This is a genomic window from Kitasatospora sp. NPDC101108 (assembly GCF_055584725.1).
In genome coordinates, this window is sequence record NZ_JBVJLM010000027.1 from 1 (window position 1) to 55,690 (window position 55,690).

57 protein-coding genes (1 of these 57 cut by a window edge) are annotated in these 55,690 nt (G+C 70.6%); 22 read left to right on the plus strand and 35 right to left on the minus strand.

Annotated elements, in window-relative coordinates; all coding sequences use genetic code 11:
- Both ACZ6Z8_RS34490 and ACZ6Z8_RS34495 read left to right on the plus strand, forming a co-directional pair.
- The coding region (locus ACZ6Z8_RS34490; protein WP_465613960.1) for an NUDIX hydrolase at window positions 1–594 on the plus strand (594 nt) is incomplete at its 5' end.
- A 185-nt stretch (window positions 595–779) separates the two neighbouring features.
- A complete protein-coding gene (locus ACZ6Z8_RS34495) occupies window positions 780–1,664 on the plus strand; it encodes a hypothetical protein (RefSeq protein WP_465613961.1) in 885 nt (294 codons plus the stop codon).
- Window positions 1,665–1,843: 179 nt separating this feature from the next.
- Here ACZ6Z8_RS34495 and ACZ6Z8_RS34500 read toward each other — a convergent pair whose 3' ends face one another.
- The 8 genes from ACZ6Z8_RS34500 to ACZ6Z8_RS34535 are packed head-to-tail and all read right to left on the minus strand — an operon-like array spanning window position 1,844 to window position 8,621.
- Complete coding sequence (locus ACZ6Z8_RS34500; protein ID WP_355205970.1) at window positions 1,844–2,221, minus strand: metal-sulfur cluster assembly factor; 378 nt, start codon at window positions 2,219–2,221, stop codon at window positions 1,844–1,846.
- A 22-nt stretch (window positions 2,222–2,243) separates the two neighbouring features.
- Entirely contained in the window at window positions 2,244–2,696 is a 453-nt protein-coding gene (gene sufU, locus ACZ6Z8_RS34505) for a Fe-S cluster assembly sulfur transfer protein SufU (protein WP_465613962.1), read from the minus strand.
- Between the two features lie 20 nt (window positions 2,697–2,716).
- Window positions 2,717–3,976, minus strand: coding sequence for a cysteine desulfurase (locus ACZ6Z8_RS34510; RefSeq protein ID WP_465613963.1), 1,260 nt, complete (start codon window positions 3,974–3,976; stop codon window positions 2,717–2,719).
- Window positions 3,973–4,737 (minus strand): Fe-S cluster assembly ATPase SufC, encoded by a 765-nt coding sequence (sufC, locus tag ACZ6Z8_RS34515; protein ID WP_196952639.1) that lies wholly within the window; start codon window positions 4,735–4,737, stop codon window positions 3,973–3,975. Before sufC ends, ACZ6Z8_RS34510 begins: the two co-directional genes overlap by 4 nt.
- Window positions 4,738–4,743: 6 nt before the next feature.
- Entirely contained in the window at window positions 4,744–5,061 is a 318-nt protein-coding gene (locus tag ACZ6Z8_RS34520; RefSeq protein WP_207813275.1) for a bifunctional 3-phenylpropionate/cinnamic acid dioxygenase ferredoxin subunit, read from the minus strand.
- 5 nt (window positions 5,062–5,066) lie between these two features.
- Window positions 5,067–6,296, minus strand: coding sequence for a Fe-S cluster assembly protein SufD (sufD, locus tag ACZ6Z8_RS34525; RefSeq protein WP_465613964.1), 1,230 nt, complete (start codon window positions 6,294–6,296; stop codon window positions 5,067–5,069).
- Window positions 6,297–6,353: 57 nt separating this feature from the next.
- Window positions 6,354–7,769, minus strand: a complete 1,416-nt coding sequence (gene sufB / locus ACZ6Z8_RS34530) for a Fe-S cluster assembly protein SufB (protein WP_465613965.1) — start codon at window positions 7,767–7,769, stop codon at window positions 6,354–6,356.
- Between the two features lie 9 nt (window positions 7,770–7,778).
- Window positions 7,779–8,621 (minus strand): helix-turn-helix transcriptional regulator, encoded by an 843-nt coding sequence (locus ACZ6Z8_RS34535; RefSeq protein ID WP_465614020.1) that lies wholly within the window; start codon window positions 8,619–8,621, stop codon window positions 7,779–7,781.
- A gap of 164 nt (window positions 8,622–8,785) precedes the next feature.
- Here ACZ6Z8_RS34535 and ACZ6Z8_RS34540 point away from each other — a divergent pair, with 164 nt between their 5' ends.
- Both ACZ6Z8_RS34540 and ACZ6Z8_RS34545 read left to right on the plus strand, forming a co-directional pair.
- Window positions 8,786–9,715 carry an ABC transporter ATP-binding protein gene (locus tag ACZ6Z8_RS34540; protein ID WP_465613966.1) on the plus strand — a complete coding sequence of 310 codons (930 nt, stop codon included), beginning with the start codon at window positions 8,786–8,788 and terminating at the stop codon, window positions 9,713–9,715.
- A 47-nt stretch (window positions 9,716–9,762) separates the two neighbouring features.
- Window positions 9,763–10,482, plus strand: coding sequence for an ABC transporter permease (locus ACZ6Z8_RS34545; RefSeq protein ID WP_465614021.1), 720 nt, complete (start codon window positions 9,763–9,765; stop codon window positions 10,480–10,482).
- A gap of 72 nt (window positions 10,483–10,554) precedes the next feature.
- Here ACZ6Z8_RS34545 and ACZ6Z8_RS34550 read toward each other — a convergent pair whose 3' ends face one another.
- Entirely contained in the window at window positions 10,555–11,241 is a 687-nt protein-coding gene (locus tag ACZ6Z8_RS34550) for an LAETG motif-containing sortase-dependent surface protein (RefSeq protein WP_465613967.1), read from the minus strand.
- A gap of 559 nt (window positions 11,242–11,800) precedes the next feature.
- Here ACZ6Z8_RS34550 and ACZ6Z8_RS34555 point away from each other — a divergent pair.
- The gene (locus ACZ6Z8_RS34555; RefSeq protein WP_465613968.1) at window positions 11,801–12,772 is read left to right on the plus strand and encodes a COX15/CtaA family protein; all 972 of its coding nucleotides are present in this window, start codon (window positions 11,801–11,803) and stop codon (window positions 12,770–12,772) included.
- 89 nt (window positions 12,773–12,861) lie between these two features.
- Here ACZ6Z8_RS34555 and ACZ6Z8_RS34560 read toward each other — a convergent pair whose 3' ends face one another.
- The 3 genes from ACZ6Z8_RS34560 to ACZ6Z8_RS34570 all read right to left on the minus strand — a co-directional run bounded on the left by ACZ6Z8_RS34560 (window position 12,862) and on the right by ACZ6Z8_RS34570 (window position 15,901).
- Window positions 12,862–13,590: a PaeR7I family type II restriction endonuclease gene (locus ACZ6Z8_RS34560; protein WP_465613969.1), complete on the minus strand. Its 729-nt coding sequence runs from the start codon at window positions 13,588–13,590 to the stop codon at window positions 12,862–12,864.
- Between the two features lie 12 nt (window positions 13,591–13,602).
- Complete coding sequence (locus ACZ6Z8_RS34565; RefSeq protein ID WP_465613970.1) at window positions 13,603–15,279, minus strand: Eco57I restriction-modification methylase domain-containing protein; 1,677 nt, start codon at window positions 15,277–15,279, stop codon at window positions 13,603–13,605.
- Between the two features lie 160 nt (window positions 15,280–15,439).
- Entirely contained in the window at window positions 15,440–15,901 is a 462-nt protein-coding gene (locus tag ACZ6Z8_RS34570; RefSeq protein ID WP_465614022.1) for an NUDIX hydrolase, read from the minus strand.
- 17 nt (window positions 15,902–15,918) lie between these two features.
- On the opposite strand from ACZ6Z8_RS34570, the gene ACZ6Z8_RS34575 reads away from it, so the two are divergent.
- The 5 genes from ACZ6Z8_RS34575 to tgmC all read left to right on the plus strand — a co-directional run bounded on the left by ACZ6Z8_RS34575 (window position 15,919) and on the right by tgmC (window position 19,927).
- Window positions 15,919–16,698, plus strand: a complete 780-nt coding sequence (locus ACZ6Z8_RS34575; RefSeq protein ID WP_465613971.1) for a GntR family transcriptional regulator — start codon at window positions 15,919–15,921, stop codon at window positions 16,696–16,698.
- A 135-nt stretch (window positions 16,699–16,833) separates the two neighbouring features.
- Entirely contained in the window at window positions 16,834–17,313 is a 480-nt protein-coding gene (locus ACZ6Z8_RS34580) for an ATP-binding protein (protein WP_465613972.1), read from the plus strand.
- 243 nt (window positions 17,314–17,556) lie between these two features.
- Window positions 17,557–17,823: a putative ATP-grasp-modified RiPP gene (tgmA, locus tag ACZ6Z8_RS34585; protein WP_465613973.1), complete on the plus strand. Its 267-nt coding sequence runs from the start codon at window positions 17,557–17,559 to the stop codon at window positions 17,821–17,823.
- A complete protein-coding gene (tgmB, locus tag ACZ6Z8_RS34590; protein ID WP_465613974.1) occupies window positions 17,823–18,788 on the plus strand; it encodes an ATP-grasp ribosomal peptide maturase in 966 nt (321 codons plus the stop codon). The genes tgmA and tgmB overlap by 1 nt, the downstream gene beginning before the upstream one ends.
- Window positions 18,785–19,927, plus strand: coding sequence for an ATP-grasp peptide maturase system methyltransferase (gene tgmC, locus ACZ6Z8_RS34595; RefSeq protein ID WP_465613975.1), 1,143 nt, complete (start codon window positions 18,785–18,787; stop codon window positions 19,925–19,927). The genes tgmB and tgmC overlap by 4 nt, the downstream gene beginning before the upstream one ends.
- A gap of 39 nt (window positions 19,928–19,966) precedes the next feature.
- Here tgmC and ACZ6Z8_RS34600 read toward each other — a convergent pair whose 3' ends face one another.
- Together ACZ6Z8_RS34600 and ACZ6Z8_RS34605 are read right to left on the minus strand one after the other, a co-directional pair.
- A complete protein-coding gene (locus tag ACZ6Z8_RS34600) occupies window positions 19,967–20,113 on the minus strand; it encodes a hypothetical protein (protein ID WP_465613976.1) in 147 nt (48 codons plus the stop codon).
- Between the two features lie 114 nt (window positions 20,114–20,227).
- A complete protein-coding gene (locus ACZ6Z8_RS34605) occupies window positions 20,228–20,566 on the minus strand; it encodes a hypothetical protein (protein WP_402820994.1) in 339 nt (112 codons plus the stop codon).
- 72 nt (window positions 20,567–20,638) lie between these two features.
- Between ACZ6Z8_RS34605 and ACZ6Z8_RS34610 the strand changes: the two genes are divergently transcribed.
- Entirely contained in the window at window positions 20,639–21,280 is a 642-nt protein-coding gene (locus ACZ6Z8_RS34610) for a DUF2461 domain-containing protein (RefSeq protein ID WP_465613977.1), read from the plus strand.
- Between the two features lie 61 nt (window positions 21,281–21,341).
- Here ACZ6Z8_RS34610 and ACZ6Z8_RS34615 read toward each other — a convergent pair whose 3' ends face one another.
- Window positions 21,342–22,289 (minus strand): heme o synthase, encoded by a 948-nt coding sequence (locus tag ACZ6Z8_RS34615; protein ID WP_465613978.1) that lies wholly within the window; start codon window positions 22,287–22,289, stop codon window positions 21,342–21,344.
- A 463-nt stretch (window positions 22,290–22,752) separates the two neighbouring features.
- Between ACZ6Z8_RS34615 and tkt the strand changes: the two genes are divergently transcribed.
- The 5 genes from tkt (at window position 22,753) to pgl (ending at window position 29,582) form a co-directional block, all read left to right on the plus strand.
- A complete protein-coding gene (gene tkt, locus ACZ6Z8_RS34620) occupies window positions 22,753–24,852 on the plus strand; it encodes a transketolase (RefSeq protein ID WP_465613979.1) in 2,100 nt (699 codons plus the stop codon).
- Between the two features lie 91 nt (window positions 24,853–24,943).
- The gene (tal, locus tag ACZ6Z8_RS34625) at window positions 24,944–26,086 is read left to right on the plus strand and encodes a transaldolase (RefSeq protein WP_465613980.1); all 1,143 of its coding nucleotides are present in this window, start codon (window positions 24,944–24,946) and stop codon (window positions 26,084–26,086) included.
- 63 nt (window positions 26,087–26,149) lie between these two features.
- On the plus strand, window positions 26,150–27,706 hold the full coding sequence (gene zwf, locus ACZ6Z8_RS34630) for a glucose-6-phosphate dehydrogenase (RefSeq protein ID WP_465614023.1): 1,557 nt from the start codon (window positions 26,150–26,152) through the stop codon (window positions 27,704–27,706).
- On the plus strand, window positions 27,703–28,797 hold the full coding sequence (gene opcA, locus ACZ6Z8_RS34635) for a glucose-6-phosphate dehydrogenase assembly protein OpcA (RefSeq protein WP_465613981.1): 1,095 nt from the start codon (window positions 27,703–27,705) through the stop codon (window positions 28,795–28,797). The genes zwf and opcA overlap by 4 nt, the downstream gene beginning before the upstream one ends.
- Window positions 28,794–29,582 carry a 6-phosphogluconolactonase gene (pgl, locus tag ACZ6Z8_RS34640; protein WP_465613982.1) on the plus strand — a complete coding sequence of 263 codons (789 nt, stop codon included), beginning with the start codon at window positions 28,794–28,796 and terminating at the stop codon, window positions 29,580–29,582. The genes opcA and pgl overlap by 4 nt, the downstream gene beginning before the upstream one ends.
- An 85-nt stretch (window positions 29,583–29,667) precedes the next feature.
- On the opposite strand, the gene ACZ6Z8_RS34645 is transcribed toward pgl, so the two are convergent.
- From ACZ6Z8_RS34645 to uvrA, 11 genes are all read right to left on the minus strand, one after another.
- Complete coding sequence (locus tag ACZ6Z8_RS34645; protein ID WP_035841977.1) at window positions 29,668–30,003, minus strand: RNA polymerase-binding protein RbpA; 336 nt, start codon at window positions 30,001–30,003, stop codon at window positions 29,668–29,670.
- A gap of 157 nt (window positions 30,004–30,160) precedes the next feature.
- A complete protein-coding gene (gene secG / locus ACZ6Z8_RS34650; RefSeq protein ID WP_030288291.1) occupies window positions 30,161–30,397 on the minus strand; it encodes a preprotein translocase subunit SecG in 237 nt (78 codons plus the stop codon).
- 87 nt (window positions 30,398–30,484) lie between these two features.
- Complete coding sequence (gene tpiA, locus ACZ6Z8_RS34655) at window positions 30,485–31,270, minus strand: triose-phosphate isomerase (protein WP_402821014.1); 786 nt, start codon at window positions 31,268–31,270, stop codon at window positions 30,485–30,487.
- 4 nt (window positions 31,271–31,274) lie between these two features.
- Window positions 31,275–32,477: a phosphoglycerate kinase gene (locus tag ACZ6Z8_RS34660; RefSeq protein WP_465613983.1), complete on the minus strand. Its 1,203-nt coding sequence runs from the start codon at window positions 32,475–32,477 to the stop codon at window positions 31,275–31,277.
- Between the two features lie 151 nt (window positions 32,478–32,628).
- On the minus strand, window positions 32,629–33,636 hold the full coding sequence (gene gap, locus ACZ6Z8_RS34665; protein ID WP_396536304.1) for a type I glyceraldehyde-3-phosphate dehydrogenase: 1,008 nt from the start codon (window positions 33,634–33,636) through the stop codon (window positions 32,629–32,631).
- 289 nt (window positions 33,637–33,925) lie between these two features.
- A complete protein-coding gene (gene whiA / locus ACZ6Z8_RS34670) occupies window positions 33,926–34,906 on the minus strand; it encodes a DNA-binding protein WhiA (protein ID WP_465613984.1) in 981 nt (326 codons plus the stop codon).
- Window positions 34,897–35,982 carry a gluconeogenesis factor YvcK family protein gene (locus ACZ6Z8_RS34675; RefSeq protein ID WP_405000799.1) on the minus strand — a complete coding sequence of 362 codons (1,086 nt, stop codon included), beginning with the start codon at window positions 35,980–35,982 and terminating at the stop codon, window positions 34,897–34,899. Before ACZ6Z8_RS34675 ends, whiA begins: the two co-directional genes overlap by 10 nt.
- Window positions 35,983–36,046: 64 nt before the next feature.
- The gene (gene rapZ / locus ACZ6Z8_RS34680) at window positions 36,047–36,931 is read right to left on the minus strand and encodes an RNase adapter RapZ (protein ID WP_270143324.1); all 885 of its coding nucleotides are present in this window, start codon (window positions 36,929–36,931) and stop codon (window positions 36,047–36,049) included.
- Window positions 36,932–37,049: 118 nt separating this feature from the next.
- Window positions 37,050–39,107 carry an excinuclease ABC subunit UvrC gene (gene uvrC, locus ACZ6Z8_RS34685; protein WP_465613985.1) on the minus strand — a complete coding sequence of 686 codons (2,058 nt, stop codon included), beginning with the start codon at window positions 39,105–39,107 and terminating at the stop codon, window positions 37,050–37,052.
- 66 nt (window positions 39,108–39,173) lie between these two features.
- A complete protein-coding gene (locus ACZ6Z8_RS34690; RefSeq protein WP_465613986.1) occupies window positions 39,174–39,617 on the minus strand; it encodes a Rieske (2Fe-2S) protein in 444 nt (147 codons plus the stop codon).
- 123 nt (window positions 39,618–39,740) lie between these two features.
- Window positions 39,741–42,653 (minus strand): excinuclease ABC subunit UvrA, encoded by a 2,913-nt coding sequence (gene uvrA, locus ACZ6Z8_RS34695; protein ID WP_465613987.1) that lies wholly within the window; start codon window positions 42,651–42,653, stop codon window positions 39,741–39,743.
- 267 nt (window positions 42,654–42,920) lie between these two features.
- Here uvrA and ACZ6Z8_RS34700 point away from each other — a divergent pair, with 267 nt between their 5' ends.
- Both ACZ6Z8_RS34700 and ACZ6Z8_RS34705 read left to right on the plus strand, forming a co-directional pair.
- Entirely contained in the window at window positions 42,921–43,655 is a 735-nt protein-coding gene (locus tag ACZ6Z8_RS34700; RefSeq protein WP_465613988.1) for a maleylpyruvate isomerase family mycothiol-dependent enzyme, read from the plus strand.
- A gap of 57 nt (window positions 43,656–43,712) precedes the next feature.
- Window positions 43,713–44,366 (plus strand): MBL fold metallo-hydrolase, encoded by a 654-nt coding sequence (locus ACZ6Z8_RS34705; protein ID WP_465613989.1) that lies wholly within the window; start codon window positions 43,713–43,715, stop codon window positions 44,364–44,366.
- Between the two features lie 97 nt (window positions 44,367–44,463).
- Here ACZ6Z8_RS34705 and ACZ6Z8_RS34710 read toward each other — a convergent pair whose 3' ends face one another.
- The 7 genes from ACZ6Z8_RS34710 to zapE form a co-directional block, all read right to left on the minus strand.
- Complete coding sequence (locus tag ACZ6Z8_RS34710; RefSeq protein ID WP_465613990.1) at window positions 44,464–45,444, minus strand: TerC family protein; 981 nt, start codon at window positions 45,442–45,444, stop codon at window positions 44,464–44,466.
- Window positions 45,445–45,645: 201 nt separating this feature from the next.
- On the minus strand, window positions 45,646–46,224 hold the full coding sequence (locus tag ACZ6Z8_RS34715; RefSeq protein ID WP_465613991.1) for a TerD family protein: 579 nt from the start codon (window positions 46,222–46,224) through the stop codon (window positions 45,646–45,648).
- A gap of 248 nt (window positions 46,225–46,472) precedes the next feature.
- A complete protein-coding gene (gene uvrB, locus ACZ6Z8_RS34720; RefSeq protein WP_465613992.1) occupies window positions 46,473–48,563 on the minus strand; it encodes an excinuclease ABC subunit UvrB in 2,091 nt (696 codons plus the stop codon).
- A gap of 44 nt (window positions 48,564–48,607) precedes the next feature.
- Window positions 48,608–48,916, minus strand: a complete 309-nt coding sequence (locus tag ACZ6Z8_RS34725) for a helix-turn-helix domain-containing protein (protein WP_465613993.1) — start codon at window positions 48,914–48,916, stop codon at window positions 48,608–48,610.
- Window positions 48,913–49,293: a type II toxin-antitoxin system RelE/ParE family toxin gene (locus ACZ6Z8_RS34730; protein WP_465613994.1), complete on the minus strand. Its 381-nt coding sequence runs from the start codon at window positions 49,291–49,293 to the stop codon at window positions 48,913–48,915. The genes ACZ6Z8_RS34725 and ACZ6Z8_RS34730 overlap by 4 nt, the downstream gene beginning before the upstream one ends.
- A 57-nt stretch (window positions 49,294–49,350) precedes the next feature.
- Window positions 49,351–49,815: a hypothetical protein gene (locus ACZ6Z8_RS34735; RefSeq protein WP_465613995.1), complete on the minus strand. Its 465-nt coding sequence runs from the start codon at window positions 49,813–49,815 to the stop codon at window positions 49,351–49,353.
- 3 nt (window positions 49,816–49,818) lie between these two features.
- Window positions 49,819–50,901: a cell division protein ZapE gene (gene zapE / locus ACZ6Z8_RS34740; protein ID WP_465613996.1), complete on the minus strand. Its 1,083-nt coding sequence runs from the start codon at window positions 50,899–50,901 to the stop codon at window positions 49,819–49,821.
- Between the two features lie 74 nt (window positions 50,902–50,975).
- On the opposite strand from zapE, the gene ACZ6Z8_RS34745 reads away from it, so the two are divergent.
- From ACZ6Z8_RS34745 to msrB, 4 genes are all read left to right on the plus strand, one after another.
- Window positions 50,976–51,767, plus strand: a complete 792-nt coding sequence (locus tag ACZ6Z8_RS34745) for a pyrimidine reductase family protein (protein ID WP_465613997.1) — start codon at window positions 50,976–50,978, stop codon at window positions 51,765–51,767.
- 51 nt (window positions 51,768–51,818) lie between these two features.
- Window positions 51,819–52,280 (plus strand): indole-3-glycerol phosphate synthase, encoded by a 462-nt coding sequence (locus ACZ6Z8_RS34750; protein ID WP_465613998.1) that lies wholly within the window; start codon window positions 51,819–51,821, stop codon window positions 52,278–52,280.
- Between the two features lie 132 nt (window positions 52,281–52,412).
- Window positions 52,413–53,801, plus strand: coding sequence for a UDP-N-acetylmuramate--L-alanine ligase (murC, locus tag ACZ6Z8_RS34755; RefSeq protein ID WP_465614024.1), 1,389 nt, complete (start codon window positions 52,413–52,415; stop codon window positions 53,799–53,801).
- Window positions 53,802–53,823: 22 nt separating this feature from the next.
- Window positions 53,824–54,228, plus strand: coding sequence for a peptide-methionine (R)-S-oxide reductase MsrB (gene msrB, locus ACZ6Z8_RS34760; RefSeq protein ID WP_402821055.1), 405 nt, complete (start codon window positions 53,824–53,826; stop codon window positions 54,226–54,228).
- Between the two features lie 71 nt (window positions 54,229–54,299).
- Here msrB and ACZ6Z8_RS34765 read toward each other — a convergent pair whose 3' ends face one another.
- Window positions 54,300–55,493, minus strand: a complete 1,194-nt coding sequence (locus ACZ6Z8_RS34765; RefSeq protein WP_465613999.1) for a cytochrome P450 — start codon at window positions 55,491–55,493, stop codon at window positions 54,300–54,302.
- Window positions 55,490–55,690, minus strand: partial view of a GTP-binding protein gene (locus tag ACZ6Z8_RS34770; protein ID WP_465614000.1) — the 3' portion only. It continues 360 nt past the right edge of the window; 201 of the gene's 561 nt are visible here — the last part of the coding sequence; its start codon lies beyond the right edge, outside the window — the gene reads right to left on this strand; it ends in the stop codon at window positions 55,490–55,492. The genes ACZ6Z8_RS34765 and ACZ6Z8_RS34770 overlap by 4 nt, the downstream gene beginning before the upstream one ends.

Consider the following 55,690-nt stretch of genomic DNA (forward strand, 5'->3'; position numbering starts at 1 on the left):
ACGCTGCGGCCCGAGGCCGGAACGCTCCGCGCCTCGGGCCGCACGGGCTATCCCGGCCCTGAAGGACCGGGCTTGCGCCCGAATCAGGTGGGTCATTGCAGTCGACGGCAGCTGGATCCTCCACTGATCCTCCCGCATCACCGACCAAGAAAGCAGACCACCATGCAGCACCGCGTCCGCGCCGTCCTCCTAACCCCGAACAACAGCACGCTGCTGATCAAGCGCATCCGACCCGACATAGACCCGTACTGGGTGATCGTCGGCGGCAAGATCGAACCGACCGACGCCAGCCCCGAGGACGCCCTGTTGCGCGAGGTCCGGGAGGAGATCGCCGGCGAGGCCGAGATCGTCAGCCTCCTCCACACCATCAAATCCGATGAAGAGCGCCAGGATTTCTACCTCGCCACCATCGACAACTGGAGCTTCGAAGACCGCACCGGGCCCGAGTTCAGCCAGGAAGGCCGAGGCGAGTACCTCCTCGAAGAGATCCCCCTCACCGTCGAAGCCCTCGACGTGATCAACCTCCTGCCCCAGGAGATCGCCACGGTCCTCCGCGAGGCGCTCGAACGTGGGGACTTCCTTGCCGCCAGATAACCGCAAACCGGCAGCTGCGCCGATCACTTCTGACACGCACCCATGTGCACTGGCGCCGTGCTGGATTGCCCGAAGACATAACGGTGCGTCAAGTAACGTGATACGTTCTGTAATCCAACCGAAAATAGGTGACCCCGGCAGCGCGCCAACGCTCCGGGGTCCGGCAACAGGAGTCCAACCTCCCGATGCGCGTCCATCGTAGCGCCCACGTGCGCAACTTCATCGTGCTGCCCAACGCCCTGCTCCAGGACCGGCGGCTGTCCTACACCGCCCGAGGCCTGCTCGCGGACCTGCTCTCCCGCCCCGACGGCTGGCGCGAGGACGGCCGCCACATGGCCGACACCAGCCCCCAGGGCCGCGGTGCGATCCGCAAGGCCCTGAAGGAGCTGACCGCGGCCGGCTACTACCGGATCGAGACGATCCGCCTGCCCGACGGCACGATCATCACCGAGAACCACGTCTACGACACCCCGCAGCTCGCGGCGCCGAGTACCACCCCTCCGGTCCCCGGTGAAGCGGCAACCGGCTGTGCTGGCAGCCCTGTTGTAAAGAACCGGTGCCAAGAACCCTCCCTCCCCACGAGCCCGGCCGACGAAAGCGACCCAGGAGGACGGGAGGTGCCACCCGAGATCCGTGAGGCAGTGGCAACCCTGTTCCGCGTGATCCGACCCGAACCCCGTCTGCGCCTGGGCGAGGCCGAAGCCCAGGAACTGGCGCCCCTGGTCGCGCAGTGGCTGGCGCGCGGCAGCACCTCAACCGACCTGACCCACGCCCTGCTGCCGGGCCTGCCCGTCCCGGTGCACTCGGCGGTCGCCGTGCTCCGCTACCGCCTGGAGCACAAGATGCCGCCCGCCCGGCCCGATCCACGGCCACCGGTCCGGTACGCCGAGTGTGCCAAGTGCCATGACCCCGTGCCCCGACCGGGCATCTGCCGCCCCTGCGCCGGCCTGACAACCGGAACCCTCACGGTCGGCCAGGGGGCGGACGTGGCAGCCGCAGGTGCCGCCCGCGTCCGGACCGCCCTGCGCTCCGCACTGACCGGCAGTCGGCCCGCACACATCGCAGCCTGAGGCACGCTCTCCCACCGGTCCGAGGAAAGCTCTGGCAGTGGGGGCGGATGGTGGGGAACGGCGGCAAACGTGCCCAGCGCAGCAGACCACGCGCGGGTGTTCACTCAGCGGACCGCGGAAACGCCGCTGCCCGGGACTTCCGCAGAAGTCCCGGGCAGCAGGTAGACGATCGAAAGGCCTCAGACGTTGAAGCCCAGCGCCCGCAGCTGCTCGCGCCCGTCGTCGGTGATCTTGTCCGGGCCCCACGGCGGCATCCAGACCCAGTTGATCCGCAGGTCCTGGACCAGCCCGTCGGTGGCGGTCTTGGCCTGGTCCTCGATGACGTCGGTCAGCGGGCAGGCCGCCGAGGTGAGCGTCATGTCGATGGTGGCCACGTCGGACTCGTCGATGTGGATGCCGTAGATCAGGCCCAGGTTGACGACGTCGATGCCCAGTTCGGGGTCGACGACGTCCATCAGGGCCTCGGTCAGGTCCTCGACCGAGACGGTGCCGGCGGTGGTGCCGACGATGCCGCCGTTCGGCTGCTCCTCCGCTGCGGAGGGGGTTTCGTCACTCATTGGTTCTGTCCTCCTCTGCAGGTCAGTCGTTCACGACGGGGTTCTGGGCGAGCGCCTGGGCGGTGGCGTCCTTCCAGGCCATCCAGCTGAGCAGGGCGCACTTGACCCGGGCCGGGTACTTGGAGACGCCGGCGAACGCGACCGCGTCCTCCAGCACCTCCTCGTCGCCCTCGCCCTGGCCCTTGCTCTGCATCAGCTCCAGGAAGGCCTCCTGGACCGCCTGCGCCTCGCCGACGGTCTTGCCGACCACCAGGTCGTTCAGCACCGAGGCGCTGGCCTGGCTGATCGAACAGCCCTGGGACTCGTACGAGACGTCGACGACCTTCGCGCCGTCGAGCTTCACCCGCAGGGTGATCTCGTCGCCGCACGTCGGGTTGACGTGGTGCACCTCGGCGTCGCCGTCCCGCAGCCCCTTGCCGTGCGGGTTGCGGTAGTGGTCCAGGATGATGTCCTGGTACATCGAGTCGAGCTTCATGGTCGTCCTGCCCTGTCCCGTCAGCCGAAGAAGTTCCGGACGTGGTGCAGGCCGTTGATCAGCGCGTCGACCTCGCCCGGCGTCGAGTACAGGTAGAACGACGCCCGCGTGGTCGCCGGAATTCCGTACCGCAGGCAGACCGGCCGCGCGCAGTGGTGTCCGACGCGCACGGCGATGCCCTGCTCGTCCAGCACCTGGCCCACGTCGTGCGGGTGGATGTCACCGAGGGTGAAGGAGATCGCGGCGCCGCGGTCCACGGCCGTGCGCGGACCGATGATCCGCAGGTCCGGGACCTCCAGCAGGCGCTCCACCGCGTACTCGGTGATCGCGTGCTCGTGCGCGGCGATCTTCTCCATGCCGATGGCCGACAGGTAGTCGATGGCCGCGCCCAGCCCGACCGCCTGGGCGATCGGCGGGGTGCCCGCCTCGAACTTGTGCGGCGCCGGGGCGTAGGTGGACGAGCCCATGGTGACGGTCTCGATCATCTCGCCGCCGCCGAGGAACGGCGGGAGGTCCTCCAGCAGCTCCTGGCGGCCCCAGAGCACGCCGATGCCGGTCGGGGCCAGCATCTTGTGGCCGGTGAAGGCGACGAAGTCGGCCTCCAGCGCCTGCACGTCCAGCACCATGTGCGGCGCGGCCTGCGAGGCGTCGATCACGACCAGCGCGCCGACGGCCTGGGCCCGGCGGACGATCGTCTCGACCGGGTTGATCGTGCCGAGCAGGTTGGAGACCAGGGTGAAGGAGACCACCTTGGTCTTCTCGGTGATCAGCTCGTCGATGTTCGACAGGTCGAGCCGGCCCTCGTCGGTCAGCCCGAACCACTTGAGCTTCGCACCGGTGCGCTGCGACAGCAGCTGCCACGGGACGATGTTGGAGTGGTGCTCCATCTCCGTGATCACGATCTCGGAGTCGGCGTCCACCCGGTACGGCTCGTCGGCCCAACCGAGCATGTTGGCCACGAGGTTGAGCGACTCCGAGGCGTTCTTGGTGAAGATCACCTCGTTGCGGCTCGGCGCGTTGACGAAGGCCGCGACCTTGTCGCGGGAGCCCTCGTACATCGCCGTGGCCTCCTCGGCGAGCACGTGCACGCCGCGGTGGACGTTGGCGTTGTGCCGCTCGTAGTAGGCGTTCAGCGCCTCCAGCACCTGGCGCGGCTTCTGCGAGGTGGCCGCGTTGTCCAGGTAGACCAGCGGCTTCTCCTCGTGCAGCAGACGCTGCAGGACCGGGAAGTCCTTGCGGATCGCGTCGGTGTCGAGCAGACCGGTGAAGGCATGTGTCACTCGGACGCGCCCCCCTTCACATACGCCTCGTAGCCCTCGTTCTCCAGCTTGTCGGCGAGCTCGGCGCCGCCGGACTCGACGATGCGGCCGCCCGCGAACACGTGGACGTAGTCGGGCTGGATGTAGCGCAGGATGCGCGTGTAGTGGGTGACCAGCAGGGTGCCGACCTCGCCGGTCGAACGGACCCGGTTGATGCCCTCGGAGACGATCCGCAGCGCGTCGACGTCCAGGCCGGAGTCGGTCTCGTCGAGGATCGCGATCTTCGGCTTGAGCAGCTCCAGCTGGAGGATCTCGTGGCGCTTCTTCTCACCGCCGGAGAAGCCCTCGTTGACGTTGCGCTCGGCGAAGGCCGGGTCCATCTGCAGGGCGGCCATCGCCTCCTTGACCTCCTTCACCCACAGCCGCAGCTTGGGGGCCTCGCCGCGGACGGCGGTGGCGGCGGTGCGCAGGAAGTTGCTGACCGAGACGCCCGGGACCTCGACCGGGTACTGCATGGCCAGGAAGACGCCGGCCTTGGCGCGCTCGTCGACGGACATCTCCAGGACGTCCTCGCCGTCCAGCAGCACCGAGCCGCCGGTGACGGTGTACTTGGGGTGGCCGGCCAGCGAGTAGGCGAGGGTGGACTTGCCGGAGCCGTTCGGACCCATGATGGCGTGGGTCTCGCCCTGCTTCACGGTCAGGTCGACGCCCTTCAGGATCTCGCGCGGGCCGTTCTCGGCCTCGACGGAGACGTGCAGGTCGCGGATTTCAAGGGTTGCCATGTGTACTCAGGACTCCTGGTTGACGGAGACGAGCACATCGTCCCCTTCGATCTTTACGGGGTAGACAGCGACCGGCTTGGTGGCGGGCAGGCCGGAGGGCTTGCCGGTGCGCAGGTCGAAGCTGGAGCCGTGCAGCCAGCACTCGATCATGCAGTCCTCGACCTCGCCCTCGGAGAGCGATACGTTCGCGTGCGAGCAGATGTCGTTGATCGCGAACACCCCCTCGTCGGTGCGGACGATCGAGACCGGCACGCCGTTGAGGTCCACGCGCTTGGGCACGTCCTCCTGGAGGTCGCTCAGCGCGCAGGCACGGAGGAAGCTCATCGGGTTCAGACCGCCGCTTCCAGCTCGGCGTCGATCTTCTCCATGAGCTGGTCCTGGACCTCGGCCACGCCGATCTGCTGCAGCAGCTCGGCGAAGAAGCCGCGGACCACCAGGCGGCGGGCCTCGTCGGCCGGGATGCCGCGGGCCATCAGGTAGAAGAGCTGCTCGTCGTCGAAGCGGCCGGTCGCCGAGGCGTGGCCGGCGCCGACGATCTCGCCGGTCTCGATCTCCAGGTTCGGGATCGAGTCGACCCGGGCGCCGTCGGTGAGCACCAGGTTCCGGTTGAGCTCGTAGGTGTCGGTGCCGAGCGCCGCGGCGCGGATCAGCACGTCGCCGACCCAGACCGCGTGGGCGTCCTGACCCTGCAGCGCGCCCTTGTACGCCACGTTCGACCGGCAGTGCGGCGTGTCGTGGTCGATGACCAGGCGGTGCTCCAGGTGCTGGCCGGCGTCGGCGAAGTACAGGCCGAACAGCTCGGCCTCGCCGCCGGGGCCGGCGTAGTTGACCCGCGGGTGCAGGCGGACCAGGTCGCCGCCGAAGGTGACGACCACGGACTTGAACGAGGCGTCCCGGCCGACCAGCGCGTTGTGCTGGGCGACGTGGACGGCGTCCCGCTCCCAGTCCTGCACGGAGACGAAGGTGAGCTTGGCGCCGTCGCCGACCAGGAGCTCGACGTTGGCGGCCCGGGTGCCGGTGCCCGCGTGGTTGAGCACCACGACGGCCTCGGCGAACGGCTTGACGTCGATCACCACGTGGGCGAAGCGGACCCCGCCCTCGGCGCGCACGTCGATCTTGACCGGCTCGGTCAGCACCGCGTCCTTGGGGACGGTGACCACGAGCGCCTGCTCGAAGGCGCTGAAGGCCTGCGCGGCGACCCGGTCGACCGGCGTGCCGGCCTTGCCCAGGCGCGCGTCGTCACGGCCGACGGTCTCGGCGGTGACGCCGTCCGGCAGCGCGAACTCGACCTTGTCCTCGCCCCGCTCGGCGTCGGCGGCGGTCCCGTCGTGCAGCCCGCCGAGGCGGTGCAGCGGGGTGAACCGCCAGTCCTCCTCGCGGCCGTGCGGCACCGGGAAGTCGTTCACGTCGAAGGAGGGCTTGACGGCGACGCGCGCGTCGATCGGCTGCTGGACCGCGGTCCGGCCGGTGCCGGGGCCGGCGAGCTGCGCGCCCGCGCCGGCGGTGCCGACCTCGATCGAACCGGCGGTGGTGGAGCCGGTGGTGTTCTGCTCAGCCATGGCTGTTCGTAGTGCTCTCTTCCTCGGAAATCAGTGGACGGCGGTGGCGGCCGGGGGTCAGCCGACCGCGCCCTCCATCTGCAGCTCGATCAGCCGGTTGAGCTCCAGCGCGTACTCCATCGGCAGCTCGCGCGCGATCGGCTCGACGAAGCCGCGCACGATCATCGCCATCGCCTCGGTCTCGGTCAGGCCGCGGCTCATCAGGTAGAACAGCTGGTCCTCGCTGACCTTGGAGACCGTCGCCTCGTGGCCCATGGACACGTCGTCCTCGCGGACGTCCACGTACGGGTAGGTGTCCGAGCGGGAGACGGTGTCGACCAGCAGCGCGTCGCACAGCACGTTGGACTTGGCGCCGTGCGAGCCCTCGCCGATCTCGATCAGACCGCGGTAGGACGTCCGGCCGCCGCCGCGCGCCACCGACTTGGAGACGATGTGCGAGGAGGTGTTCGGCGCCATGTGCACCATCTTGGCGCCGGCGTCCTGGTGCTGGCCCTCGCCCGCGAAGGCGATCGACAGGGTCTCGCCCTTGGCGTGCTCGCCCATCAGGTAGACGGCCGGGTACTTCATGGTGACCTTGGAACCGATGTTGCCGTCGACCCACTCCATGGTCGCGCCCTCGTACGCCACGGCGCGCTTGGTGACCAGGTTGTAGACGTTGTTCGACCAGTTCTGGATGGTCGTGTAGCGGCAGCGGCCGCCCTTCTTGACGATGATCTCGACGACCGCCGAGTGCAGCGAGTCCGAGGAGTAGATCGGCGCGGTGCAGCCCTCGACGTAGTGGACGTAGGCGTCCTCGTCGACGATGATCAGCGTCCGCTCGAACTGGCCCATGTTCTCGGTGTTGATCCGGAAGTAGGCCTGCAGCGGGATGTCGACGTGCACGCCCTTCGGCACGTAGATGAACGAGCCACCGGACCACACGGCCGTGTTCAGCGCGGCGAACTTGTTGTCACCGGCCGGGATGACGGTGCCGAAGTACTCCTTGAACAGCTCCGGGTGCTCGCGCAGCGCGGTGTCGGTGTCCAGGAAGATGACGCCCTGCTCCTCCAGGTCCTCGCGGATCTGGTGGTAGACGACCTCGGACTCGTACTGGGCGGCGACACCGGCGACCAGGCGCTGCTTCTCCGCCTCCGGGATGCCCAGCTTGTCGTAGGTGGCCTTGATGTCCGCGGGCAGGTCCTCCCAGGACTCGGCCTGCTTCTCGGTGGAGCGGACGAAGTACTTGATGTTGTCGAAGTCGATGCCGGAGAGGTCGGAACCCCAGGTGGGCATGGGCTTCTTGCCGAACAGCTTCAGGCCCTTGAGCCGCAGGTTCAGCATCCACTCGGACTCGTTCTTCTTCGCGGAGATGTCGCGCACGACCTCCTCGCTGAGCCCGCGCTTGGCCGCGGCACCGGCGGTGTCCGGGTCGGCCCAGCCGTACTCGTAAGTGCCCAGGCCCTCAAGCTCCGGGTGCGAAACGGTGTCAGTCATGCGAGCTTCCTAACGCGCGGACGCAGAATCTTCGGTGGACGTACCGGCAGTCGGCGCTGCATCGGAGCCGTGGCCCGCGGAACGCCGGGCGGGCGACGATGCGGCACCGGGTGCCGGCACATAGGTGGTGCAGACCCCGTCGCCGTGGGCGATGGTGGCCAGCCGTTGCACATGGGTGCCCAGGAGCTGGGAGAAGACCTCGGTCTCCGCCTCGCAGAGCTGCGGGAACTGCTCGGCGATGTGCGCGACCGGGCAGTGGTGCTGGCAGAGCTGGGCGCCCGCCGGGGCCTTGGCCACGGCCGACGGGACACGCCGCACCGTGGCAGCGTACCCGTCCGCGCTCAGCGCCTCGGCGAGGGCCTCGGGGCGCTCCCCGGCCTCGGCCCGCCGCAGGGCGTCCAGGTACTTCTCCGCCTGCTTGCCGAACCGGGCGCGGGCGAAGGCGGCGACCGCCTCCTCGCCCGCCTTCCCGCCGCCGACCGAGTCCGCGATCCAGCGCAGCGCGTCGGCCGCGAGCTGGTCGTAGGCCTGGTAGAAGGCGTCCCGGCCGCCGTCGGTGAGGGCGAAGACCTTGGCCGGACGGCCGCGGCCCCGGCTGCCGTAGACCCGCTGCTCGCGGGACTCGACCAGACCCGCGGCGGCCAGCCCGTCGAGGTGGCGGCGGACGGCGGCGGCGGTGAGGCCGAGCCGGTTCGCCAGGTCGGCGGCGGAGGAGGGGCCGTGGTCGAGGATCGACCGGGCGACCCGGTCGCGGGTGGCGCGGAGGCCCTCCAGCAGCACCTCGGCCGCCGTCACGGGCACGTCGCAGTGGGAGGCCGACTCGGCCTCCTGCTGCTGGGCGTGCTCGCGCATGTTTTTCACAACACCAGTGTTGCGTAATTGCTTCCGAGAGGACAAGCCGTGATCCAGGCCTCACCGGTGTCATCTGTCACGCAGGCAAGCCTTACCTGATCAGCGGAAACGATCACCAAGGCCGGTGTCCGGTCCGTCCGTTCGGTCCTCTTACACTCGCCGGTATGAACCCCGTACCCGCGGTAGAGATCGCCGGGCTGGTCAAGCGCTACGGCGACAAAGCCGCGGTGGACGGCCTCGACCTCACCATCGCCCGCGGCGCGATCACCGCCGTCCTCGGCCCCAACGGCGCCGGCAAGACCACCACCATCGAGACCTGCGAGGGCTACCGCCGCCCGGACGCCGGCACCGTCCGCGTCCTCGGGCTCGACCCGGCCACGCAGAGCACCGAGCTCCGGCCCCGGATCGGCGTCATGCTCCAATCGGGTGGCGTCTACGCGGGCGCGCGCGCCGTCGAGATGCTCCGGCACACCGCCGCGCTGCACGCCCACCCGCTGGACGTCGACGCCCTGGTCGAGCGCCTCGGCCTCGGCTCCTGCGGCCGCACCACCTACCGCCGGCTCTCCGGCGGCCAGCAGCAGCGGCTCGCCCTGGCGATGGCCGTGGTCGGCCGCCCCGAGCTGGTCTTCCTCGACGAGCCCACCGCCGGCCTCGACCCCCAGGCCCGCCGCGCCACCTGGGACCTGGTCCGCGACCTGCGCCGGGACGGCGTCACCGTGGTCGTCACCACCCACCACATGGACGAGGCCGAACAGCTCGCCGACCACGTCGCCGTCGTCGACCGCGGCAGGGTCATCGCGAACGGCACCACCGAGGAGCTGTGCCGCGGCGGCGCCGAGGACGCCCTGCGCTTCGACGGCCCGCCCGGACTCGACCTCGGCCCGCTGCTCAAGGAGCTGCCCTCGGGCGCCACCGCCGCCGAGACCGCCCCCGGCAACTACCGCGTCGCGGCGCCCGTCGACCCCAGCAGGCTGCTGGCCACCGTCACCGGCTGGTGCGCGGCCTCCGGCATCCTGCCCGAACGGCTGTCCGTCCAGCGGCGCAGCCTCGAAGACGTCTTCCTCGACCTGACCGGACGGGAGCTCCGCTCGTGACCACCGTGGACTACTCCCCGAAGCCGGGAGCGGCGCCGGTCGGCCGGATGCTGCTCGCCCAGACCGCCTTCGAGACCCGCATGCTGCTGCGCAACGGTGAGCAGCTGCTGCTCACCGTGGTCATCCCGACCGTGCTGCTGGTGCTGTTCTCCGCCGTGGACGTCGTCGCGGTGGAGGGCCCCGGCAAGCGGGTCGACTTCCTGGCGCCCGGCCTGCTCGCGCTGGCCGTGATGTCCACCGCCTTCACCGGGCAGGCCATCGCCACCGGCTTCGAGCGCCGCTACGGCGTGCTCAAGCGGCTCGGCGCCAGCCCGCTGCCGCGCTGGACGCTGCTGACCGCCAAGACCGGCTGCGTGCTGGTCACCGAGGTGCTGCAGGTCGCCCTGCTGTCGGTCATCGCGCTGGCGCTCGGCTGGTCCCCGCACGGCAACCCCGTGGCCGTCGCCGCCCTGCTGGTGCTCGGCACCGCGGCCTTCTCCGGGCTCGGCCTGCTGATGGCCGGCACCCTCAAGGCCGAGGCCACCCTGGCCGCCGCCAACCTGGTGTTCATCCTGCTGCTGCTGGCCGGCGGGGTGATCGTGCCGCTCGGCAAGTTCCCCGGCGCGGTGCGGTCGGTGCTGGAGCTGCTGCCGATCTCGGCGCTCTCGGACGGGCTGCGCTCGGTGCTCCAGCACGGCGCCGGGGTGCCCTGGTCTGACCTCGGCATCCTGGCCGGATGGGCCGTCCTGGGACTGGCCGCGGCCGCCCGGTTCTTCCGCTGGGAGTGATCCGCCCGCTCGGCGATGTGCGACGCCCCCCGGCCGCTTGAGGCCGGGGGGCGTCGTGCGTTCGGCCGCGGATCAGCCCTGGCTGCCACCGCGGCGCTTGCGGGCGAGCAGCACGAGCGCGCCGCCGACCAGCAGCACCCCGCCGCCGGCCGCCGCGATCATCGGGGTGGCGTCGCTGCTACCGGTCTGGGCGAGCGCCGGGGCGCTGGTCGCGGGGGCCGGAGCCGGGGCGGCCGGGGTCTGGCTGGGGGTGGGGGTCGCCGACGGGGTCCTGCTCGGGGTGGGCGTCGCCGAGGGGGTGCCGGTCGGCGTCGGGGTCGGGGTAGGTGTGGGAGTGGGGGTGGGGGTCTTGGTGGGGGTCGGGGTGGGCGTGGGGGTCGGGGTGTGGCACGGCGCGATGGTCTTGGTCTCGTCGACGTTCCAGCCCTTCTCGGCCGGGGTCTCGGTGGTCTTCACCACCAGGTGCGCCGTGACCGGGGCGTCGTGGTCCTTCACCGGGAAGGTGCCGTGGAACTCCGCCGGGAACTCCTTGGCGTCCAGGACCTTCTCGTCGCCGACGGTGAGGCTGACGGTGTTCTTCACGTCAGGCTTGGGGCTGTAGTTGATCAGGTCGATCACGACCTTGTCGCAGGTCACCGACCAAGTCGGCACGTGCGCCGAGGCATTGGTGGCCAGCGCCAGGGGCAGGAGGAATCCGGCCGCCGCCGTGCCGGCGAGTGCCGTCGCACCGATCCGCATGTGCCGCTGCTGTCGCGCCATTACGCTGTTCCCCTCCGAACGGTCTTGCGCAGTAGGCGCGTTGAGTGGTTCGCGGTGGCCCACTACGACATGTCCGGGGGACTCTACCGGCACTCCCGCACCTCGCCACACCCCGCCGTGCGACCGGATTTCGCCTGTCGGTCCGTTCCCGGATGTGCTTGACCAGCTCATCACGGCCGCCACCTCGCAGAACGCGGATTCGACAAAGTTGAATGAACTTCGTCACTTTGGCCACGGAGCAGCGCCCCCGGCGATCGGATTCGATCATCGGGGGCGCAATATCGATCAGCCGACGAGCGTGCGGAGATCTCCGATGGCTCAGGCCTTCCCGGCCGACTTCCGCCGGACCGCCACCACGATCCCGGCACCGGCCGCCATTGGACGGGCTCGGGTATGCGCATGTGCTGGATCTCCGCTTACGTGCCGCGCTCTTTCGGCAAGGCGGGCGATTGGTCAAGACCAATGACCGCCTTGCCCCAACAGTTCCGTTTGCGCGTCCGATCGCCGCACCCCGCGCCCCGCCCCAAGATCGCCCGTAAGGCCGCCTACGATTGGTGCCGTGCGTACCCCCTTCTCCCTGCTCGCCGAGCGCTGGCAGCCCTCCGCCGCGATGGTCCGGCGCGCCACGTTCGCCGCGCTAGTGATGAGCGTGGTGATCGTCGTCACCGGCGGCGCCGTCCGGCTCACCGCCTCCGGCCTCGGCTGTACGACCTGGCCCCGCTGCACCGCCGAGAGCCTGACGCCCACCGCGGAAATGGGCTTCCACGGCATCGTCGAGTTCACCAACCGGATGCTCACCTACGTGCTGAGCGCGGCCGTCGGCTGGGCGATTCTGGCCGCCCGCTGCCACCGCCCGTGGCGGCGGAGCCTGACGAAGCTCGGCTGGGCGCAGTTCTGGCTGGTGATGAGCAACGCCGTCCTCGGCGGCATCACCGTGCTGACGGGCCTGAACCCCTACACCGTCGCGCTGCACATGATCGCCGCGATGGCCCTGGCCTGGGTCGCGCTGCTGATGTGGGAGCGCAGCAAGGAAGGCGACGGCGCCCCCGAGCTCGCCGTCGCGCGCCCCATCCACCAGCTCTCGTACGTGCTGGTCACCGTCGTCGGCCTCCTGGTCGCGGCGGGCACCCTGGTCACCGGCGCCGGCCACCACCCGGGCACGCCCCAGGACAACAAGATCGTGCCGCGCATCCCCATCGACTACGACCGCCTCGCGCAGTTCCACGCCGACTTCGCGTTCGTCTCGGTCGGCCTGACCATCGCGATGATCTTCGTCTTCGCGGCGATCAAGGCCCCCCGGGCAGCCAAGTCCCGCACCAAGGAACTCCTCGCGGTGCTCTTGCTCCAGGGCGTCCTGGGCTTCATCCAGTACTTCACCGACGCCCCCGAGCTGATGGTCGGCCTCCACATGCTCGGCGCGACGCTGACGTGGATCGCCGCCCTCCGCATCCCCCTCGCCCTCCGCACCCGCGCGGTCGAGGAGCTCCCCGAACAGCTGCCCGCCCAGGCCCCGCAGATCGCCACCGTCTGAGCAGAAGCAAGCTTCAACGGCGAAGGCCCCCATCCACGATGGGGGCCTTCGCCGTATCCCGCACGCGCTGCGCAGCATGCTCGCACGGGTCAGCGCCTCGGCAGCCCCAGCTCCTTCAGGTAGCCGATCCGCGCGTTGATGGCAGCGGAGAAGTGCCGCCAGTCCAGACTGTCAACGGGCTCGCTCGGCTTCGGATCGGTCGCGGACGACGTGACGTAGCAGACCGCGTCATAGAGCTGCTCGGCCATCAACCGCTGGCAGAAGATGCCGAACCGCTCCTGGTAGGACTTGCCGCGCCAGACGTCCTCGACCGGGAAAGCCCCCTCGGCCGGCTTCACGGGCCGCCTCGATCCTTCCTCGTCCTGCATGATGAAGAAGTAGCCGAGCCAGGGCTTCTCCCCGGGGTAGAGGTCGGCCAGCGCCGCCCTTCGAAGGTCGACGGCGCTGCCGAGCGCCTCCTCGACCCGGTTGTTGTAGTTGTTGCCGAAGGACGGACCGCCCAGGGCCTTCATCTCGAAGGCGGCCACCAGCGTGTTCTCGTAAGCGACGACGACGTCCCACTGCTTCTGCGGCCGGTAGTAGCCGGGGAGCTCCAGACGCTGGGACGTGGTGACCCGGATGCTCTCGCCGGGGTAGCCCGCATCGAGGAAGAACTTCGCCAGGAGGGCCGCGATGGAATCGAAGTGCTTGCCACCTCTGACAGAACCCGCCGTGCCGGCGCCGACTGCGGCCTTGATCGCCGACTGATCATTCTGGGCCTGCTTGACACCCCAGTACGCCGCAACGGCGTCCTCGAAGTCCTGGCGGGTGACCGTCAAGGTCGGTTCCTCCTAAGCGGGTAGCTCGGTGAGCCCGTAGACACGCAGTGCTGCCTCGGTGGCCGCCTTCACGTCCCGCCTGTCGAAGGCGTCGATCAGGGCTGCACGGTCTTCCTCGGCGATGGCCGCCGGGTCCGGAACCCGGATCTTGCGGAGGTACTGCGCCTGGAAGCGGAGCGTTCCCCCACGCATCTTGACCGCGTACGCCTCCACGAACGCCTCGGCCACCTTGGAGAGGAGCAGTCCACCGAGAACGCGCATGTCCCAGACGTCCGAGACGATGAAGTACAGGTTGTGGTGAGGGTACAACTTCCCTTCGTCGAGCACCGGATGGATGGTCAGCTTCATGTCCGGGAAGAGAAGTTTGGGCCGAGTCCTCAGTCCGTGATCGACCTTGTCGATCGTCTTGTACCAGCGGTCCGGCTGCTTGACCGCCACGTACCTCTTGCGCAGGGCGCCGCTGTGCCGGCGGAAGTAGGCGCCGAGTTTCGGATAGGCGGAAAGGTCGACGAGTTCGCCCCGGGAGTTCCACGGATTGACCAGGCAGGACCCGCTCCAGTCGATGGAACCGCTGGTGGTGTCCCGGACCATGGCCAGGGGCAGAAGCCGGTCCGGCTCGACCAGTTCGCGGTCATCGGTGATGAAGACCTTGTCCGCCCCGGTCGCGATACCGATGCCTACGCGTGTCCCCGTCGCCTTGTCCTCCAGCAGCCCGAACCGGTCGCTGAGGTCTTCCAGGACGGCGAGCCTGGCAGGCGAGGCCGCCGGCCAGGAATCCTCACCGGGGAACCAGTGCGGCAGGACGGCCGCCTGGAACGCGGCCGTGGCGATCGGCTCCCGATCCTCGCCGTTGTACCAGGCAAGGAAGTCACGGGCCTCCGGCTCCCCGAACGCACGGGTCGTGTCAGCGGCAACCGCGCCGCCCTGCGGCTGGCGGGAAATGATCGTGACAGCGGGGTACGCGGAGACCTGCTCCTGGAAGGCATCCACGTCGTGCATCACCAGCGCCAGATCCATGCTGAACTGCCCGGTCACCAGCTGACGGAGCTTGCGGCCGTACTGGTTCCTCATCCAGCGGTCCGCGCAGATGAAGCCGAGACGGCCGCCCGGCTTCAGGCTCCGGAGTGCCACCTCGTAGAAGCCGATGTAGATGTCGGCGCGGCCGCCCATCGTGGAGCAGATGGTCCGGTAGGCGTCCATCCGGTCATCAGGGACATCCTCCAGCCTGATGTAGGGGGGATTGCCGACGACGAAATCCGCGCGGTGCTCGGCGTCGGTCTGGAGGAGGTAGTCACCCTGTTTCACCCAGTGCGCAGCGACCTTCCGAGCCTCACTCCGCTCCCAACCGTCATCCCGAAGGCACTGCTCCACGACTCCACGGCTCTCGGCCACATTGCGCCCGAGCAGGTCGAACGCCTGGACGGCGTTGACCGCATCGGTGATCGGACGACCGTGGGCTCGGCACGAGGCACTGATCCGCGAAGCGATCACGCCGAGGAACGCCCCGGTGCCACAGGCGGGCTCGACGACCTTCAGGTGGGCGAGGTCCTTGTCCGGCGTGTAGCCCAGCAGATCGAGGATGAGCTCGACGACCCAACGGCGGGTGAAGACCTCGCCGTGTTCGACTGCTTCCGCGGGGACCTCAGGCAGCGCCTGCTTGTCGATGTCGGAGTGCGCCAGAGTTGCCACGGCTCGACCCTACAGTGGGCGCTTCAGTGATCATCCGAGGCCTGACCAGGATCAATTGACAGTGGGCATCGCTGGCGTCACTCTCTGCGCCCGCCCGTCCCGCACCAAGGCCCCCTGCTGGCGTGCTGTCGACGTCGATCGAGCAGGCGGATCGACGTCGTCACAACAGGTGCCGGCCGTCGTGGCTCCGGACACGCGGTGTCGGGTCCTCCCGAAGCGCGTCCAGCACACGCACGGCATAGACCTCGGCCATGCGCTCGGACACCTCGCCCGGCGTCAGCCAGGCGACCTCAATCGACTCGGCCGAGAGCCGCGTCTCCCCGCTCTCCGGTCGGCAGCGAAACACAAGAGCGACAATCCCGCGGCTCACGTTCTTGTAGACGCCGGTCAGTCGCTCCACGCCGACCTTGATCCCGGTCTCCTCATAGACCTCGCGGCGCATGCCGTCCTCAACGGCCTCGTCCAGCTCCAGCACACCGCCTGGAGGCTCCCAAGTCCCGTTGTCAGCCCGGCGAATCGTCAGCACACAACCGTCCTCGCGCACCACCACCCCCGCGACGGAGACCGAGTGGAGCAGCGTTGACTGGGACTTCCCAGCACTGTTACTCATGTGCAGGAGAATAGGAGCCCTGAAGGACTATGGCGAGTGGTGAAGTGGCCTCGTCGGCCACAGCAAAGTACCTACAGATCGCGGCTGACATCGCCGCACAGATCAAGTCAGGCGCTCTCGCTCCCGGTGCAACCGTGCCCAGCGAGGCCGAGCTCATGCAGCGATACGGAGTCGCATCCGGGACGGTCCGCAAGGCCATCGCCGAACTCCGAACGACTCAGCTCATCGAGACGCACCACGGTCGAGGCTCATTCGTCCGCTCCCGCCCGCCGGTGCAGCGGAAGTCTGCGGATCGATTCCGCCGCACCCACCGCAAAGCAGGCAAGGCCGCATACCTTGCAGAGGCGGAGACCTCCGGCGGCATCCCGTCCGTGACCGTGCTGTTCGTAGGCCCCACGGCAGCACCTTCTGAGATCGCCGATCGCTTGGGCCTTCCCCCTGGCACCCAGGTCTTGGCCCGCAAACGCCGGTACTTTCGTGACGGGGTACCCACCGAGGAGGCCACGTCGTACCTCCCGTGGGACGTGATCAAGGACATCCCTGAAGTCTTCGCCGAGAACCCCGGTGGCGGCGGCATCTACGCCCGCCTCGAAGAGCACGGCCACTCCCTCGCCGAGTTCACCGAGTCCGTGCGGGCCAGGCTCGCGACCAAGCCCGAAACGAAAGCACTCGCTCTGAGCCCCGGTGCGCCAGTGATTCATCTTGTTCGCGAAGCCGTCACCAGAGACGGCCGCGTGGTGGAGGTATGCGACACCGTCATGGCGGCCGATCAGTTCATTCTTGACTATCGCTTCCCCGCACATGACTGACTGACGATCAACTTCCTCAACCCGTCGCGAGATTCATCTCGCGACGGGTTGACTCATGTACAGGAGTCGGGCACTCTTCTACTCGTCACTCATGTACATGAGTGCATGGCAATACCTCATTTAGAGGAGATGGTCATGTTCGAGGCCGACGTGCTGGAAGTTCCCAAGCAGCACACTTCGCTGGAGTGTCGTTCGATTCCCGCCACCAACTCGGTGTCGATATCGACGGCTGACCTTCCGCTGCCCTACCGGCCGGGGTCGGTGACAGCTGCGCGCCGGTTCGTCGGCGCGCAGCTGCGGGACTGGGGGCTCGACGACCTGGTGGACGACGCCACCGTCATCGTCAGCGAGTTGGTCACCAACTCCCTCAAGACCGGCTGCCAGACGCACATGCTCGTCGGCGTCCGCCGTCCGGCGGACCGCACCGTCCGCATCCTCGTCGGTGACGGTTCCCGATCGATGCCCGTGATGATCCAGGCCCGGCCCGACGCCACGTCGGGCCGGGGGCTGGCCATGGTCCACCGGCTCACTCACGGCCGCTGGGGTGTCACGCCCCTCCCGTTCGGCAAGGTCGTCCACGCCGACCTCGCGACTCCCGCGCCGATCCCCCGGTGAACCGGCAACCTCCGCAGGACACTGACGCCCCCGATGACGCACTGCCGCCGTCACCGTCCATCCCCGGTCCCACGCGGATCTGGGCCGCCTACGGCGTATCCGCCGCGGCCGGGCTGCACGTCGTCATCGCGGCCCTCGTACTGATCAACCGATCCCACTGAACTCCCGGCCGCGCCGCCGATCCGGCGGCGCGGCCGGGATCACCTTCACTCACACCACCATGAACCAGGAGGCGCAGTACAGATGACAACCGCACCGTGGGGCACCACCCGCATGGGCCCCTACCCCGAGTCCAGCCCCTTTCCCACCCTCACACCCGTGATCGACCCTGAGACGCAGGTCGCCGTCCTCGTGGACGAGTACGGCCGCACGGTCGAGATGGGTGCGCACGGCACCAGCACCAGCGGGCTCACGCCGACCACCACCTCGCCCGGCGACGGGGCCGGGCCGGGTGGGGCCACCGATGCCGACAGCACCGAGTCCTACGACCAGGACCAGAGTTCTGGCTGATGGGCTACCGAAGCGGGTCGGTGCTGGTACTGACCAATCCCCTTGACGTGACGGCGGACGCGGTGCTGCGGGTACTCGCGGAGCGCCACGTCCCGGTGGTTCGCCTCGATCCCGGCACTGACCTGCACACGGGTGCCTCGCTGACCGCCGCGTACCGCAGCGGCGACCAGCGGGGCACCCTGCGCACCGCCGGCCGGGAACTCGACCTCTCCGCCGTCCGGTCCGTCTGGGTGCGCCGGGCCTCGCCCTACGAAGGCCCGCCCGAACTGGACGGACAGGACCGCCGGTTCGCCGCCTCACAATGTCTCTGGGGCGCGGGTGGCATCCTCGCCTCGCTCCCCGGTGCGCTCTACATGAACCATCCGTGGGCCAACCGCGCCGCCGAGCACAAACCGGCGCAGCTTGCCGCCGCGCAGCGCATCGGGTTCCTGGTTCCCGACACCCTGATCACGAACAACGAACAGGAGGCGCGGGAGTTCGTGACGTCCCACGCCGGTGGGGTGGTCTACAAGCCGCTCTGGAACACCCCCTATTCGGTCAACGGGAAGCCTCAGGCCGTCTGGGTGCGCGAGGTGTCCGGGACCGAACTCACCTCGGCGATCAACGCGTGCCCGCACATGTTCCAGGCGAAGGTGCCGAAGGCCTTCGACATCCGGGTGACCGCCGTCGGCAGCAGCCTGTTCGGTGTCCGGATCGACAGCCCCGACCTCGACTGGCGCCGGCGACAGGACCGGATGACGTGCACGCCGATCGACATCCCCGGACCGGTCGCACGCTCGATCGGCGCCTACCTCGGCGAATTCCGCCTGCTGTACGGCGCGTTCGACTTCGCTGTGACCGTCGCCGGGGAGTGGTACTTCCTTGAGTGCAACCCGAACGGTCAATGGGCATGGCAGCCGGCCGAGACCACCACGGCGATCGCCCACGCCATCGCCGACCAGCTAGCGAAAGGCTCCGACACGTGAGCACATCGGATCAGCTCCGCGCCGCCTTGGTCGACGCGTTCACCGGGGAAGACGAGATCACCGACCCTGCGTGGGAGAGCGCCGCCAGAGCGGTCCCCCGGGAACTGTTCACGGGCTCGTTCTTCCTTCCGGTCCCGGCGACCAACCCGCCCACCTACCGGCCGGTGTTCAAGGGCGAGCCCGGATGGCTGGAGCACGTCTACTCGGACGAAACGCTGATCACCCAACTCGACGGGCGGACACGCCCCGAGGACGTGACCGGCGGCACCGCGACCGGGGCCCCGTCCTCGTCGTCCACCCTGCCGTCCCTGGTCCTGCGGATGTGGCACCAGCTCGACACCGAGGCCGGGCACCGGGTCCTGGAGATCGGCACCGGGACCGGATACTCCACCGCCCTCGGCGCACACCGACTCGGCGGCTCCAACCTCACCAGCATCGAGTACGACCCGCAGGTGGGCGAGGCGGCCGCAGCCGCCATCAAGGCCGCCGGCTACTCCCCCCGACTGATCATCGGCGACGGGCTGCTCGGCGACCCGGACGGAGGCCAGTACGACCGTCTCATCGCCACCTGTTCCGTCCGCTACGTCCCGCTCCCGTGGCTGCACCAGGTGAAGCCCGGCGGCCGAATCCTGGTCACCCTGTCCGGCTGGGGCTACGGCTTCGGCCTCGCGCGGCTGACCGTCACCGGCCCCGGGCAGGCCACCGGCCGCTTCCTGCCCGGTTACACGAGCTTCATGATCGCCCGCCCCCACGACCGGCCACCTCGCCAAAGCCTGTCGCTGCTTCCCGGAGACGAACGCCCCACCCGGATCGACCCCGAGATCATCAGCACCTGGACGGGCAGTTGGGTCGCACAGCTCGCGGCGCCCTCGGCCGAGCGGATGGGAGCCGGCGGGCAGCAGATCCTCTCCGACGTGGCCACCGGTTCGCAGGCCCGGACCACGCCCAACCCCCAAGGCGGGTGGACTGTCGTCCAGCGCGGCCCGCTCCGGCTCTGGGACCAGGTGGAGGGCGCCGTCGAAGCCTGGCAGCAGGCCGGCGAGCCGCATCAGGAGGACTTCGGGATCACCATCTCCGAGTCAGGGCAACGCGTGTGGATCGGGCACGAGAACGGCCCGGGCTGGAACCTGCCCGTCTGAAACGGCGAACGGCCCGGCTCCCCGCACGGGGAGCCGGGCCTACTGCGGCCGGCGGCGGGCGCGGATCAGCGCGACACCGATCGCGAGGGGGAAGGACAGCAGGAAGAGCGTCACCGCGGGCAACAGCGGGTCGCCGTCGACTATCGCGTTCACGAGCGTGCGGATACCGACAACGATGAAGTGCATGCGCGTACCGTAGCGCTACCCCTCGCCGGGCCGTCCGGTGCCCCTGACCAGCGACAACGGCCCGGCTCCCCCGCCTAGGGGGAGCCGGGCCGTCGGCGTTCGAACGAGGCGCGGTCAGCCGCCGAGCTGGATGCCGGCCATCCGCTTCCACTCGTACGCGCTGGTCTTCACCTTCAGCCCCAGCTCGCCCTCGAAGTTCTCGTGCAGGGTCAGCCCGGCCAGCTCCGCGGCCCGTCGGCCGACGGCGTAGGTGGGGGCCACCTGGTCGCCCCAGGCGCCGTCCGCGCCGACCACGACGATGCGGGTGGCCACGGCGCCGACGTACTCGACGACCGCGTCGGCGCTGCCGCCGTGCTGCTGGGCGAAGCTGGTCAGGTGCTTGGCGATGCGCTTGGCGCGGCGCTCGGTACGGGCGTCCGGCGCGGCGGCGGTGGCGGTCGATGCGCTGCTCATGCCCGCATGCTACCCACCGGTAGACGAGCTGGCGACGGGAGCGCCCTGTGCACCGGGACACATACTCGGAATATGACGTTCAAAGGCTGGCCGAGCGAGGCGCTGGACTTCTACGAGCACCTCGAAGCCGACAACTCGAAGTCCTTCTGGCAGGCCCACAAGGAACAGTACGACACCGCCGTACGGGCCCCGATGGAGGCGCTGCTCGCCGAGCTGGAGCCGGAGTTCGGGCCGGGGAAGATCTTCCGCCCCAACCGGGACGTCCGCTTCAGCGCCGACAAGTCCCCGTACAAGACCCACATCGGCGCGCACCTGGAGTCCGGCGGCTACATCCAGCTCTCCGCCGACGGCCTGGCCTGCGGCAACGGCATGTACCAGCTGGCCCCCGACCAGCTGGAGCGCTACCGCGCCGCCGTCGCCGAGGACGTCAGCGGCGCCGAGCTGGAGCGGGTGATCACCCGGGTGGAGCAGGCCGGTCCGCGGGTCCACGGCCGCGACTCCCTCAAGTCGGCCCCGCGCGGCTACCCCAAGGACCACCCCCGGATCGAGCTGCTGCGGCACAAGGGTCTGGTGGCCTGGCAGGAGTGGGAGCCCGCGAAGTGGCTGGGCACCCGGGCCGCCCACACCCGGATCGTCGACTTCCTGCGCGGCTCCCAGCCGCTGCGGGACTGGCTGGACGGCCACGTCGGCCCGTCGGAGCTACCGGCACGATGAACGATGAACGCGGAAGAGCCCCGGTCCACCAGGACCGGGGCTCTTCGCCGTACAACAGGCCTTACTTGACGAACGGATCGATCGCGCACACCACGAACAGCAGCGACAGGTAGGTGATCGACCAGTGGAACAGCCGCATCTCCTTCAGCTTGGCGCCCACGATCCCGGCCTTCGCCCGTCCGTACAGCGCGTGCGCCTCGCGCAGCCAGAAGCCGCCGAGCAGCACCGCGGCGACCGGGTACAGCCAGCTCATGTGCCCCAGCGGCCAGACCGCCAGCGAGACCGCCACCATCACCCAGGAGTAGGCGACGACCTGCTTGCCGACCGCCACGTTGCCCTTGATGACCGGGAGCATCGGCACTCCGGCCCGCTCGTAGTCGTCGCGCACCTTCATCGACAGCACCCAGGTGTGCGGCGGGGTCCAGAAGAAGACGACCAGGAAGAGCGCGACGGCCGCCCAGGACACCGAGTTGGTCACCGAGGACCAGCCGATCAGCACCGGCATGCAGCCGGCGATGCCGCCCCAGACGATGTTCTGCGAGGTGCGCCGCTTGAGCCCCAGCGTGTAGACGAACACGTAGAACAGCAGCGCGCCGAGCGCCAGTCCGGCGGAGAGCCAGTTGACGCCGATGCCGAGCAGCAGGGTGGAGACGATCCCGAGCGTGATGCCGAAGACCAGCGCCTCGCGCGGCGACACCATCCCCGTGACGATCGGCCGGCGCTCGGTGCGGGACATCAGGGCGTCGATGTCGCGGTCGATGTACATGTTGAGGGCGTTGGCGCCGCCCGCCGAGAGGTAACCGCCGACCACGACCTTCAGCACCAGGAGCATGTCGGGCACGCCCTGTTGGGCCAGGAACATCACCGGCACGGTGCTCATCAGCAGCAGCTCGATGATGCGCGGCTTGGTCAGTGCGACGAAGGCGCCGACACGGGCCCCGATGGGCCGGTGCGCAGGAGTCGCCCCGGTGACCCCGGCGGGACGGGTTTCGACGGCGGTCACTAACACCCCAACTGAAGATGAATCCTCGCAGGCGTCCACAGGAACGAAGGGTCCCGAATCGTCCGCTCTGCGCGTACCACGCCACCTTAGACGCTCCATATATCCCATCCGGCTCCGGGGTCCCCCGGCGAGGCGGATCGCACACCCCCGGGTGAACCGACTGGGTGAAGCCACGAAGCGGCTCCGGCGCGCCCCCGCAACCCGTCCCGACCACCCGGGCGGCGCGCCCGCGTAAACCGGGAGAGCCTGGGACAAAACACGTCGAACCGCCCTAGTGGGAATCACCATGCGGAAATCCCGGTTGTCCCGGCACGGAGGGTGAGCCCCGGCCCGGACGGTAGGCTCGCACGCAGAAGCGGGATCTACCCTCCGTGACCGGCACCATCCACAGTCGGGACCACAGCGCCGTGGCCGACCCGGTCCCCATTCACGGGGTCACTCTTCACAATGGAAGGAGCCCTGAGACAGGGTGAGCACTGCGCCGACGAACGCATTCGAGTGGAGCGACCTGGATGAGCGCACGGTTGACACGGCGCGCGTCCTCGCGATGGACGCTGTCCAGAAGGTCGGTAACGGGCACCCCGGGACGGCCATGTCCCTGGCCCCCGCTGCCTACCTGATCTTCCAGCGCTTCCTTCGCCACGACCCGACCGACCCGGCCTGGGTCGGCCGCGACCGCTTCGTCCTCTCCCCCGGGCACACCAGCCTGACGCTCTACACCCAGCTGTACTTCTCCGGCTACGGCCTGGAACTGGACGACCTCAAGGCCTTCCGGGTGGCCGGCAGCCGCACCCCGGGCCACCCGGAGCACGGCCACACCGCGGGCGTGGAGACCACCACCGGCCCGCTCGGCCAGGGCATCGCCAACGCGGTCGGCATGGCGATGGCCGCCCGCTACGAGCGCGGCCTGTTCGACCCGGAGGCGGCCGCCGGGGAGTCCCCCTTCGACCACACCATCTGGGCCATCGTCTCCGACGGCGACCTGGAGGAGGGCATCTCCGCCGAGGCCTCCTCGCTGGCCGGCCACCAGAAGCTGGGCAACCTGGTCGCCCTCTACGACGACAACCACATCTCGATCGAGGGCGACACCGAGACCGCCTTCTCCGAGGACGTCCTCAAGCGCTACGAGGCGTACGGCTGGCACGTCCAGCGCGTCACCCCGAAGGCCAACGGCGACGTCGACGTCGAGGCCCTCGCCGGTGCGCTGGCCGCCGCCAAGGCCGAGACCTCCCGCCCGTCGATCATCGCGATGCGCACGATCATCGCCTGGCCGGCCCCGGACGCCCAGAACACCGCCAAGGCGCACGGCTCCGCGCTCGGCGCCGCCGAGATCGCCGCCACCAAGAAGGTCCTGGGCTTCGACCCGGAGAAGACCTTCGAGGTCAGCGACCAGGTCATCGAGCACGCCCGCCAGGTCATCAAGCGCGGCAAGGCCGCCCGCGACCAGTGGCAGCAGAGCTTCGACGCCTGGCGCGCCGCCAACCCGCACCGGGCCGCCGAGTTCGACCGCATCCAGGCCGGCGAGCTGCCCGAGGGCTGGAAGAAGGCCGTCCCGACCTTCCCGGCCGGCAAGGACGTCGCCACCCGCAAGGCCTCCGGCGAGACCCTCAAGGCGCTCGGCGCGGTGATCCCGGAGCTGTGGGGCGGCTCGGCCGACCTCGCGGAGTCCAACCTCACCACCATCGACGAGGACAGCTCCTTCCTCCCCGAGGGCAACCCGCTGAAGTCCGCCAGCCCGTACGGCCGGACGATCCACTTCGGCATCCGCGAGCACGCCATGGGCTCCACCATGAACGGCATCGCGCTGCACGGGAAGACCCGCGTCTACGGCGGCACCTTCCTGGTCTTCGCCGACTACATGCGCCCCGCCGTCCGCCTGGCCGCGCTGATGAAGCTGCCGGTCACCTACGTCTGGACGCACGACTCGATCGGCCTCGGCGAGGACGGCCCGACCCACCAGCCGGTCGAGCACATGGCCTCGCTGCGCGCCATCCCGGGCCTGTCCATGGTCCGCCCGGCCGACGCCAACGAGACGGCCGTCGCCTGGCGCACGATCATCGAGCGCCAGACCAGCCACCCCGGCCCGGTCGGCCTGGCGCTGACCCGCCAGAACGTCCCGACCTTCGACCGCGAGGTCTTCGCCTCCGCCGAGGGCACCGCCAAGGGCGCCTACGTGCTGGCCGAGGCCTCCACCGGCGACCCGCAGGTGATCCTGCTGGGCACCGGTTCCGAGGTCCAGCTGGCCGTCCAGGCCCGCGAGGCCCTGGAGGCCGAGGGCGTCCCGACCCGGGTGGTCTCCGTCCCGTCCTTCGAGTGGTTCCAGGAGCAGGACCAGGCCTACCGCGACAGCGTGCTGCCGCCGTCGGTCAAGGCCCGCGTCTCGGTCGAGGCCGGCATCGCCCAGGGCTGGCGCGAGCTGGTCGGCGACCACGGCCGGATCGTCTCGCTGGAGCACTTCGGTGCCTCCGCCGACTACAAGGTGCTGTTCGAGGAGTTCGGCCTGACCGCCGAGCGCGTGATCGCGGAGGCGCACAACGCCCTGCGTTCCCTCGAAGCCGTCAACCGCTAGTTCCGCTCCGGCCGCGTACCTCGCCCGCACGCGGGTACGCGGCCCCTCTGACTACCCCACGAAGCAGCAGAAGACTAAGGACTGAAGCACCATGACTGACGCACTGAAGCGCCTCAGCGACGAAGGCGTTGCGATCTGGCTGGACGACCTCAGCCGCAAGCGGCTGAACTCCGGCAACCTGGCCGAGCTGGTGCAGAACAAGCACGTGGTGGGTGTCACCACCAACCCGACCATCTTCCAGAAGGCCATCGCCGGCAGCGGCGACTCCTCCTACGACGGCCAGCTGCGCGACCTCGCCGTCCGCAAGGTCACCACCGAGGAGGCGATCCGCATGATCACCACCTCGGACGTGCGCGACGCCGCCGACGTGCTGCGTCCGGTCTACGACGCCTCCAACGGCCGCGACGGCCGGGTCTCCATCGAGGTCGACCCCCGCCTGGCCCACGAGACCGCCCCGACCGTGGCCGAGGCCAAGCAGCTGTGGTGGCTGGTCGACCGCCCGAACGTCTTCATCAAGATCCCCGCCACCGAGGCCGGCCTGCCCGCCATCAGCGAGGTCATCGGCCTGGGCATCAGCGTCAACGTCACGCTGATCTTCTCCCTTGAGCGCTACAAGGCCGTCATCGACGCCTACCTGACCGGCCTGGAGACCGCCAAGGCCAAGGGCCTGGACCTCTCCCAGATCGAGTCGGTCGCCTCCTTCTTCGTGTCCCGCGTGGACACCGAGATCGACAAGCGCCTGGACAAGATCGGCGGCGACGCCAAGGACCTGCGCTCCAAGGCCGCCCTGGCCAACGCCCGCCTCGCCTACCAGGCGTACGAGGAGGTCTTCGGCTCGGTCGACGGCAAGACCGCCGGCAACGCCCGCTGGAGGGCCCTGGAGGCCGCCGGCGCCAAGCCGCAGCGCCCGCTGTGGGCCTCGACCGGCGTCAAGGACCCGGCCCTGCCGGACACCCTGTACGTCACCGAGCTGGTCGCCCCGGGCACCGTCAACACCATGCCCGAGGCCACCCTGGACGCCACCGGCGACCACGGCGTGGTCAGCGGCAACACCATCGTCCCCAACTACGCCGACGCCAAGGCCGTCCTGGACGCCGTCGCGGCCGCCGGTGTGGACTACGACGACGTGGTCAAGGTCCTGGAGGACGAGGGCGTGCAGAAGTTCGAGCAGTCCTGGCAGGAGCTGCTCGACACCGTCACCGCCTCGCTGGCTTCCTTCGCCACCGAGAAGTGACCCCCGCTCACACAATCGGCGCACGAAAGCGGAGCACACCAAGTGAGCACTGATTTCCCCGAGTTGACGTCGGATTCGGACGCGGACGACCTCCCGCCCTCCCCCGTCAACCCGCTTCGTGACCCCTCCGACCGGCGGCTCCCGCGCATCGCGGGGCCGTCCGGCCTGGTCATCTTCGGGGTCACCGGCGACCTGTCGCGCAAGAAGCTGATGCCGGCCATCTACGACCTGGCCAACCGCGGTCTGCTGCCGCCGGGCTTCTCCCTGGTCGGTTTCGCCCGCCGCGAGTGGGACAACGAGGACTTCGCCCAGGAGGTCCACGACGCGGTCAAGGAGCACGCCCGCACCCCGTTCCGTGAAGAGGTCTGGCAGCAGCTCGCCAAGGGCATGCGCTTCGTCCACGGCACCTTCGACGACGACGAGGCCTTCGACAAGCTCCGCGAGACCATCGAGGAGCTGGACAAGGCCCAGGGCACCGGCGGCAACTTCGCCTTCTACCTGTCCGTCCCGCCGAAGTTCTTCCCGACCGTCGTCCAGCAGCTCAAGAAGCACGGCCTGGCCGACCCGCCGCAGGGATCCTGGCGCCGCGCCGTCATCGAGAAGCCCTTCGGCCACGACCTGGAGAGCGCCCAGGAGCTCAACAAGGTCGTCCACGAGGTCTTCCCCCGGGACGAGGTCTTCCGGATCGACCACTACCTGGGCAAGGAGACGGTCCAGAACATCCTGGCGCTGCGCTTCGCCAACCAGATGTTCGAGCCGATCTGGAACCGGTCCTACGTCGACCACGTGCAGATCACCATGGCCGAGGACATCGGCATCGGCGGCCGGGCCGGCTACTACGACGGCATCGGCTCCGCCCGTGACGTCATCCAGAACCACCTGCTCCAGCTGATGGCGCTCACCGCCATCGAGGAGCCGGCGTCCTTCCACCCGAAGGCGCTGGTGGCCGAGAAGCTCAAGGTGCTCAGCGCCGTCAAGCTCCCGGCCGACCTCGGCCGGCACACCGTGCGCGGCCAGTACGCGGCCGGCTGGCAGGGCGGCGAGGAGGTCGTCGGCTACCTGGACGAGGACGGCATCGACCCCGACTCCAAGACCGACACCTACGCGGCCATCAAGCTGGAGATCAACAACCGCCGCTGGGCGGGCGTCCCGTTCTACCTGCGCACCGGCAAGCGGCTGGGCCGCCGGGTCACCGAGATCGCGGTGGTCTTCCAGCGTGCCCCGTACCTGCCGTTCGACTCCTACGCGACCGAGGAGCTGGGGCAGAACGCCCTGGTCATCCGGGTCCAGCCGGACGAGGGCGTGACGGTGCGGTTCGGCTCCAAGGTGCCGGGCACCTCCTTCGAGGTCCGGGACGTCACGATGGACTTCGCCTACGGCGAGTCCTTCACCGAGTCCAGCCCGGAGGCGTACGAGCGGCTCATCCTCGACGTGCTGCTCGGCGACGCCAACCTGTTCCCGCGCCACCAGGAGGTCGAGCTCTCCTGGCAGATCCTCGACCCGATCGAGCGGTACTGGGACACCCACGGCAAGCCCGCCCAGTACGCGGCGGGCACCTGGGGGCCCGCCGAGGCTGACGAGATGCTCGCACGAGACGGCAGGAGCTGGCGCCGGCCATGAAGATCGACCTCACCAACACGACGTCCAGCAAGATCAACGCCGCGCTGATGGAGGCGCGCCGGGCCAGCGGCTCGACCGCCGCCGGCATGGTGCTCACCCTGGTGATCGTGACCGACGAGGGCAGCGCCTACGACGCCCTCAAGGCCGCCAACGACGCCTCCCGCGAGCACCCGATGCGCACCCTCGCGGTGATCAAGCGCGCCGGCCGCTCGCCCCGGGCCCGCGCCGAGACCCGGCTGGACGCCGAGATCCTGGTCGGCTCGGACGCCGGCTCCGGCGAAACGGTTGTCCTGCGCATGCACGGCGAACTCGCCGCGCACGCCCAGTCGGTCGTCCTGCCGCTGCTGCTGCCGGACGCCCCGACCGTGGTCTGGTGGCCGGACAACGCGCCGATGCACCCGGCCCAGGACCCGCTGGGCGCGCTCGCCCAGCGCCGGATCACCGACGCGGTCACCGCCGAGTCCCCGGTCGGCCAGCTCGCCCAGCGCGCCCAGAGCTACACCCCGGGCGACACCGACCTGGCCTGGACCCGGCTCACCGGCTGGCGCTCGATGCTGGCCGCCGCGCTGGACCAGCGGCCGTCCACCATCGTCTCCGCGGTGGTCGAGGGCGAGTCCTACAACCCCAGCGTGGAGCTGCTCGGCCTGTGGCTGCTCAACCGGCTGCACGTGCCGGTCGAGCGGGTCGTCACCGGCGGCCCCGGCATCACCGCGGTGCGCCTGCGCACCAAGGACGGCGACATCACCCTGGACCGCCCGGACGGCCTGATGGGCATGCTCTCCATGCCCGGCTCGCCGGACCGCCAGGTGGCGCTCAAGCGGCGCGAGACCTCGGAGCTGATCGCCGAGGAGCTGCGCCGGCTGGACCCGGACGACATCTACTCGACGGCCGTGCGCACGCCCATCGAGCGGCTGCGCGAGCACGACGACACCGTCCCGGCGGCCGCCGAGCAGATCGCCCAGGCGGTCGAGGCCTCGGTGGCCGACGCGGACGGCGGGCCGAGCGGACCGGTCGGGGCCGTCGAGGCGGGGAAGAAGCCCGCCGCGAAGAAGGCCGCCGGCAAGCGCGCCGCCAGCAAGGACGGCGAATGACCAGGGCCACTCCGCAGCTGGTCGTCCACCGGGACAAGGAGCTGATGGCCCAGGCGGCCGCGGCCCGGCTGATCACCCGGATCGTGGACGCCCAGGCCGCCCGCGGCACCGCCTCGGTGGTGCTCACCGGCGGCCGCAACGGCAATGCCCTGCTGGCCGCGATCGCCGCCTCCCCGGCGCGCGACGCGGTCGACTGGGGCCGGCTGGACCTCTGGTGGGGCGACGAGCGCTTCGTGCCCGCCGCCGACGGTGACCGCAACGCCGTCCAGGCCCGCGCCGAACTGCTGGACGCCGTCCCGCTCGACCCGGCACGGGTGCACGAGATGCCCGCCTCGGACGGGGCGGACGGCTCCGACGTGGAGGCCGCGGCCGCCCGCTACGCGCAGGAGCTGGCCAAGGCCGCCGGACCGGGCGACCGGCTCGGCGTCCCGGCCTTCGACGTGCTGCTGCTCGGCGTCGGCCCGGACACCCACATCGCCTCGCTCTTCCCGGAGCACCCGGGCGTGCGGGAGACCGAGCTGACCGTGGTCGGCGTGCGCGGGGCCCCCAAACCCCCGCCGACCCGGATCTCGCTCACCCTCCCGGCGATCCGGGCAGCCCGCGAGGTCTGGCTGCTGGCCGCCGGCGAGGACAAGGCGGGTGCGGTCGCGCTGGCCCTGTCCGGCCCCGGCGAACTGCAGGCGCCCGCCTCCGGCGCGTACGGCCGCAGCCGCACCCTGTGGCTGCTGGACCGCGCCGCCGCCGAGCGGATCCCCGCCCAGCTGTACCCGCCGGCCTCGGCCTAGGGTCCGCGGAGAACGCCGAAGGGCGCCCACCGTCGTTCGACGGTGGGCGCCCTTCCTGGTTCTCCGGCGCTCGGCCCGGTCAGATCTAGATCTCGCCGCGCAGCTTGGCCAGCGCCTCCGCGAGGATCGCCTCGCCGTCGGCGTCGGTGCGCCGCTCACGGACGTAGGCGAGGTGGGTCTTGTACGGCTCGTTGCGCGAGGGCGCCGGCGGGTTGTGCTCGTCCTGCCCGGCCGGGAAGCCGCAGCGCGGGCAGTCCCAGGTGTCCGGGATGACGGCCTCGGCGGCGAAGCTGGGCCGGGTCTCGTGCTTGTTGGCGCACCAGAAGGAGATCCGGTTGCGCGGAGCGGACTCGCCGCGCTCCGCCTCCCCCATCGGGCCGGCCCCGACCCTGCTGCCACGGATGGCGTTGCCACTTGCCACGGTCTGACTCCCTGCGTGCTGGTGCGCCGACCCGCCGCGGTGCGCGCCGGTGGCGAAAGTCGTCCTAGTGTAAGCAGGACTTAAGCTTCCGCCACCATCGCCTCCGCCGCCGACCGTCCAAGGATAGGCGCTCGGGCGACGGGGCGTCAGGGTTGTGTCAGCTCTTGTACTTCAGGACCAGGCCCAGCACCAGGATGCAGGCGAACCAGCCGATCCCGACCACGATCGTGATGCGGTCCAGGTTGCGCTCGGCCACCGCCGAACCGCCGCCGGTCGACATCGCGCCGCCGCCGAACATGTCCGACAGGCCGCCGCCCTTCCCCTTGTGCAGCAGCACCAGGAGGATCATCAGCAGGCTGAAGACGATCAGGGCAATCGAGAACCCGAGAACCACGGCGGGACCAACTCTCTCGTATCTTCGGCGAAGGGGCCGGGCCGCGTACGGCGGTCCGGCCCCAAAGCCTACGTTGCTGCGGCGGCGTTAGCCTACTGCCTGCTCACGGTAGCGCACGATCTTGACGAACTCGTCGGCGTCCAGCGAGGCACCGCCGATCAGACCGCCGTCGATGTCGGGCTTGGCCATCAGGCCGGCCGCGCTCGACGCCTTGACCGAACCGCCGTACAGCACGCGGACCTTGTCGGCCAGCTCGGCGTCGTACAGCTCGGCGATCCGCCCGCGGATGGCGGCGCAGACCTCCTGCGCGTCCTCCGGGGTGGCCACCTCGCCGGTGCCGATCGCCCAGACCGGCTCGTACGCGACCACGATCGACTCGGCCTGGTCGGCCGTGACGCCCTCCAGGGCGCCGTCCAGCTGGGCCAGGGTGTACTCGACGTGGGTGCCGGCCTTGCGGATCTCCAGCGGCTCGCCGACGCAGAGGATCGGGGTGACCCCGGCCCGGTAGGCGGCCTTGACCTTGGCGTTGACGATCTCCTCGTTCTCGCCGTGGTACTGGCGGCGCTCCGAGTGGCCGATCACCGCGTAGGTGCACTGCAGCTTGGCCAGCATCGGGCCGGAGACCTCGCCGGTGTAGGCGCCGCCGTCGTGCTGCGAGATGTCCTGCGAGCCGTACTTGATCTTCAGCTTGTCGCCGAAGACCAGGGTCTGCACCGACCGCAGGTCGGTGAACGGGACCAGGACGGCGACCTCGACGGCCTCGTAGTCCTTGTCGGCCAGCGCGAAGGCCAGCTTCTGGGTGTGCTGGATGGCCTCAAGGTGGTTGAGGTTCATCTTCCAGTTGCCCGCCATCAGCGGGAGACGCTCAGTCATGCCTTCAGCCTTCCAGGGCGGCGAGACCGGGAAGGGTCTTGCCCTCCAGGTACTCAAGGCTCGCGCCACCGCCGGTCGAGATGTGCCCGAACTTCGTCTCGTCGAAGCCCAGGATGCGGACGGCCGCGGCGGAGTCGCCGCCACCGACCACGGTGAACGCTGCACTGTCGATCAGGGCCTGCGCGACGGCCTTGGTGCCGTTCGCGTAGTCCGGGTGCTCGAAGACGCCCATCGGGCCGTTCCAGAACACCGTGCCGGCGTCGGCCAGCTTCGCCGCGTAGAGCTCGCGGGTCTTCGGGCCGATGTCCAGGCCCTCCTTGTCGGCCGGGATCGCGTCCGAGCCGACGACCTCGTAGCTCGCCGGGGTCTTGCCCTTGAGGTCCGGGAACTCCGCGGAGACCAGGACGTCCACGGGCAGGACGAACTCGACGCCGCGCTCCTCGGCCTCGGCCAGGTAGCCCAGGACGGTCGGGATCTGGTCCTCCTGCAGCAGCGAGATGCCGACCTCGTGGCCCTTGGCCTTGAGGAAGGTGTACGCCATGCCGCCGCCGATCAGGATCCGGTCGGCCTTCTTCAGCAGGTTGTCGATCACGCCGAGCTTGTCCGACACCTTGGCGCCGCCGAGCACGACGACGTACGGGCGCTTGACGTCCTCGGTGAGCTTCTTCAGCACGCCGACCTCGGTGGCGATCAGGTCGCCGGCGGCGTGCGGCAGCAGGCCCGGCAGGTCGTACACCGAGGCGTGCTTGCGGTGCACGGCGCCGAAGCCGTCGCCGACGTACAGGTCCGCCAGGGCGGCCAGCTGCTCGGCGAAGGCCTTGCGCTCGGCGTCGTCCTTGCTGGTCTCACCGGCGTTGAAGCGCAGGTTCTCCAGCAGCGCGACCTCGCCGTCGGCCAGCGCGGCCACGGCGGACTTCGCGGACTCGCCCACGGTGTCGGCGGCGAAGGCGACCGGCTTGCCGAGGATCTCGCCGAGGCGCTCGGCCACCGGCGCGAGCGAGAACTGCGGGTCCGGCGCGCCCTTGGGACGGCCGAGGTGGGAGGCGACGACGACCTTGGCGCCGCGCTCGACGAGCTTGGCGATGGTCGGGGCGACGGCGCGGATCCGGCCGTCGTCGGTGATCCGGCCGTCCGACAGCGGAACGTTCAGGTCGGCGCGTACGAAGACGCGCTTGCCGGCGACGTCCAGGTCTTCGATGGTCTTCACGGGTTCTTCGGTCTCCTGGGGAGATGGTTGATGCGCAGAGGCGGCACGGCGCAGGGGCCGCCTGAGAAGTCCTTGTACGCAGAGCGAGGGCCCGGTCGGCACGTTTCGCCGTCCGGGCCCTCGCCCCTACATCACGTCAGCTCCCACACCGTCAGAGCTGGCCACCGACGAGGGTGACCAGGTCGACGACGCGGTTCGAGTAGCCCCACTCGTTGTCGTACCAGCCGAGCACCTTGACCTGGTTGCCCTGGACCATGGTCAGGCTGGAGTCGAAGATGCAGGAGGCGGGGTCGTTGACGATGTCCGAGGAGACGATCGGGTCCTCGGTGTAGGCCAGGATGCCCTTGAGCGGGCCCTCCTGCGCGGCCTTCTGGAAGGCCGCGTTGACCTCGTCCTTGGTGACCTCGCGCTCCAGGGTGACGACCAGGTCGGTGATCGAGCCGGTCGGGACCGGGACGCGCAGCGAGGTGCCGTCCAGCTTGCCCTTCAGCTCCGGCAGGACCAGGGCGGTCGCCTTGGCGGCACCCGTCGAGGTCGGGATGATGTTCTGGCTCGCCGCACGAGCACGGCGCAGGTCCTTGTGCGGGAAGTCCAGGGTGACCTGGTCGTTGGTGAACGCGTGGACGGTGGTCATCAGGCCCTTGACGATGCCGAAGCTCTCGTTCAGCACCTTGGCCATCGGCGCCACGCAGTTGGTGGTGCAGGAGGCGTTGGAGATGACGTGGTGGTTGGCGGCGTCGTACTTGTCGTCGTTGACACCCAGGACGATGGTGACGTCCTCGTCGGTGGCGGGCGCCGAGATGATGACCTTCTTCGCGCCGGCGGTGAGGTGCTTCTTCGCGGCCTCGGCCTTGGTGAAGATGCCGGTGGACTCGACGACGATGTCGGCGCCCAGGGCGGCCCACGGCAGGTTGGCCGGGTCACGCTCGGCGGTCACCTTGAAGGTGTGGCCGTCGACGGTGATGCTGTCCTCGGTGTGCGAGACCTCGCCCGGGAAGGTGCCCAGGGTGGTGTCGTACTTGAGCAGGTGAGCCAGGGTCTTCGTGTCGGTGAGGTCGTTGACACCGACGATCTCGATGTCCGCGCCCTGGGCCTTGACGGCGCGGAAGAAGTTGCGGCCGATGCGGCCGAAGCCGTTGATGCCTACCCGGATCGTCACGAACCGATCTCCTCGTTAGGTACGCCGGCGCTGAGCCGACGGGGATGAGATTTGGGAAGTCCCCGACCGCCTACGACCCTACCTCTCCCGGGCCTGCGAGGGCACATCGCGCCACCAGGCAAGACGTGGCGTGGCGCGATCCCGGGCCGTCCGTCCCTGCCGCCCCGGGCCGTTGGTCCTGGTCAAGTGGTCTTGACCAATTTCGGTTCGCCGTCCACTCCCGTCCGGCCCCGGACACGACGACGGCCGGTGCCCCGGAATCCGGACACCGGCCGTTGCACCCGGTGGATCAGTTGAGCGCCATCTCGTCGGTCAGGTTGGCCTCGGTGCTCGGCAGGCCGAGCTCGGCCGCGCGCTTGTCGGCCATCGCCAGCAGGCGGCGGATCCGGCCGGCCACCGCGTCCTTGGTCAGCGGCGGGTCGGCGAGCGCGCCCAGCTCCTCCAGCGAGGCCTGCTTGTGCTGCATCCGCAGCTGGCCGGCCGCGGCCAGGTGCTCGGGCACCTCCTCGCCGAGGATCTCCAGCGCGCGGGCTACCCGGGCACCGGCCGCGACCGCGGCCCGGGCCGAGCGGCGCAGGTTGGCGTCGTCGAAGTTGGCCAGCCGGTTCGCGGTGGCCCGGACCTCGCGCCGCATCCGGCGCTCCTCCCAGGCGAGCACCGACTCGTGCGCCCCCAGCCGGGTCAGCAGCGCGCCGATCGCGTCACCGTCGCGGATGACCACCCGGTCCACCCCGCGCACCTCGCGGGCCTTGGCCGGGATGCCGAGCCGACGGGCCGCGCCGACCAGCGCCAGTGCCGCCTCGGAGCCGGGGCAGGTGATCTCCAGCGAGGAGGAGCGGCCCGGCTCGGTGAGCGAGCCGTGCGCCAGGAAGGCCCCGCGCCAGGCCGCCTCGGCGTCGCAGGTGGCCCCGGAGACGACCGCCGGGGGCAGGCCCCGGATCGGACGGCCGCGACCGTCCACCAGGCCGGTCTGGCGGGCGAGCAGCTCGCCGTCCTTGACCACCCGGACGACGAAGCGGCTGCCGCGCCGCAGCCCGCCGGGCGCCATCACCACGAGGTCGGAGGAGTGCCCGAAGATCTCCAGCAGGTCCTTGCGCAGCCGCCGTGCCGCCGAGCCGGTGTCCAGCTCCGCCTCGATCACGATGCGGCCGCTCACGATGTGCAGTCCGCCCGCGAACCGCAGGATCGCCGACACCTCCGCCTTGCGACAGCAGGCCCGGGTGACCGGGAGCCGGCTGATCTCGTCCTTCACCGCTGGAGTCATCGCCATGGCCCGATCCTTCCATGTGTCCGGAAAATCCGGTCGTACGCGGCCGCCAACAGCTCGGGGTCGTGTCGCGGGGTGCCGTCGGTGCGGGCCACCGTACCGAGCACCAGAGCGGCACCCATCCGTTCGGCGGCCTTCTCCAGACCGGCCAGGTCGGCCTGCCCGAAGGCGCCGCCCGTGACGGCGCGCTCGTCCACCAGGATCGCATCCACCGCGAGGTCGGGAGCGTGGTCAGCGATGACCTCCAGGTGGCGCTGGGGGGTGAAGCCCTCGGTCTCGCCGGGCTGCGGGGCCAGGTTCAGGGTGAGCAGACGGCGGGCGCGGGTCTCCATCAGCGCCTTGGCCAGCTCGGGCACCAGCAGGTGCGGCAGCACGCTGGTGAACCAGGAGCCGGGGCCGAGCACCACCCAGTCCGCCTCCCGGACCGCCGTGACCGCCTCCGGCACGGCCGGCGGCTCGTCCGGCAGCAGCCGGATCGACTGCACGGTGCCCGGGGTGACCGCCACACTGGCCTGGCCGCGGACGGCCGAGACCTCGGCCGGACGCGCCGGGTCGTGGCCGCGCACGGTCGCCTCGATGTCCAGCGGCACCGCCGACATCGGCAGCACCCGGCCCTGGACGTTCAGCAGCCGGCCGACCCAGTCCAGCGCGGCGACCGGGTCGCCCAGCTTCTCCCAGAGCGCGACGATCAGCAGGTTGCCGACCGCGTGGCCGCCCAGCTCGCCGTTGCCGGTGAAGCGCTGCTGGATCACCTCGGACCAGGTGCGGCCCCAGTCGTCGTCCCCGCACAGCGCGGCCAGCGCCTTGCGCAGGTCGCCGGGCGGCAGCACCCCCAGCTCCTCGCGCAGCCGTCCGCTGGAGCCGCCGTCGTCGGCGACGGTGACCACGGCGGTCAGGTCGCTGGTGAGCCGGCGCAGCGCGGACAGCGAGGCGGACAGGCCCTGGCCGCCGCCGAGCGCGGTGATCCGGGGCGCCGGGTTGGCCCGGGCGGGACTGCTGCGCGGACGGCTCGGCGACGGGCTGCCCGCCCGTTCGCCGGTCCTGCTCTGCGGCTGCCGCCCGGGCACGTATCCCGCCACACTCACCTCGCGTTCCTCGGCCCCGCCACCGGCTCCGCCGGCGGCCCGGCAGGGAAGGCGGCGGTTACTCCCGACCCATGTCACGGTGAACGAGCACCGTCTCGACTCCGTCGGCGATGAGACGCTTGGTCAGACGCTCGGACATGGCGACGCTGCGGTGCTTGCCACCGGTGCAGCCTACGGCAAGCGTCATGTAGCGCTTCCCCTCCCGGCGGTAGCCCTCGGTAACGATCCGGAGGAGCTCGGCGTAGCCGTTCAGGAACTCGTTGGCGCCGGGCTGCTGGAAGACGTAGTCGGCGACGTCCGCGTCGGTGCCGGTGCGGGCCCGCAGCTCGGGCACCCAGTGCGGGTTCGGCAGGAAGCGGCAGTCCACCACCAGGTCGGCGTCGACCGGCAGGCCGTACTTGAAGCCGAAGGACATCACGGTGGCGCGCAGCTCGGGCTCGTCGTGGTCGGCGAACTGGGCGTCCAGCTTGGCGCGCAGCTGGTGCACGTTGAGGTTGGAGGTGTCGATCACCAGGTCGGCCTCGCCGCGCAGGTCGCGCAGCAGGTCGCGCTCCTGGGCGATGCCGTCCACGATCCGGCCGTCGGCCTGCAGCGGGTGCGGACGGCGGACGCTCTCGAACCGGCGGACCAGGGCCTCGTCGGAGGAGTCGAGGAAGACCACCCGGAGCCGGACGCCGCGCTTCTCCAGCTCGTCCAGCGAGGTGAGCAGGTCGTCGAAGAACTGGCGGCCGCGGACGTCCACGACCACGCCGATCCGGGCGACGTTGCCCTGGGAGCGGGCGCCCAGGTCGACCATGGTGGGGATCAGGGCCGGCGGCAGGTTGTCCACCACGAACCAGCCCAGGTCCTCCAGGCACTTCGCGGCGGTGGAGCGGCCGGCTCCGGACATGCCGGAGATGATCACCAGCTCCGGCGCGTTCTCAGCCACGTCTGACACGGTCACTTCGGTTCCCCGCTCTCGGTCTTTCTGCTGGGGAGAACGCGCACGGCACGGCCGCCCTTCCCCGTCCCGGACAGGCGGGCGGGTTCGGGGCGCGCCGATGGACGGGCGGCGTCGGCCGTCATGGCGTCTCCTGGGATGGTGCGGTCTGGGGTGCTGCGGCCACCGGCTCGGCGGCCCGGTCAGGCCCGTCCTCGATGATCTCGCCGGTCGCGGTGTTGACCGCGGGTGCGGCGGGTGTACGGGACGACAACGCCGCCGCAACAGTCTCCGCCGTGCGGCGCCCGATGCCGGGTACCGCGCAGATCTCGTCGACGGTGGCGGCCCGGAGCTTCTTCAGCGAGCCGAAGTGCTTGAGCAGCGCCCGGCGGCGAGTTTCGCCGAGGCCCGGGACGGAGTCCAGCTCCCCGGCGGTGAGTCGCTTGGAACGCTTGTTGCGCTGATAGCTGATCGCGAAGCGGTGGGCCTCGTCGCGCACCCGCTGGAGCAGGTACAGGCCCTCGCTGGAACGCGGCAGCACGACCGGGTCGTCCTCGCCGGGCAGCCAGACCTCCTCCAGACGCTTGGCCAGGCCGCACAGCGCGACGTCGTCGATGCCCAGCTCCTCCAGGGCCCGCTTGGCGGCGGCGACCTGCGGCTGGCCGCCGTCGACCACCAACAGCTGCGGCGGGTAGGCGAAGCGCTTGGGGCGGCCGTCCTCGGTGCGCGGGCCGTCGGCCGGCTGGTCGTCGTCGGGCTCCTCGGGGACGGCCCACTCGCCGGTCTCCTCGCGCTCCTGGAGGTAGCGGCGGAAACGGCGGCTGATCACCTCGTGCATCGAGCGGACGTCGTCCTGGCCCTCGAAGCCCCTGATCTGGAAGCGCCGGTACTCGCTCTTGCGGGCCAGGCCGTCCTCGAAGACGACCATCGAGGCGACCACGTCCTCGCCCTGGAGGTGGGAGATGTCGTAGCACTCGATGCGCAGCGGGACGGAGTCCAGCTCCAGCGCGTCGGCGATCTCCTGGAGGGCGCGGCTGCGGGTGGTGAGGTCCGAGGCGCGCTTGGTCTTGTGCAGGGCGAGCGCCTGTTGGGCGTTGCGCTGCACGGTGGCCATCAGGTCCTTCTTGTCGCCGCGCTGCGGGATGCGCAGGTCGACCTGGCTGCCGCGCAGGCCGCTCAGCCACTCCCGGACGGGGGCGAGCGGCTCGGGCAGGGCGGGGACGAGCACCTCGCGCGGGACGGACTCGTTGCGCTCCTCCGCGGCGGCGCCGCCGTAGAGCTGCTGGAGGGCGTGCTCGACCAGCCCGGCGGTGTCGACGTCCTCGACCTTGTCGGTGACCCAGCCGCGCTGGCCGCGCACCCGGCCGCCGCGGACGTGGAAGATCTGGACGGCGGCCTCCAGTTCGTCCTCGGCGACGGCCAGCAGGTCGGCGTCGGTGGCGTCGGCGAGCACGATGGCGTTCTTCTCCATCGCGCGCTTGAGGGCGCCGATGTCGTCCCGCAGCCGGGCCGCCTTCTCGTACTCCATCTCGGCGGCGGCCTCCTGCATCTGGTCTTCCAGCCGGCGCAGGTAGTTGCCGGTCCGTCCGGCCATGAAGTCGCAGAAGTCCTCGGCCAGTTCACGGTGTTCGTCCGCCGATACCCTGCCGACGCAGGGGGCGGCGCACTTGCCGATGTAGCCGAGCAGGCAGGGGCGGCCGACCTGCCGGGCGCGCTTGAACACGCCGTTGGAGCAGGTGCGTACGGGGAAGACCCGCAGCAGCAGGTCGACCGTCTCGCGGATCGCCCAGGCGTGCCCGTACGGACCGAAGTAGCGCACGCCCTTCTTGTGCGCCCCGCGCATCACCTGGACCCTCGGGTACTCCTCGTTGAGGGTGACGGCGAGTTCCGGATAGCTCTTGTCGTCGCGGTACTTGACGTTGAACCGCGGATCGAACTCCTTGATCCAGGAGTACTCCAGCTGGAGCGCCTCGACCTCGGTGGCGACCACGGTCCACTCCACCGAGGCGGCGGTGGTGACCATGGTCGCGGTGCGCGGGTGCAGCCCGGCGAGGTCCTGGAAGTAGGACGACAGGCGCGGGCGCAGGCTCTTGGCCTTGCCGACGTAGATGACCCGGCCGTGGGCGTCACGGAACTTGTAGACGCCCGGGGAGGTCGGGATCGCGCCCGGCGCCGGGCGGTAGGTGCTCGGGTCAGCCATGGCTCCACCGTACCGAGTGCGGTCGGGGCCGCGGGGACGGGATCGAGGGGGAGGCGCTCAACTGCTTCAGCTCGGGGTCACCTTGAGGTTCCCGCCCTCGACCGTGACGGCGTAGGCGGGCAGCGGGCTGGGGGCCGGGCCGTCCTGCACCGCGCCGTCGGCGATGCCGAACCGGCTACCGTGGCAGGGGCACTGGATCTGCTCCTTCTGCACCTGGTCCACGATGCAGCCGGCGTGGGTGCACTTGGCGCTGAAGGCCTTGTACTGGCCGGCGGTCGGCTGGGTCACCACGATCTTCTGCTCGCGGAAGACCTTGCCGCCGCCCTCCGGGATCGCCGAGGCCGGGCCGAGGTCCACCGGGCCCTGGGGCGCGCTGCTCTTCTCCGAGGAGCCGGTGGAGGAACTGCAGCCGGTGACCGCGACGGTGCCTCCCGCCGCCAGGACGGCTGCGGCCCCGCAGAGCAGGGTGCGCCGGGAGGTGGCGGGGCTGGTCTCGGGTGCCTCGGACATCGGTGCGCTCCTACGGGTTGCTGCTGCGAGGGACCACGGAAGTCTATGCCGCACGCGCCCCGCCGCTCCCGGGCGTCTCCGACGGTCGGAGCGGCCCGGGAGCGGCGGGGGCGGGCGGGTTGACTACTTCTTCGCGGCGGCGGCCCGCTTGCGCGGGGCCTTCTTGGCCGGTGCCGCGACCGGGGCGTCCGCGAAGTCACCCGGCAGGATGTCCCGCAGGAACTTGCCGGTGTGGCTCTCCGCGACGGCCGCGATCTGCTCCGGGGTGCCCTCGGCGACGACCGTGCCACCGCCGGAGCCGCCCTCGGGGCCCATGTCGACGATCCAGTCGGCGGTCTTGATCACGTCGAGGTTGTGCTCGATCACGATCACCGTGTTGCCCTTGTCGACCAGCCCGCTGAGCACCTTGATCAGCTTGCTGATGTCCTCGAAGTGCAGACCGGTGGTCGGCTCGTCCAGCACGTAGACCGTCCGCCCGGTGGAACGCTTCTGCAGCTCGGAGGCCAGCTTGACGCGCTGCGCCTCGCCGCCGGAGAGCGTCGGCGCGGACTGGCCGAGCCGGACGTAGCCGAGGCCGACGTCGTTGAGCGTCCGCAGGTGGCGGGCGATCGCGGGGACGGCCTCGAAGAAGGCGAGCGCCTCCTCGATCGGCATGTCCAGCACCTCGGCGATGGACTTGCCCTTGTAGTGGACCTCCAGCGTCTCCCGGTTGTACCGGGCGCCGTGGCAGACCTCGCACGGCACGTAGACGTCCGGCAGGAAGTTCATCTCGATCTTGATGGTGCCGTCACCGGTGCAGTTCTCGCAGCGGCCGCCCTTGACGTTGAAGGAGAACCGGCCCGGGAGGTACCCGCGGACCTTGGCCTCCTGGGTCTCCGCGAAGAGCCGGCGGACGTGGTCGAACACCCCGGTGTAGGTGGCCGGGTTGGACCGCGGGGTGCGGCCGATCGGCGACTGGTCGACGTGCACCACCTTGTCCACCAGGTCGGTGCCGGTGATCCGGGTGTGCCGGCCGGGCACGCTGCGGGCGCCGTTCAGCTCCCGGGCGAGGTGGGTGTAGAGGATGTCGTTGACCAGCGTCGACTTGCCGGAGCCGGAGACGCCGGTGATCGCCGTCAGGGTGCCCAGCGGGAAGCCGACCGTGACGTCCTTGAGGTTGTGCTCCCGGGCGCCGTGCACCGTCAGCTGGCGCTTCTTGTCCCGGTCGCGGCGGGCGGCCGGGATCGGGATGGACCGCTTGCCGGAGAGGTACTGGCCGGTCAGCGACTCCTTGTTGGCGAGCAGCTGCTTCAGCGAACCGGAGTGCACCACCTTGCCGCCGTGCTCGCCGGCGCCCGGGCCGATGTCGACCACCCAGTCCGCGGTCTTGATGGTGTCCTCGTCGTGCTCGACCACGATCAGGGTGTTGCCGATGTCGCGCAGCCGCACCAGCGTCTCGATCAGCCGGTGGTTGTCCCGCTGGTGCAGGCCGATGGACGGCTCGTCCAGCACGTACAGCACGCCGACCAGGCCGGAGCCGATCTGGGTGGCCAGCCGGATGCGCTGGGCCTCGCCGCCGGACAGGGTGCCGGCCGCGCGGTCCAGGGAGAGGTAGTCCAGGCCGACGTCGACCAGGAAGCGCAGCCGCTCGTTGACCTCCTTGAGGACCCGCTCGGCGATCTGCTTGTCCCGGTCGTTGAGCTTCATCGCGCCCAGGAACTCGGCGCAGTCGCTGATCGACATCGAGGAGACGTCGGCGATCGACCTGTCCTCCACGGTGACCGCCAGCACCACCGGCTTGAGCCGGGTGCCCTGGCAGGTCGGGCAGGGCACCTCGCGCATGTAGCCCTCGAAGCGCTCGCGGCTGCTGTCGCTCTCCGCCTCGGTGTGCCGGCGCTGGATGAACGGCACCGCGCCCTCGAAGCCGGTGCTGTACGAGCGCTCGCGGCCGAAGCGGTTGCGGTAGCGGACCTGCACCTGGTGCTTGTGCCCGTACATCAGCGCCTTCTTGGCGCGGGCGGGCAGCCCGGCCCAGGGGATGTCGGTGCGGAAGCCGAGCTCCTCGGCGAGCGCGTCGATCAGGCGCTGGAAGTAGTCCTTGGCGTGCCCGGCCGACCACGGGTGGATCGCACCCTCGTCCAGCGAGCGCTCCGGGTCCGGCACGACCAGCTCCGGGTCGACCTCCATCCGGTTGCCCAGGCCCGAGCAGTCCGGGCAGGCGCCGAACGGCGAGTTGAAGGAGAACGAGCGCGGCTCCAGCTCCTCGAACGACACGTCGTCGTACGGGCAGTAGAGGTGCTCGGAGTACATCCGCTCGCGCTCCGGGTCGTCCTCGGGGAGGTCGACGAAGTCGAGCACCACCATGCCGCCGGACAGCCGCAGGGCCGTCTCCACCGAGTCGGTGAGCCGCCGCTTGGCGCTCTCCTTGACGGTCAGGCGGTCGATGACCACCTCGACGGTGTGCTTCTCCTGCTTCTTCAGCTTCGGCGGCTCGGCGAGCTGGATCGTCCCGCCGTCGACCCGGGCGCGGGAGTAGCCCTTGGACTGGAGGTCGGCGAAGAGGTCGACGAACTCGCCCTTGCGTTCGCGCACCACCGGGCTGAGCACCTGGAAGCGGGTGCCCTCGGAGAGCTCCAGCACCTTGTCGACGATCGCCTGGGGCGACTGCTTGGCGATGGGGCGGCCGCAGTGCGGGCAGTGCGGCTTGCCGATCCGGGCGAACAGCAGGCGCAGGTAGTCGTAGACCTCGGTGATCGTGCCGACGGTCGAACGGGGGTTGCGGTTGGTGGACTTCTGGTCGATCGAGACGGCCGGGGAGAGGCCCTCGATGAAGTCCACGTCGGGCTTGTCCATCTGGCCCAGGAACTGGCGGGCGTAGGAGGACAGCGACTCGACGTAGCGGCGCTGGCCTTCGGCGAAGATCGTGTCGAAGGCGAGCGAGGACTTGCCGGAGCCGGAGAGGCCCGTGAAGACGATGAGTGAATCGCGGGGCAGGTCGAGCGAGACGTTCTTGAGGTTGTGCTCGCGAGCACCGCGGACGATGAGGCGGTCGGCCACTGCTTCTGGCGCCTTTCTCCGGGGCGAGAGGGCTTGCGGTGTGAGGTGTTCTTCTTCCAGGATGCGGCAGCCAGCCTACTAGCTCAGACGTTCGAATCTCGACTTGTCCAGCCGGGACCACCCGAACGAGTGAGCCCCGTCCCGGGACCGTCCGTACCCGGACCGAAAAAGCCCCTGCTCAGGACGCGGATTCGGCGATAGCGTCGCCTGGTCAACGAGCGGAGCCCGCTCCGGGCAACGCACCGCCCCGTACGGAAGGAAGATTCGATGACCGACCCGCGCTCCGCCGCCGCCCTGGCCGCCGAGCACCTCGCCCTGGTCGAGGCCGGCACCCGGCGCCTGCTGGACACCGTCTCCGAACTGAAGCCGGACGCCCTCACCGAGCCCTCCGCGCTCCCCGGCTGGACCCGCGGCCACGTGCTCGCCCACCTCGCCCGCAACGCCGACTCCCTGGTCAACCTGCTGACCGGCGCCCGCACCGGCACCGACATCCCGCAGTACGCCAGCGAGGACGAGCGGGACCAGGGGATCCGGGACGGCGCCGGCCGCCCGCTGGACGCCCAGCTCGCCGACCTGCGCGAGTCGCACGAGGGCTTCCTCGCGGCCGTCGCCCTGATGACCGACGAGGACTGGGCCGCCGAGGTGCACCACCGCTCCGGCGCCGTCTTCCCTGCCTGCGACCTGGTCTGGAAGCGCCTCGCCGAGCTGGAGTACCACCACGTCGACCTGGCCGCCGGCCACTCCCCGGCCGAGTGGCCGGAGGAGTTCGCCGTCACCGAGTTCCACAAGCTCGCCCGCAGGCTCCACGGCACCGACCTGCCCGCCGTCGACCTGGTCGCCGAGGACACCGGGGACCGCGGCCTGATCGGCTCCGGTCCCGCCTCCTTCACCGTCCAGGGCCCCGTCCGCGCCCTGCTCGCCTGGCTCTCCGGCCGCTCCGACGGCGCGGACCTCAAGCGCACCCCCGACACCGCACTCCCCCAGCTTCCCCCGCTGGGCTGACAGCGCGAGGATGATCCTGAACCCTGTTGCTGCCGGACCCGGACGAGGAGCGGACGGATGACGTACCACGGAGCGGTCAAGGTCGGCGGACCGCCGGACGTGCGGGAGCTGGCCCACCTGATCATCACCAAGGTGGCGGTCGGCCCGTACGACAACAACGCCTACCTGCTGCGCTGCCGGGCCACCGACGAGCAGCTGCTGATCGACGCGGCCGCCGACGCCCCGGTGCTGCTGGAGACCGTCGGCGACGACCTGGAGACGGTGGTCACCACCCACCGGCACCACGACCACTGGGGCGCCCTCGCCGAGGTTGTCGCCACCACCGGCGCCCGCACCGCCGCCGGCGAGCACGACGCCGAGGGCATCGACGTGCCCACCGAGCTGCTGCTCGCCGACGGCGACAAGCTGCGGGTCGGCGAGGTCGAACTCACCGTCCGGCACCTGGTCGGCCACACCCCGGGCGCGATCGTGCTCGTCTACGACGACCCCCAGGGCCACCCGCACGTCTTCACCGGCGACTGCCTGTTCCCCGGCGGCGTCGGCAACACCTGGGGCGACCCGGAGGCCTTCAAGACCCTCTTCCGGGACGTCAACGAGAAGATCTTCGACGTCCTGCCGGATGAGGCGTGGGTCTACCCCGGCCACGGCAACGACACCACCCTCGGCACCGAGCGCCCCCACCTGGAGGAATGGCGCGAACGCGGCTGGTGACCTTCGCTCCCGGACGCGCCGGGGCCCCGCGACGGCCAGCGTCGCGGGGCCCCGGCGGTTCTCGGGTGCTTCGGGTGTCTCAGGTGCGTCAGGTGCGTCAGGCGTCCAGCTTCTGTGGCTCGGGCTCGGCCTCGGCGGCCTTCTTGGAGGCCATCAGGCTGGTCACCGTCGTCACGGCCAGGACGACCACGATGAAGCCGAGCGAGAGCGGGATGCCGATCTCCGGGACGTGCGCGCCGGCCTCGTGGGCGGCGTGGAGCACCAGCTTCACGCCGATGAAGCCGAGGATGACCGACAGGCCGTAGCTGAGGTGGACCAGCTTCTTCAGCAGGCCGCCGATCAGGAAGTACAGCTGGCGCAGGCCCATCAGGGCGAAGGCGTTCGCCGTGAAGACGATGTACGGGTCCTGGGTGAGGCCGAAGATGGCCGGGATCGAGTCCAGGGCGAACAGCACGTCCGTCGTACCGATCGCCAGCATGACGATCAGCATCGGGGTGATCAGTCGGCGGCCGTTCTCCACGATGAAGAGCTTGGTGCCGTGGTAGCGATCAGTCGACGGGAAGCGCTGGGTGATCGACTTGAGCAGGCGGTTCTCCTCGAACTCCTCATCATCCTCGTCGGCCCGGGCCTCCTTGATCAGCTTCCAGGCGGTCCAGATCAGGAAGGCGCCGAAGAGGAAGAACACCCAGGAGAACTGCGCCACCAGCGCCGCGCCGCCGGCGATGAACGCCGCCCGCAGCACCAGGGCGATGATCACGCCGAACATCAGCACGCGCTGCTGATAGATCCGGGGCACCGCGAACTTGCCCATGATCAGGATGAAGACGAAGAGGTTGTCGACGCTGAGCGACTTCTCGGTGATGTAGCCGGCGAAGAACTCGCCCGCAGGCTGCCCGCCGGAGTGCCACCAGAGGAAGCCGCCGAAGAGCGCCGCCAGCGCGACCCAGACGGCCGTCCAGATCCCGGCCTCCTTGATCGAGACCTCGTGCGGCTTGCGCCCGCCGATGAAGAAGTCCGCCACGATCAGTGCAATCAGCACACCGATCGTGGTGGCCCACATGGTTACGGAAACGTCCATTTACTGCTCCTCCGGCAGCTGGGCGAGAAAGGTCGTCACTGCCGGAGGTCTCTTCCGCCCACGGGCTCGCCCGGGGACCAGCGCCCCGGGGCGCCGCGACGGGCGCCCGTGATGACGGGGTCGACTGTTGGGGAATACTCCCCTCCGCTGCCATCGAGAGTAACAGGAGGGGCAAGGAAAGGTAAAGAAGGTAAAGGGCTGTCAGAGGAACGGCTCGATCGCCGGCAGCAGGTCCTGGAACGTCCGCCCCTTCGCCGGGGCGCCGATCGCCTGCATCTCCCAGCCGCCGTTGCCGTCCCGGACCACCTTCGCCATGATCTGCCCGGTGTGCGGCCCGCCGCCCGCCAGCTCGTACCGGGCCAGCTCCACGCCGGTGGTCTCGTCCAGCAGCCGGCAGTGCGCCTGGCGCACCTCGGCGAAGGTCTGCCCGGTGTACGAGCTGACCGTGAACACCACCTGGGTGATGTGCGCCGGCACGTGCAGCAGGTCGACCAGGATCGCCTCGTCGTCCTCCGCGCCCGAGCCGCCCTCCAGGTTGTCCCCGGTGTGCCGCACCGAGCCGTCGGTGGACTCCAGGTGCTGGAAGAACACCACGTCCGACGGGGTCCTCTCGGCGTACAGCAGTGCCGAGGCGTCCAGGTCGATCTTCCTGGTCCGGCTGCCGAACAGGCCCCGCTTGGGGGCGGCCTGCCAGCCGAGCCCCATCCGGACCACGGTCAGGGTGTCGCCCGCCCCCTTCTGGAGGCTGACCCGCTGCCCCTTGGCAAGGTTCACCGACACGACGTTGTCCTCTCTGCCGGCCACGCGGTCGCTGCCGCACGGCTCCCCGGTGGAACACCCCGTCGCCGTCCCCCGGCTGAGGCCCCCTCTACTGACGGCCCGCATCCCCGGTCCGGGGGCGCGATGCCGCAGGCCAGCCTAGGGCCTGCGGCACCCGCGACTCCTCCGGGTTACCCGCTTTGTGGCAAGGCTGAGACACCGCAGGCCTTGACCGGTGCCGAACCGGCCAAGCCCGGCACCCGAGGAAGCTACGCCACCCCCGCCTCCCGCATCTGCCGCAGCTCCTTCTTCAGCTCCTTCACCTCGTCGCGCAGCCGGGCCGCGACCTCGAACTGGAGGTCGGCGGCCGCCGTGTGCATCCGGTCGGTCATCTCCTGGATCAGCTCCGCCAGCTCCGCGGCCGGCAGCGACTTGGCCGGCTTGCGCTCCGCGCCCAGCATCGGCACCGGGGCCTTGCCCTTCCCCTGGCCCCGGTAGCCGGTGGAGAGCAGCTCGTCGGTGTCCACGTCCTCGCGGGCGAGGGTGTCCAGGATGTCGCCGATCTTCTTCCGCAGCGGCTGCGGGTCGATCCCGTGCTCCTTGTTGTAGGCCTGCTGCACGGCCCGGCGGCGGTTGGTCTCGTCGATCGCCTTCTCCATCGACGGGGTGATCCGGTCCGCGTACATGTGCACCTGGCCGGAGACGTTGCGGGCGGCACGGCCGATCGTCTGGATGAGCGAGGTGCCGGAACGCAGGAAGCCCTCCTTGTCGGCGTCCAGGATCGCCACCAGCGACACCTCGGGCAGGTCCAGGCCCTCACGCAGCAGGTTGATGCCGACCAGCACGTCGAAGCGACCCGCGCGCAGCTCGCGCAGCAGCTCGACGCGGCGCAGGGTGTCCACGTCGCTGTGCAGGTACCGGACCCGGATGTCCAGGCCGAGCATGTAGTCGGTGAGGTCCTCCGCCATCTTCTTGGTCAGCGTGGTGACCAGGACGCGCTCGTCCCGCTCGACCCGCTTGCGGACCTCGTGCACCAGGTCGTCGATCTGGCCCTCGGTCGGCTTGACGATCACCTCGGGGTCGATCAGACCGGTCGGGCGGATGATCTGCTCGACCTGGCCGTCGCCGCGCGACAGCTCGTACGGGCCCGGCGTCGCCGACAGGTACACCGTCTGACCGATCCGGCCGAGGAACTCCTCCCACTTCAGCGGGCGGTTGTCCATCGCCGACGGCAGCCGGAAGCCGTGCTCGACCAGGGTGCGCTTGCGCGAGGCGTCGCCCTCGTACATCGCGCCGATCTGCGGGACGGTGACGTGCGACTCGTCGATGACCAGGAGGAAGTCCTCCGGGAAGTAGTCCAGCAGGGTGTTCGGCGGGGAGCCGGGCTCGCGGCCGTCGAAGTGCATCGAGTAGTTCTCGACGCCCGAGCAGGTGCCGATCTGGCGCAGCATCTCGATGTCGTAGGTGGTGCGCATGCGCAGCCGCTGGGCCTCCAGCAGCTTGCCCTGCTTCTCCAGCTTGCCGAGCGTCTGCTCCAGCTCCTGCTCGATGCCGGTGATCGCCCGCTCCATGCGCTCGGGGCCGGCCACGTAGTGCGAGGCGGGGAAGACGTAGATCTGCTCGTCCTGGCTGATGATCTCGCCGGTGAGCGGGTGGAGGGTGTAGAGCGACTCGATCTCGTCGCCGAACATCTCGATCCGGACGGCGAGCTCCTCGTAGACCGGGAAGATCTCGATGGTGTCGCCGCGGACCCGGAAGGTGCCGCGGGTGAAGGCCACGTCGTTGCGCGCGTACTGGATGTCGACGAAGCGGCGCAGCAGCACGTCGCGGTCGATCTCCTGGCCGACCTTGAGCGGGACCATCCGGTCCACGTACTCCTGCGGGGTACCGAGGCCGTAGATGCAGGAGACGGAAGCGACCACGACCACGTCGCGGCGGGTGAGCAGCGAGTTGGTCGCGGAGTGGCGCAGCCGCTCGACCTCCTCGTTGATCGAGGAGTCCTTCTCGATGTAGGTGTCCGTCTGCGGGACGTACGCCTCGGGCTGGTAGTAGTCGTAGTACGAGACGAAGTACTCGACCGCGTTGTTCGGCAGCAGCTCGCGGAACTCGTTCGCCAGCTGCGCGGCCAGCGTCTTGTTCGGCGCCATCACCAGGGTGGGCCGCTGCAGCTTCTCGATCATCCAGGCCGTGGTGGCCGACTTGCCGGTACCGGTGGCACCGAGCAGCACGACGTCCTTCTCCCCTCCCCGGATGCGCCGCTCCAGCTCGGCGATCGCCGCCGGCTGGTCACCGTTCGGCTGGAAGGGACTGACGACCTCGAAGGGCGCCACGGACCGCTCAATACTCGTGATGGGACGCACGCCTCCACCGTACGACCCCCGACTGACAACCGGGGCCGCTCCGGTCAGGCCGCGTGCGCCTCGAACCTTATGGCGGGCTCGCGGGCGGGGTCGATGCGCACGGCCGCGTCGAAGGCGGCGGCGAGCAGCTCGATCAGCGGGAGGGTCGGGTCGACCCCGCTCTCCTCGATGCTCTCGACGGTCTCCTCGTCCAGCCCGGCCCGCTCGGCGAGTTCGGCGAGCGTCCACCCGAGTGCGGAGCGGCGGGCGTACACGGCTTCGGCCAGCGCCATCCGCCGCCCGGCCGCCCGGTACTCCTCACTCTCGCGGTGCTCCGGCGGCACGCCCCAACGGGTGTGGTAGCCGCTGCTCATCGCTGCTCCTCGTCCCTGTCGTAGACCTGGTGGTCGGCGGCCGGTACGTGCTCGGCCTCGCAGACCTTCTGGGCCCGGTGGGCCCGCTCGACCTCGTCGGTCTCGCGGTTCCTAGTCTTGCGGAAGACCGTCAGCAGTACAGCCCGCCGCCCGGGGGCGAGCCAATAGGTGAGCCGCGTCGGCCCGATCCGCAGCTCTCGCACCGGGCCGCCGAGGTGGCTGGCCAGTGGGAAGGGCAGCAGCTCGCCGTCCTCGGCGAGGCGATCGGCGGCGCGCTCGGCCGCACGGTACTCGGTGAGCGAGCAGCCGCGAAGCCACTCGCGGACCTCGGGCTCGATCTCGATCTCGTACTTTCCCCGGGCCTCACCACCGGCCATGCGCCACCCCTTCGCTCCGCCAGGAGGCAACGAGTGGCCGGGCCGGAGGTCACGGGCTCAGGCCGAGGAGCAGCGGACGCAGGCGGGGTACCAGGCCAGGGGGGTGAGGATGCGGTGGTGGCGGCAGGTGGCGGCCGTGACCTCGGTGGGGTCGGCGGGTGGGCCGGGGGTGGGGTGGAGGGCGGTGAGGAGGCGGCGGAGGGCGTGGAGGTGGTCCTCGGCGTACGGGGGGTGGTAACCGAGTTCGTCCCACCGGTGGTGGGTGAGGGCGAGGTCGACGACGGCGAGGGCGAAGGCGCGGCCGCGTTCCGGGTCGGGGCCCCAGTCGAGTTCGTCGAGATCGAGGCCGACCATGCCGCGGCCCATCAGGTTCTGGTCCTGGCGGGCGAGCTCGGCGGCGAAGGCGTGGTCCCAGTCCTCCCGGGCGAGGGCGGTGACCGCGAGCATCAGCACCTCGACCAGCACCTCGGTGGCACCGTTGCACAGGTCCAGCTCGTGGCCGCCGCCCTGGAAGACGTTCACCCGCTACTTGGCGCTGTCGCGGGCGAGGGCGACCAGGCGGGATATGGCGCGCAGGTACTTCTTGCGGTAGCCGCCGCGCAGCATGTCCTCGGGGAAGACCTGGTCGAAGGGCAGGCCGGAGGCGGTGATGGGCAGCTCGCGGTCGTACATCCGGTCGGCGAGGACGACCAGGCGCAGCGCGGTGGACTGGTCGTCGACCTGGCGCACGCCGCGCAGGCAGACGGCGGTGACGTCGTCGAGCAGCGCGCCGTAGCGGCTGGGGTGGACGGCGGAGAGGTGGCCGAGGAGGGCGTCGAAGTCGTCCAGGGAGGCGCCGGGGGTGCGGGCGGCGACGGCCTCGACGGTGTCGTCGGCGTACGGCGGCGGGGCGTCGGGCAGGCCGCGGTGGCGGTAGTCCTGGCCGTCGATCCGCATCGGGCGGAAGTGCGCGGACAGGCCCTGGATCTCGCGCAGGAAGTCGGCGGCGGCGAAGCGGCCCTCGCCGAGCTTCTCCGGCAGGGTGTTCGAGGTGGCGCACAGCTTGACGCCGTTCTCGACCAGCCGGCCGAGCAGGGTGGAGACCAGCACGGTGTCGCCCGGGTCGTCGAGCTCGAACTCGTCGATGCACAGCAGGGTGTGCCCGGAGAGGGTCTGGACGGCCTGCTGGAAGCCGAGCGCGCCGACCAGGTTGGTCAGCTCGACGAAGGTGCCGAAGGCCTTGGGGCCGGGGGCGGCGTGCCAGAGCGAGGCGAGCAGGTGGGTCTTGCCGACGCCGTAGCCGCCGTCGAGGTAGACCCCGGCCGGGCCGGTGGGCGCGGGGGCGGAGCGGCGGAACCAGCTGCGCTTGGGCGCAGAACCGTTTCCTCCGCCGAGGGTGCCGGCGAACTGCTCCAGGACCTGGACCGCCTCGTACTGGCTGGGCTGGGTCGGGTCCGGGATGTACGTCCCGAAGCTCACGTCGGCGAACCGGGGCGGCGGGACCATCTCGGCGACCAGCCGCTCGGCGGGCACGACGGGGCGGCGGTCGGTGAGCGCGATCGGGTCGCCGGCCGGGCTCGCGGCGGCTATCGGATCGGTCGCGGTGGCGGGGCGGGAGGCTGCGGGCACGGTAGTAGAGGGTACGCCTGCCGGTGACCGCCCTCGAAACGCCTCCGAACGGCCCTCGGTGGAACACTGAGGACATGCAACAGTTGATCAGCCCGCTGGGCGCTCCGGTCGCCGATCCGTCCGATCTGGAATCGCTCGCCGCCGTCTACGCGTACCCCGACCAGGTGAATCGGGGGCGCCCGTGGCTGCGCGCCAACATGGTGTCCGGGCTGGACGGCGGTGCACGGCTCGACGGCCTGTCGGAGGGCCTGTCCAGCGACGCGGACAAGCGGATCTTCGGTGTGCTGCGCGCCCTGTCGGACGTGGTGCTGGTGGGCGCCGAGACGGTCCGGGCGGAGGGCTACCGGCCGGCCCGGGCCCGTCGGGAGTTCGCCGCCGCACGGGCGGCGGCGGGGCAGTCCCCGGCCCCGGCGATCGCGATCGTGAGCCGTTCGCTGGACTTCGACCTGAGCGCGCCGCTGTTCACGGAGCCGCTGGTCAGGACGGTGGTGATCACCGTCGAGGACGCCGCCGAGGAGCGTCGCCGGGAGGTCGCCGAGGTGGCCGACGTGGTGCTCGCCGGGCGCGGCTCGGTGGACCTGCGGGCCGGGGTGGCGGCCCTGGTGGAGCGGGGCTGGACGCGCCTGCTGACCGAGGGCGGACCGCGGCTGCTGGGGCAGCTGGCGGCGGCGGACCTGCTGGACGAGCTGTGCCTGTCGCTGGCCCCGCTGGTCACGGGAGGCGACGCGCCGCGCATCCTCCACCGTGCGGAAATGCCTGACGTGCAGCGGATGCGGCTGGTCTCATTGATCGAGCAGAAAGGATTCCTCTTCACCCGCTACCTGCGTCACCTGGGTTCGGATGACCCCGTGACCCCCCGATCGTGATCCCGTTATGCGATGCCGGGGCCCGGGGGCCGGCCACTGGAAGGGACTCACGTGTTCAAGACGGTACTGATGATCGAAAAGGCTCTCTCGGACGCGGACGTGGAGCTCGTCACGACGCTCCACAGCGACGAGAAGGTGTCCTTCGTCGTCCTGATGCAGCCGCGCGGCAAGCAGGACGAACTGCTACGGGCGCTCGACGACGTCGCCCTCGGCCACCTCGACAAGGTGGTGCACGAGCACGACGAGTCCGAGAGCGGCCCGACCGTCGCCAGCGAGTCGTTGGAGCACAGCCTGCGCCACCTGCGCGCGGCCGGTGCCGAGGCGATCGGCGAACTGGTCGAGGAGAAGCCGCTGGACCGGCTGCGCGCGGCGGTCGAGGAACACCGGGCCGACGAGGTGGTGGTGCTCACCTCACCGCACTTCGTGGAGGAGTTCTTCCACCGCGACTGGGCCTCCCAGGCCCGGCACAAGGTGGGGGTGCCGGTGCTGAGGCTGTTCGCCAGCGACTCCTGACCTCTCGCGCCCGTGGTGCAGAATCGTCCTTGCGGTCCGCCGCGAGGACGGTTCGCGCATCGCGAGGACCCACCTGTGCCCACCCAGCCCCCGCCCGTACGGAGCCCTGCCTTGAACGACGCCGCGCACGACCTGCACGCCCCGCACTTCATCGGCATCGGCGGCGCCGGGATGTCCGGCCTGGCGAAGATCCTCGCAGTGCGCGGTGCCAGCGTCTCCGGCAGCGACTCCAAGGAGTCCGAGACCGTCCTCGCGCTGCGCGCCCTCGGCGCGACCGTGCACGTCGGCCACGCCGCCGAGCACGTGCCGGACGGCGCCAGCAGCATCGTGGTCTCCAGCGCGATCCGCGCCGACAACCCCGAGCTGGTCTCGGCCCGCGAGCGCGGTATCCCGGTGGTGCACCGCTCCGACGCGCTGGCCGCGCTGATGGGCGGCCGCCGGGCGCTGGCGGTGGCCGGCACCCACGGCAAGACCACCACCACCAGCATGCTCGCCGTCGCCCTCGGCGAGCTGGGCCTCGACCCGTCCTACGCGATCGGCGGCGACCTCGACGCCCCCGGCTCCAACGCCCAGCACGGCACCGGCGAGATCTTCGTCGCCGAGGCCGACGAGAGCGACCGCAGCTTCCACAAGTACGCGCCCGAGGTGGCGATCGTGCTCAACGTGGAGCTGGACCACCACGCCAACTACGCCTCGATCGACGAGATCTACGAGTCCTTCGAGACCTTCGTCGGCCGGATCACCCCCGGCGGCACCCTGGTCGTCTCCGCCGACCACGACGGCGCCCGCGAGCTCACCTCCCGAGTGGCCGGCCGCGAGGGCCTCCACGTGGTGACCGTCGGCGCCGCCGAGGACGCCGACCTGCGCGTCCTCTCGGTCGTCGCCCGCGGCATGACCAGCGAGGTCACCGTGCTGCTGGACGGCGCCGAGCTGACCTTCACCGTCTCGGTGCCCGGCCGGCACTACGCCCACAACGCCGTGGCCGCGCTGGCCGCCGGCGTCGCGCTGGGCGTCCCGGCCGCCGACCTGGCCAAGGCGCTCGGCGCCTACACCGGAGTGCGCCGCCGCCTGCAGCTCAAGGGCGAGGCGGCCGGCGTCCAGGTGATCGACTCCTACGCCCACCACCCCACCGAGATGACCGCCGACCTGGAGGCCATCCGCGAGGGCCTGGAGGGCGAGGGCCGCGTCCTGGTGGTCTTCCAGCCGCACCTGTTCAGCCGCACCCAGCAGCTCGCCGAGGAGATGGGCCGGGCGCTGGCGCTGGCCGACGCCTCCGTGGTGCTGGACATCTACCCGGCCCGCGAGGACCCGATCCCGGGCGTGACCAGCGAGCTGATCATCGACGCCGCCCGCCGGGCCGGCGCCGACGTCACCGCCGAGCACGACTTCGCCGCCGCGCCCGCCCTGCTGGCCGGCCTGGCCCGCCCGGGCGACCTGCTGCTCACCATGGGCGCGGGCGACGTCACCAACCTCGGGCCCGAAATTCTCAAGCACCTCGCGAACGTTGCCTCCAAGGTCTGACGTACGCCGAGCGGGAGTCGTGATGAGCTACGAGATCGAGAAGACCGAGGCCGAGTGGCGCGCCCAGCTCAGCCCCGAGGAGTACCACGTGCTCCGCGAGGCGGGCACCGAGCGCCCCTTCGTCGGCGAGTACACCGACACCAAGACGGTCGGCGTCTACAGCTGCCGCGCCTGCGGGGCGGAGCTGTTCAGCTCCGAGACCAAGTTCGACAGCCACTGCGGCTGGCCGTCCTACTACGCGCCGCTGGCCGAGGACCGGGTCGAGTACATCGAGGACACCTCGCTCGGCATGCGCCGGGTCGAGGTGCGCTGCGCCCGCTGCGGCGGACACCTGGGGCACGTCTTCGAGGGCGAGGGCTACGGCACCCCGACCGACCAGCGCTACTGCATCAACAGCATCTCGCTGACGCTGAAGCCGGCCGAGTAGCAGGGACCGCGGAGGGCCCGGACGACGATCGCTGGAAACCGGCTCGTCGCCCGGGCCTTCCGGCTGTCCGGCTACTCGGCCAGCGGCGCGAAGCGGACCGGGAGGTGGACCAGGGCGCGGTGGAACGGGCCGGGGCGCCAGAGCAACTCCCCTGCCGGGGTAGCCAGTTCGAGGTCGCTGAGGCGGCTGGTGAGCTGTTCGATGGCGGTGATGGCGATCAGCAGGGCCGGGTCCCGGGCGGGGCAGGCGTGCGGGCCGGCCGCCCAGGCCAGGTGGGCGCTCTCGCCGCTGCGCAGTTCGCCGCCGTCGGTGGGCGGCGCGGCCTGGGAGTTGGCGGCCGCGTACGAGACCAGCACCAGGGAGCCCGCCTTGATCTCGCGGCCGTGGAAGGTGACGTCGTAGCGCGGGTAGTGGGCCGAGAGGTTGGCCATCGGCGGCTCGTGCCACAGCACCTCGTCGATCGCCTGGTGGGCGGTCATCGCGCCGCCGAACAGCGAGCCGGCGTAACGGGCGTCGGTGAGCAGGCGCAGCAGCGCGTTGCCGATCAGGTTGGTGGTCGGCTCGTGCCCGGCGATCAGGGTCAGGGTGATCTGCCGGATCACCTCGTCGTCGTCCAGCCCGACCGGGTGGGTGACGAACCAGGAGGCGAGGTCGTGCCGGGGGCGCTCGCGGCGCTCGGCGACCATCGCGGTGACCACCGCGACGAGTTCGCCGTACGCGGCGCCGGCCCGGGCGGTGGACTCGATCAGGCCGGTGATCGCGGCCACCACCTCGGCGTGCTGCTCCTCGGGCACGCCGAACCAGGTGGTGAGCACGAAGGCGGGCAGCTGGCGGGCGTACTCGGCGATCAGATCGGCGTGGCCGGCGGTGGCGAAGCGGTCGATCAGCTGGTGGGCGGCGTCGGCGACCTGGCGCTGCAGCCGGTGCGGTTCGAACAGGGCGAGGCCGTCGGTGATCACCGCGCGGTAGCGGGCGTGCGTCGCGCCGTCGCTGAACAGGGCGGTGGGGCGGTAGCCGAGCACCGGCAGCAGCGGGGAGTCCGGCGGGACGGTCGCCTGCCAGGCGCGGGAGTCCTTGGAGAAGGTGTCGGTGTCGCGCAGCAGGTCCAGGGCGGCCTGGTAGTCGGTGACCAGCAGGGCCTCGACGCCGGGGGCGATCTCCACCGGGGCGACCGCGCCGTGGCGGCGCAGCCGCTCGTACACCAGTTGCGGGTCGGCGGCGAAGACCGGGCCGTAGATCGGGGTCGGTCGGGTCTCGACGGTCACGGGCGCTCCCGGAGGTCGGTGGAGGCGGCGGGCAGGGTGTCGAGGACGTGCTCGGCCAGGGCGATCAGCGCGTCGAGGCTGCTCCCGCGCTCGCGCGCGTCGCACAGCAGCAGCGGGGTCGCGGCGTGCAGGTCCAGGTGGGCGCGCAGCACCTCGGTCGGGTGGTCCGGGGAGTCCGGGAAGCGGTTGACGGCGAC

What these genes read in the sequence shown, in the direction of transcription:
- ACZ6Z8_RS34700 (WP_465613988.1), top strand. Translation starts at nt 42,921, where the DNA reads ATGACCGACCCGCGCTCCGCCGCCGCCCTGGCCGCCGAGCACCTCGCC.
- sufU (WP_465613962.1), bottom strand. Translation starts at nt 2,696, where the DNA reads ATGAAGCTCGACTCGATGTACCAGGACATCATCCTGGACCACTACCGC.
- ACZ6Z8_RS34535 (WP_465614020.1), bottom strand. Translation starts at nt 8,621, where the DNA reads ATGCGCGAGCACGCCCAGCAGCAGGAGGCCGAGTCGGCCTCCCACTGC.
- ACZ6Z8_RS34550 (WP_465613967.1), bottom strand. Translation starts at nt 11,241, where the DNA reads ATGGCGCGACAGCAGCGGCACATGCGGATCGGTGCGACGGCACTCGCC.
- tgmA (WP_465613973.1), top strand. Translation starts at nt 17,557, where the DNA reads ATGACAACCGCACCGTGGGGCACCACCCGCATGGGCCCCTACCCCGAG.
- tal (WP_465613980.1), top strand. Translation starts at nt 24,944, where the DNA reads ATGACTGACGCACTGAAGCGCCTCAGCGACGAAGGCGTTGCGATCTGG.
- ACZ6Z8_RS34710 (WP_465613990.1), bottom strand. Translation starts at nt 45,444, where the DNA reads ATGGACGTTTCCGTAACCATGTGGGCCACCACGATCGGTGTGCTGATT.
- sufB (WP_465613965.1), bottom strand. Translation starts at nt 7,769, where the DNA reads ATGACTGACACCGTTTCGCACCCGGAGCTTGAGGGCCTGGGCACTTAC.
- pgl (WP_465613982.1), top strand. Translation starts at nt 28,794, where the DNA reads ATGACCAGGGCCACTCCGCAGCTGGTCGTCCACCGGGACAAGGAGCTG.
- uvrC (WP_465613985.1), bottom strand. Translation starts at nt 39,107, where the DNA reads ATGGCTGACCCGAGCACCTACCGCCCGGCGCCGGGCGCGATCCCGACC.
- ACZ6Z8_RS34520 (WP_207813275.1), bottom strand. Translation starts at nt 5,061, where the DNA reads ATGAGCTTCCTCCGTGCCTGCGCGCTGAGCGACCTCCAGGAGGACGTG.
- ACZ6Z8_RS34495 (WP_465613961.1), top strand. Translation starts at nt 780, where the DNA reads ATGCGCGTCCATCGTAGCGCCCACGTGCGCAACTTCATCGTGCTGCCC.
- ACZ6Z8_RS34745 (WP_465613997.1), top strand. Translation starts at nt 50,976, where the DNA reads ATGCAACAGTTGATCAGCCCGCTGGGCGCTCCGGTCGCCGATCCGTCC.
- ACZ6Z8_RS34540 (WP_465613966.1), top strand. Translation starts at nt 8,786, where the DNA reads ATGAACCCCGTACCCGCGGTAGAGATCGCCGGGCTGGTCAAGCGCTAC.
- ACZ6Z8_RS34690 (WP_465613986.1), bottom strand. Translation starts at nt 39,617, where the DNA reads ATGTCCGAGGCACCCGAGACCAGCCCCGCCACCTCCCGGCGCACCCTG.
- ACZ6Z8_RS34610 (WP_465613977.1), top strand. Translation starts at nt 20,639, where the DNA reads ATGACGTTCAAAGGCTGGCCGAGCGAGGCGCTGGACTTCTACGAGCAC.
- opcA (WP_465613981.1), top strand. Translation starts at nt 27,703, where the DNA reads ATGAAGATCGACCTCACCAACACGACGTCCAGCAAGATCAACGCCGCG.
- whiA (WP_465613984.1), bottom strand. Translation starts at nt 34,906, where the DNA reads ATGGCGATGACTCCAGCGGTGAAGGACGAGATCAGCCGGCTCCCGGTC.
- ACZ6Z8_RS34500 (WP_355205970.1), bottom strand. Translation starts at nt 2,221, where the DNA reads ATGAGTGACGAAACCCCCTCCGCAGCGGAGGAGCAGCCGAACGGCGGC.
- ACZ6Z8_RS34575 (WP_465613971.1), top strand. Translation starts at nt 15,919, where the DNA reads ATGGCGAGTGGTGAAGTGGCCTCGTCGGCCACAGCAAAGTACCTACAG.
- ACZ6Z8_RS34730 (WP_465613994.1), bottom strand. Translation starts at nt 49,293, where the DNA reads ATGGCCGGTGGTGAGGCCCGGGGAAAGTACGAGATCGAGATCGAGCCC.
- ACZ6Z8_RS34545 (WP_465614021.1), top strand. Translation starts at nt 9,763, where the DNA reads ATGCTGCTCGCCCAGACCGCCTTCGAGACCCGCATGCTGCTGCGCAAC.
- ACZ6Z8_RS34605 (WP_402820994.1), bottom strand. Translation starts at nt 20,566, where the DNA reads ATGAGCAGCGCATCGACCGCCACCGCCGCCGCGCCGGACGCCCGTACC.
- ACZ6Z8_RS34580 (WP_465613972.1), top strand. Translation starts at nt 16,834, where the DNA reads ATGTTCGAGGCCGACGTGCTGGAAGTTCCCAAGCAGCACACTTCGCTG.
- sufD (WP_465613964.1), bottom strand. Translation starts at nt 6,296, where the DNA reads ATGGCTGAGCAGAACACCACCGGCTCCACCACCGCCGGTTCGATCGAG.
- tpiA (WP_402821014.1), bottom strand. Translation starts at nt 31,270, where the DNA reads ATGACTGAGCGTCTCCCGCTGATGGCGGGCAACTGGAAGATGAACCTC.
- ACZ6Z8_RS34725 (WP_465613993.1), bottom strand. Translation starts at nt 48,916, where the DNA reads ATGAGCAGCGGCTACCACACCCGTTGGGGCGTGCCGCCGGAGCACCGC.
- tgmB (WP_465613974.1), top strand. Translation starts at nt 17,823, where the DNA reads ATGGGCTACCGAAGCGGGTCGGTGCTGGTACTGACCAATCCCCTTGAC.
- ACZ6Z8_RS34705 (WP_465613989.1), top strand. Translation starts at nt 43,713, where the DNA reads ATGACGTACCACGGAGCGGTCAAGGTCGGCGGACCGCCGGACGTGCGG.
- ACZ6Z8_RS34600 (WP_465613976.1), bottom strand. Translation starts at nt 20,113, where the DNA reads ATGCACTTCATCGTTGTCGGTATCCGCACGCTCGTGAACGCGATAGTC.
- sufC (WP_196952639.1), bottom strand. Translation starts at nt 4,737, where the DNA reads ATGGCAACCCTTGAAATCCGCGACCTGCACGTCTCCGTCGAGGCCGAG.
- msrB (WP_402821055.1), top strand. Translation starts at nt 53,824, where the DNA reads ATGAGCTACGAGATCGAGAAGACCGAGGCCGAGTGGCGCGCCCAGCTC.